We start from the raw sequence: 53,925 nt of genomic DNA, 5'->3' as shown, positions 1-53,925 counted from the left end.
TTGGCGAACTGGCCGGCTCGTTCAACCGCTTCGTCGACAAGATCCACGGCCTGGTGCGCCAGATCACCGAAATGACTTCACAACTGACCGGGCTGGTGAATCAGGTCTCCGACCAGGCGCAGCGCTCGGATCAGGCCATGGAGCGTCAGCGTCACGAGACCGATCAGGTCGCCACGGCGATCAACCAAATGTCCGCCGCTGCTCAGGAAGTGGCGAAAAGTGCGCAAAACGCCGCGGTGGCTGCCCAACAGACCGACGAAGAAGGCCAGGCTGCCAAGCGAGTGGTGGCCGGCAGCATTGTGAAGATTCATGCGTTGGTGGACGACATTCGCAGCAGCGGCGTGTCTCTGGACAGCCTGCAAAAAGACGTCTCGTCGATTGTCAGCGTGCTTGGGGTGATCCGTTCGATTGCCGAGCAGACCAACCTGCTGGCACTCAACGCCGCCATCGAAGCCGCCCGTGCCGGTGAAGCCGGTCGTGGTTTTGCCGTGGTGGCCGACGAGGTTCGAGCGCTGGCCAGTCGCACACAAATCAGCACCCAGGAAATCCAGGGCATGATCGATCGCTTGCAGGCCGGCACTCAGTCGGCGGTGGAAGCAATGCGCCGTTCCAGCGAGGCCGGCGATGGCACGTCGGCTCAGGCCAACGAAGCGGGTGCATCGCTGGACACCATGGCCCAGCTGATCGGCACCATCAACTCGATGAACGCGCAGATCGCCAGCGCCGCCGAAGAGCAGACCGCCGTGGCCGAAGAGATCAACCGCAGCGTGCATCAGATCGCTGTGGCCGTAGACAGTGTCGCCGACGAAACCCAACTCGGTGCCCAGACGTCCCGCAGCCTGGCCGACCTCGGTCAGCGCCTGGGCAAACTGGTGGGGCAGTTCCGCATTTGATTGCACCGGTACAGAACCTGTGGGAGCGAGCTTGCTCGCGATAGCGTCGGCACATCCAGCATCAATGTGACTGATTAACCGCTATCGCGAGCAAGCTCGCTCCCACAGGGATTGTGGTGCCGACAGGTATTACGGTCTGTCCCAGTACGGCACGGTCCCGAAGCACTCCACGAAGAAATCAATCACCGTCCGCACCTTCACCGACAACCGTCGGCTCCCGGGCCACAGCACCGCAATCTGCTGCGGCTCAAGGCTGTTGGACACTTGATACGCCCCGAGCACCGGCACCAGCGTGCCGTTGCGCACCGCCTCACCAATCAACCACGACGGAAACATCACCAGCCCCAAGCCTTGTTCGGCGGCTTGGGTCAGGGTGTCGGCGTGGTTGCCGGTGATCGGTCCCTTCACCGACCAGGGCGTCCAGTCCTGCTGATCCTTGCGGAAAAACCAGCGTTGCTGGCCGGTCACGCCCTTGTAGGCCAGGCACTGATGCGCGGCCAGTTCTTCGGGATGTTGCGGCGTACCGTGACGTTCCAAATAGACCGGGCTCGCGGCGACTTGAAAACGCTGGGGCGCCAGAATCCGCGCCTGCATGCTCGAATCGTGCAGCGGGCCGATGCGAAACAGCAGGTCGGCGCCTTCCTGCAGCGGGTCGACGTAGCTGTCGGTCTGCTGGATATCCAGTTGCAGTTTCGGGTAGCGCTCGCAGAGCCGTCCCAGCCACGGCGTCAGGTGCCGCTGACCGAACACCACTGGCGCATTGATCCGCACCAGTCCGCTCGGTTCGCTTTGCTGTTCCTGCAGGGCCTGTTCGGCCTCTTCGAGTTGCACCAGCACCAGCCGTGCGTGATGACCGAGCATGCGCCCGGCTTCGGTGGGTGAGACGGCGCGGGTGTGGCGATACAGCAATTGCTGGCTCAGGGCTTGCTCCATCATTTGGATCTGCCGCGAAATCGACGAGGGTGCCAGGCCCTCGCGGCGAGCGACTTCGGAAAAACTGCCGTGATCCAGCACCGCTACAAACAGCCGAAGCGCCTTGAATCCCAGTTCGTTGAGGCCATGCATGAGGAATCCTGCTGTGCGAGTTGCGCAAAAGTGTTGTCAGGATGCTCCCATTTATCGCAAAGCGGCGCCACCCGATAATGCGCGCCATTCCAACTGAAATCCGACCCCCTCTGTAGGAGCTGTCGAGTGCAACGAGGCTGCGATCTTTTTATCTTGATCTTTAAAATCAAAAGATCGCAGCCTCGTTGCACTCGACAGCTCCTACAGGGGGATGCGAGGTGCTACTTATGCAAGCTGCGTTAAATGAACAAGCGGGTGTCATCGCGACGCCTGTCACCAAACCGGGGCTGCGACTGTTGCTGCTGCCGCTGGTGATTCTGGCCGGCATGGGCCTGTCCGTGGAGGCCGGTTTGCTCGGGCCGCTCGGGGTTCAGGTCGGGCACTTGTGGGCGACCTTGAGCATCTTCGGTGTCGGCTCGGCGATTCTGTTTTTGCTGTTGCTATTCAGCGGTCCGCAACAAGGGCCCGCTTTGAATGAGCTGCCGCGCTGGCAGTTGATCGGCGGGTTCCTGGGGCCGATGTACGTGATCGTGCTGACCTTGGCCACGCCGCACATCGGCATTGCCATGACGATGATCGCGATCCTCTCCGGGCAGGTCGGCAAAAGCGTGTTGATCGACCATTTCGGCTGGTTCGGCGCTACCCGCAAAAAGGTCAACGGTGAACGTTGGCTGGCCTTGCTGCTGATTGTCGCGGCACTTGTTCTGATCGCTCGGGGTTGATGATGAATCTGATTATTTTGTTGGCGGTGGTCGTGGCGGCCGGTGCGGTGCTGAGTGTTCAGGCGGCGATCAATGGCCGGTTGGGCGAAACGGTGGGCGTGTTGCGCAGCAGTTTGTTGACCTTCGTGGTTGGTGCAGTGATCACCGGGCTGCTGATCCTGTTTTTCGAGCCGGCCCATGCCGTGAGTGTGCTGGACGTGCCGAAATGGCAGCTCAGCGGTGCACTGTTCGGGGTGGTGTACATGATGGTGATGGTTGGCGCGGTGCCGCGGGTCGGCACGGCGGTGGCGACGGTGGCGGTGATCGTCGGGCAACTGGGGATGGGGATGTTGATCGATAACTTCGGCTGGCTGGGCAACCCGGCGATCGAGTTGTCCAGCAGCCGGATACTGGCGATGGTGTGTCTCGCGTTGGCGTTGCTGTTCATGTACCGCAGCAACACCCGACAGGCATAACGCTGATCCTCATGTAGGAGCTGCCGCAGGCTGCGATCTTTTGATTTTTTGTTTCCAAAGCAAGATCAAAAGATCGCAGCCTGCGGCAGCTCCTACACTGATAAGACGGTGCACATCGGCGGCACCAGACGACCACAACCAATGGAGTCAGACACATGATCAGCAGTGACAGTAAATGCGACTGCCCCAAATGTTCCTGCAAACTGGGCGAACATCCGATCGCGCGCCACGGCAAGCACTATTGCTGTGAAGCCTGCGCCAAGCACCACGAACATGGCGAAGAATGCGCCAGCAAAGGTTGCAAGTGCGCCAAGGGCTGACACCCGTCACGCACAAAACGTGGAGCCTATTCGGGCTCCACTTCCAGTTTCAGGCTTTGATCTTCCAGCCGTTCGGTATGGCGGATGATGCCATTGAGTCGTCGCCCATCCACCCTCACCAACACCGTTTTTGCCTGTTCCAGATCTTGCGGTATAGGTGACTGGACGCGTAGCGCGAAGCGGGTCGGGTCATGCTCGACTTGCTCAAGTCCAACCTGACACTCGGCGCTTTTGGTGATTCGACCGAACAGCGTATCGATACCGTAGTCGAGGTGTGCCGTGCTGGTAAGTTGCGTCGTTGTCATGCGCCGTTCCCTCCAAAGGTCCAAAGCTGCGCCATCCGTTAATTCGCCGGCCGCCACTTGACGTTTTCCACGCCGAATTTCTCCGCCATCGGCTTGCTGGTTTTTTGCACCTTCTCTCGGCCGAAGCGAGGGATTCTTCCGACCCCCGCGTCGCAACTTGCCCAATGCCAGGCCTCCGCGTTATCCATCTTGTCCAGGCGGATGATGAAAGACTTGGGCGCGCCATGAAGGGTGTATTCAATGACGAAAAGTTTTGCGTTGTTCATAGAGCCCGTATTCCTCCCTGTGGTAATACAAAGATCGTTGGGGTTACGGAAAATTCAGTCGAATTGTCAGATGGATGCCGCCCGTAGCGACAACCCCCGTGGCTCGTTACCATGCAATCTCTGAAACGCTCAATGATTGCTGCCCATGGCCCTTGCCACCCCTCCAGACCTGAGTGACACCGATGTGCCCGTGCAACCACTGGCGCGCACCTATCCGCGCGGCGTGTATATCGAGCCGCATGAACATGTCTGGGGGCAGTTGCTGTATGCAATGAGCGGGGTGATGTGGGTCGAGACGCCCCATGAAGCGCTGGTGGTGCCGCCGCAACGAGCGGTGTGGCTGCCGCCAGGTGTGCCCCACGGGATTCGCGTGGTTTCGGATTTACAGATGCGCAACATCTACTTGCGGCCCTCTTTGGCGGCGACGCTGGACGACACGGTTCAGGTGATCGAAGTCGGCGGACTGCTGCGTGAGCTGATCGTCGGGTTGGTGGAGCAGGGCGACGATGGCGCGCCCGAGTATTACGAAGCGCTGGTCGGCCTGGCGCTGCTGGAGCTTAGGCGAGCCAGGCGCTCGCTGCTGAAAATCCCCTTGCCGGATGATTCCGACCGACGCCTGATGAACCTGTGCCAGGCGGTCATGGCCGCGCCATCGCTGGACATTGCCTTCGAACAACACGCCGAAAACGCCGGTGCCAGCGTGCGTACGCTGGCGCGGCTGTTCAAGGACGGTTTGGGCATGGGCTTCGCCGAATGGCGGCGCCAGGTGCAATTGGCGACGGCGGTGGCGGAGTTGATCCAGGGCGTGCCGGTCAGTGCGATTGCCCGGGAGCTGGGTTACTCACCGAGCAGTTTCAGCGACATGTTTCGGCGGGAACTGGGTGTCGCGCCTTCGCAGTTTTCGGCGAGCCAGCGCAAAGCCGAGGCATAACAAAACCTGTAGCAGCTGGCGGAGCCTGCGTTCGGCTGCGCAGCAGTCGTGAAATCAGGCAACGCGGTGCTTCAGTTATACCGTGCATGCAGGTTTTACGACTGCTGCGCAGCCGAACGCAGGCTCCGCCAGCTGCTACAAGTTGCCTTGTGGCCGGCATTAGCGCTTTGGCCGATATTCGGAAGTACTTGGCCGGTGCTCGTCGCTACCGATCTTTAGACTCCGGGCATACCCTAACTAGCCACGGAGTCTGCCATGAGCTACCTCATCTCATTGGTCATCGGTCTGGGCGTCGGTTTGCTCTACGGCGCTCTGGATTTTCGTTCCCCCGCACCGCCGGCCATCGCGCTGGTAGGGCTGCTCGGCATGTTGGCCGGTGAGAAGTTATGGCCAATGGGCCGGCAACTGGTGGCTGGCTGGATCTCCTGAACCGTTTATTCATTCGAGGGAAACGCTCATGAAAGCACTGCAATTCGACAAGACCGGGGACCTCTCGGCCCTGCGCTACGTTGAGGTTCCCACCCCTGTCCCCGGCTCCGATGAAGTGCTGGTCCAGATCAAAGCCGCCGGCCTCAACCCCAGCGATGTGAAGAACGTGCTGGGGCGCTTTCCCTACACCACACTGCCGCGGATTCCCGGTCGTGATTTCGCCGGTGTGGTTGTTGAAGGCCCGCAGGCACTGATCGGCCAGGAAGTCTGGGGCACCGGCCGTGAGTTGGGTTTTTTCGCCGATGGCTCGCACGCGCAATTCGTCAAACTGCCGGCCAATGGTGTAGCGAATAAGCCGACCCATCTGAGTTTTGCCCAGGCTGCAAGCCTCGGCGTGCCGTACACCACGGCGTGGGATGCGTTGGAACGCAGTCTGGTGACGGCCCAAACCCGTTTGCTGGTGATCGGCGGCGGGGCGGTGGGCAGCGCGGCGTTGGCGTTGGCCAAGGTGCGTGGCGCTCAAGTACTGGCCGCGGCGCGGCGGCCGGAGCAGGTCAAGGATTTACAGGCCCAGGGGTATCAGACGCTGCAACTGGATAAGCCCGAGGATCTCGGTGCACAGGTAAATGCCGTGTATGCCGGCGGCGCCGATGTGATTTTCGACACCACCGGTTTCTGGCTCCCAGCCTCGGTTCCGGCGCTGGCCGCGTTCGGTCGCATCGCGATCATCGCCGCGCCTGTGGACGGCCTGGTGCAGTTGCCGGCCCTGGCGCTGTATCGCAAGGGCGGTTCGGTGGTGGGGATCAATTCGTTGTTGTACGGCGTCCAGGCGTGTGCGGCGATGCTTGATCAGTTCGGCACGTTCTTCGATCAGGGCTTGTTGCCGTTGCCCGAGGGTTTGTTGGAATCGCCGCTGGAGGAAGGGCTGGCGCGGTATGCCGAAGTCAGTCAGGGCCGCGGTGACAAGGTGATTTTGTTGCCGTGATTTGAAGGGCAAAAGATCGCAGCCTGCGGCAGCTCCTACATTGCATCGGCGTACACCTGTAGGAGCTGCCGCAGGTTCGGGCCGCGTTCGGACGATCTTTTGATTTTGCTTTATGCCTCGGGAACGCCGTTCTCCCACGCCGACCAGTTCTTCAAAATCTCCTGCACCAACGGATTCCCCGTCCGGTACAGGTTCTCCAGCGCCGGCACAAACCCGCCCTGATCCGCATACTTGAGCAGGTTATCCACCTCACTCTGGCCCGGCGCCGGCCGGTCAAAATCGGAACCGGCCCGCACCACCGCCAGCCGCTGGACATCGACCAAACCTTCACGACTCGCCCGCAGCAGCGCTTCGTAAGTGGAGTTGTCTTCCTGCTGCGTCGTGCAGTACTCACCGTTGTTATCGGTCAGCAGTTTGGTCCAGACCTCGGCGCGCTCACTCAACCGCGTCCCGGAATACCAGGTATTGCCCGCGAGCGTGTCGCACTGAGTCACCACCGGCGGCTGATTGGCCGGGGCCGACGGATACTTCATGCGCCACGCGGCCGATTCCTTGCTCTCGCTCAGCTCGACTTTGTGGCTGAGAGCAAAGGCCTTGGCCTGCAACTTCGGGTTGAGTTCGAAGACTTCGGTCTTGTAATCCAGTGGCGGCTTTTCATTCGGGCTTTTGGTGTTGATGCCGATATAACCGGTCGGCCAGTCTGCCGGCGCGTCCCGGGAATCCAGCTCCCATTGGGTGCCGAACTCCACCAGATAATGCGCCCACGCGGTGGTGCCAATGGTCCCGTGTTTTGGGCTGATACCGGCAATCCCGGCGATCAGAAAATAACTTTTACGCAGGTCGAATTTCGACGACAACGCCAGGGACAGCGTCGACGCCGCGGCGTTGGTCTGGCCCATTCCGGTGACCATCAGGCATACCTGCTGGCTGTTGCAGCGAACGGTCGGGTACTCGGCGGACAGCCCCGGCACCCGCACTTCCTGTTTGAGTTCCAGTCGATCAATCCAGTTTTGCGCCTCGGGGGCGAACATGGTGATCAACATCACTTTCGGCTGGATCGGCGCTTCAGTCGCCCAGGCCGTTGAGGAGAGCAGGGCGGCACAGGCCAGGGAAAGACGCGTCATTGCATGCATAAAAACTCCTGATTCAAACAAGACTTAAAACTGATAACCGACGCCGGCGTAGTAACCCCAGCCGTCGGAACGGGCGCGGAAGTTACCGTCGCCAAAATTCAACTCGCTGCCATCCTCCCAGTTGCCGCCGTTGTGGAAATAACGGCCGACCAAGGTGAACCGCAAGTGGGTGAACGAGTACAGCAAGACGTTGGTGGCGACGGTGGCGTTGGCGGTGCGAGCCGGGTTGTCCTTGTGCAAATCCGAGCCGAAGTCGAAGTTGGTAAACCCGATGTAGGTCAGTGACGCGCCGTTGCTGAAGCTGCTGATCGGCACGATGTATTTGAGTTGGGCGCGATAGCCATCCCACGAATACTCGTTGCTGGCGCCGTAGTTTTCCCACTGGTAGCGCCCATAGAAGTTGGCCGACAGGTTGACCCGCGAATGGGTGTCGATGTCGGTGCCCAAACCGCTGTACAGCGTATTGGCGCGGTTGGCGCTGTTACTGCCGTGGTCGTAGATCCAGTCGAAGGCGACGTACCATTCCTTGAACGGCCCGATGGCCAGGCTGCGGCCGGCGAGGTAATCGATGGAGATCCGCGGTTCGTGCTCCATGAACACCGGCGAGCCGTGGTCCCACACGCCTTTGTCATGGCTGTTGCCGATGTCGAAGATCTTCGGGATGTCGATGTAGCCGTACAACTCGAATGGCCCCTTGCGCCCGAAGTACTCGTATTCCAGGTAGATATCGTCGGCCGGTTGCGGGCCGAAACTGATGTCTTTGCTGCCAATGACAGTCAGGTCCTGATTGAACCAGTCCGAGAGGTACACGCCTTTTTTCGGTGGGCTCGCTTCGGGGCTGAGGCTTTCGCCTTGGGCGGATTCTTCGGCGGGGGCGGGTTGCGCCAAAACGGTGCTGCTGAGTAGTCCTGTAACGCTGGCCAGCAGCAAGGAAACAGCAAAAGTGCGCGAGCAAGTCACGCGGCTGGACGTGCGGTGCATTAAAAGTCCCTTTTCGTGCGGATCGAAGGCCCGGTTCTGCGGGCGTGCGCGGTTATGTAGCGAAAACGCTTGTATCAGCGACTCGCAAACGTTTGCACAAGACATACCAATTTTGCTCAAGACACGGAAAAGACTAGTGAATTGATGGTTTAACTGTCCTTTCGGTCAAGGATTCGCGGGGCCTCGGCGACGATGACGTTGATGTAGACTCTCGGGCAATGACTTCACAAGGTGTGTCCCCATGAGCGAACCGATTCGTTTGACCCAATACAGCCACGGTGCTGGATGTGGCTGCAAGATTTCTCCCCAAGTGCTGGAGGTGATTCTGGCCGGCAGCGGGGCGCAGAACCTTGACCCGAAACTCTGGGTCGGCAATGCCTCGCGCGATGACGCGGCGGTGTACGCCATCGATGAAGAACGCGGCGTGGTGTCGACCACTGACTTCTTTATGCCGATCGTCGACGACCCGTTCGATTTCGGCCGCATCGCTGCCACCAACGCCATCAGCGACATCTACGCCATGGGCGGCGATCCGTTGATGGCGATTGCGATTCTCGGCTGGCCGGTCAACGTACTGGCGCCAGAGATTGCCCGGGAAGTGATTCGCGGCGGGCGTTCGGTCTGCGATGAAGCCGGAATTCCGTTGGCCGGTGGACATTCCATCGACGCGCCGGAGCCGATCTTCGGCCTCGCCGTGACCGGTCTGGTGGAAAAGCGCCACATGAAGCGCAACGACACCGCCACCGCCGGTTGCCTGCTCTACCTCACCAAACCGCTGGGCATCGGCATCCTCACCACCGCCGAGAAGAAGGGTAAATTGCGCCATGCCGACATCGGCCTGGCCCGCGACTGGATGTGCACCCTGAACAAACCCGGCAGCCGCTTCGGCAAACTCGAGTGCGTCACCGCGATGACCGACGTCACCGGTTTCGGCCTGCTGGGGCATTTGGTGGAAATGGCCGACGGCAGCAACGTGACCGCTCGCATCGAGTACGACCGCGTACCGCGTCTGCCGGGTGTCGAGTATTACCTCGACCAAGGCTGCGTGCCGGGCGGGACGCTGCGCAACTTCGACAGCTACGCCAGCAAGCTTGGGCGTCTTCAGGAAATGCACAAACGCGTGCTCTGCGATCCGCAGACCAGCGGTGGCCTGCTGGTTGCGGTCACCCCCGAAGGCAACGAACACTTCCTCAAAGTAGCCGCCGAGCTGGGCCTGACCCTTGAGCCGATCGGCGAACTGATCGAGCGACAGACGAACGCGGTTGAGGTGTTTTGATGTCCATCGACTTCACCGATTACCGCGACATCTTCCTCAACGACCGGCCGATGATGGATACACGTGCGCCGGTCGAATTTCTCAAGGGCTCATTCCCCGGCGTGGTCAACCTGCCGCTGATGAATGACCTCGAGCGTGAGCAGATTGGCACCTGTTACAAGCAACATGGTCAGCAGGCGGCCATTGAGCTCGGGCAACGGCTGGTCTGCGGCGACGTCAAGGATCAACGCGTCCGGGCCTGGGTCGAGTTTGCCCGGGCCAATCCTGATGGCTACTTGTTCTGTTTTCGCGGCGGCTTGCGTTCTCAGATCGTCCAGCAATGGATCAAGGAGGAGGCCGGCATTGACTATCCACGAATCGGTGGTGGTTATAAGGCGATGCGGACCTTTCTGCTGGATACCGTCGATCAGGCGGTTGCCCAGTGTGACTTCGTCTTGCTGGGCGGCATGACCGGCACCGGCAAGACCGAGGTACTCACGCAATTGAGTAACAGCCTGGATCTGGAGGACCATGCTAATCATCGAGGTTCCAGTTTTGGCAAACGGGCCACAGGCCAACCGAACAACATCGATTTCGAGAACCGACTGGCCGTGGATGTGTTGAAGAAACGCGCCAACGGTATCGAGCAATTCGTCCTGGAAGACGAGAGTCGCATGGTCGGCAGTTGTGCCTTGCCGCTGCCGTTGTACAAGGGCATGCAAGAGTTTTCGATGGTCTGGCTGGAGGACAGTGTCGAAGGTCGGGTTGAGCGGATTCTGCAAGATTACGTGATCAACCTGTACGCCGAATTTGTCGCTGTGTACGGCGAGCAAGGGTTCGCGCTGTATTCCGAACGGCTGATTTCAAGTTTGAACAATATTCACCGACGCCTGGGCGGCGAGCGTTACCAGCGCATGCTTTTGCAAATGGAAAGTGCCCTGGAAGAGCAGGCGCGCTCCGGATCTGTCGAGCAGTTTCGGGACTGGATTGAAGTGTTGCTTCGCGAGTATTACGACCCGATGTATGCGTTTCAGCGGGAGAAGAAAGGGGATCGCATTGAATTCGTCGGGGAGCGGGCTGCAGTGCTCGAATACTTGCGCGAGCGGGTCAGTCAACGAGATTGATGGTGTTTTTTCCGGCCCCATCGCGAGCAAGCTCGCTCCCACATTAGATTTTCAGTGAACATGGATTTTGTGTATCACCGAGATCCAGTGTGGGAGCGAGCTTGCTCGCGATGAGGCCCTGGCAGGCGCCAAATCTCTTAAAGCTTACGTCGGGCAGGTCTGCGAACCGTTATTCAGACCTTGCTTGTAGCTGTGGCTCACCAGGCTGGCCTTGCCGTTGTGCCAGGTCAGGGTGAGCACGTACAGCGAGTCGTAGTCGCTGGATTCCCAGTCATCGGTGATGGTTTGTTTCTTGCCGACGGCATCCCCGGCAACCTTGTTGATCAGTTCGGGCAGGTAGCCGTGGGACCAGGCGGTGTAGATGACCGAGTTGTGGTACTTGTCTTGCAGCAATTCATCCGCGAGGTCGCTGGTGTCATTGGCCGAAAAGTTGATGTTCACCGGTAAACCGAGCTTGATCGCGCTGGGGCTGATGGTCAGCAGGGGGCGGATGTAACTGTAGGAATTGTCCTGTTCGCCTTCTTCGACATTGCGCGTCGGGTTGGCGGCAAACACGTAGTTGGCCTTGCCGAATTTTTCCGGCAGCAAGGTGGCCAGGTCGATGGCACGGTTCAGGCCCTGGCAGTTGAGTTGGCCGAGGCCGCCTTCGGGTTTTTCCGCGTGGCGCAGGAACACCAGCGTCTGGGTGCCGTCCGCCGGTTGCGCGCGGCTTTCGCGGGACTCCAGCACCAGAAACAACGCACCAGCCGCCAGCAGGGCGGGCAGTAACAGAAAAGCGCGATGTTTGAAGCGGTTGGCGAATTTCAGAGGGTTCATCATGGAATTAAGGGTTCTTCAGCACATTCGGTTAAGGCTGACAAACCTTTACACCGCGAAATTCCTGCGTCGGGTGTTTTCCATGTCGTTAAGCCGGTCAGTTTCATAGTGGGCAGAGCTCAGAGTCCCCTAATAACCATTTGGTTCGATTCCGGCGGGTGCGCAGCAATGTACCGGTAACCTTGAACGGTTTGGAGCTTAGGTTATTAACAGGATGTTGCGAATTTGTGGACACGTTACACGTAGTGGGGGTGGACGCAGGCTGCAATCTTTTGATCATGTTCATCAGCGATATCAATAACACCAAAGGGTCGCCGTTCTTCGGCCGCTCACATTATGATCGTCACTCTCAATTTTCTCGTGGATCCTTTCTCATGACCGATCTGTCCGCGTTCCCGATTACCCAAAAATGGCCGGCTCACTATCCCGAGTGGATTCAGCTTTACTCCTTGCCGACACCCAACGGCGTCAAGGTGTCGATCATGCTCGAAGAGATCGGACTGCCCTACGAACCGCATCGTGTGGGCTTCGACACCAACGATCAGATGTCCCCCGAATTCCTGTCGCTGAACCCCAACAACAAGATTCCGGCGATACTCGACCCCCACGGTCCAGGGGACCAACCCCTGGCGCTGTTCGAGTCCGGGGCGATTCTGATTTACCTGGCGGACAAGAGCGGGCAACTGCTGGCCCAGGAATCGGCGGCCCGATACGAGACCATTCAGTGGCTGATGTTTCAGATGGGCGGTATCGGGCCGATGTTTGGCCAGCTCGGCTTTTTCAACAAATTTGCCGGCAAAGACTATGAGGACAAGCGTCCCCGCGACCGCTACGTCGATGAAAGCAAGCGCTTGCTTAATGTGCTCAATAACCGCCTGGAAGGGCGCGACTGGATCATGGGCGAGCGCTACACCATCGCGGACATCGCGACCTTCCCCTGGGTGCGCAACCTGATCGGCTTCTATGAGGCCGGTGACCTGGTGGGCATAAAGGACTTCACCAACGTCACGCGGGTGCTGGAGCGCTTTCTGGCGCGGCCGGCGGTGATGCGAGGGCTGGAAATCCCCAAGTAAACGCTTCGATTTGATCAAGACCAGGGCAGGCCATGCACTCATTCGATTTCAAGCAAGTAGATGTCTTCAGTCGTGTTGCGCTCAAGGGCAATCCGTTGGCGGTGGTGTTCGGCGCCGATGAGCTCAGTGATGAGCGCATGGCGGCGTTCGCCAGCTGGACCAACCTCAGCGAAACCACATTCATACTCGAACCGCGCGATCCTCGCGCCGATTATCGCGTGCGGATCTTCACCACCCTGAAGGAATTGCCGTTCGCCGGCCATCCGACATTGGGCACCTGCCATGCGTGGCTGGAGGCCGGTGGCGTGCCCAAGGGTGAAGAGATTATTCAGGAGTGCGGCGTGGGGCTGGTACGGGTTCGTCGACAAGGGGCAGAGCTGGCCTTTCTCGCGCCGCCATTGCTCAAAACCGGGCCGGTGGAGGCGGATGTGGCGGAAAGGGTGCGGCGGGGGCTCGGGCTGGAATCGGGGGCGATTGTGCGCACTCAGTGGGTCGACAACGGTGCCGGATGGCTGGCCGTGATGGTCGAGGATCGCCAGCAGGTGCTGGACCTGCAACCGGATCATTCGCAAATGCTCGGCCTGGCCGTCGGTGTCATCGCACCATGGCATCCCGAGCGCGATGGCGATGACGCACAGTTCGAAGTGCGAGCGTTCATCTCCGGTGACGGTATGCCGGAAGACCCCGCCACCGGTAGCCTGAACGCCGGAATTGCCCAATGGTTGCTCAGCGAAGGACTGGCGCCGGCGTCCTATGTGGTCAGCCAGGGCCTGACCATGGGCCGCGCCGGACGCATTCAGGTCGAGCAAGTGGGCGACGAGATCTGGATTGGCGGCGCGGTCGTGACCTGCATCAGCGGAACCTTGACTCTCTAGCAGAACTTGCCGCAAAACCCTGTAGCAGCTGCCGAGCCCGCGAGGCTGCGTTCGGCCGCGAAGCGGTCGTAAAACCTGCAACCGTGTTCTTTCAGTAGATCGCGTTCACCGGACTACGACCGCTTCGCGGCCGAACGCAGCCTCGCGGGCTCGGCAGCTGCTACAGGCTTGTATCGCGGTGATTATTGCCGAACCGGTAAGGGCTTATTCCGCGTCTGAGGTTTGTGCCCTGCAAGGTCCAGGGCATAAGCTTCGCCCCCTTACGACTTTCGTCTCGTCCTCCGTTTTCAGGAACCCCTCATGTCCAGTCAGTTCCCCGAAGCACGTCCACGCCGTCTGCGCCGCAATGCGAGCCTGCGCAGCCTGTTCCAGGAAACCGAGTTCAGCTTGAGCGATCTGGTGCTGCCGATTTTCGTCGAGGAAGAGATCGACGACTTTGTACCGATCAAAAGCATGCCCGGTGTGATGCGTATTCCGGAGTCGAAACTGGCGGGTGAGATCGAGCGTTATGCCCGCGCCGGGATCAAGTCGGTGATGACGTTCGGCGTGTCGCACCATTTGGACGGCAACGGCAGCGACACCTGGAGCGACAACGGTCTGGTGTCGCGCATGTCGCGCATCGCCAAGGACGCCGTGCCAGACATGATTGTGATGTCCGACACCTGCTTCTGTGAGTACACCGACCACGGCCATTGTGGCGTACTGCACAACCATGAGGTCGACAATGATCAGACCCTGATCAACCTCAGCAAACAAGCGGTGGCCGCAGCCCGTGCCGGTGCCGATGTGATCGCCCCGTCGGCCGCCATGGACGGGCAGGTTCAGGCCATTCGCCGGGCGCTCGATGAAGCGGGTTTCAACCAGACCGCGATCATGGCCTATTCGACCAAGTTTGCCTCGGCGCTCTATGGACCGTTCCGTGAAGCCGGCGGCAGCGCACTCAAGGGCGACCGCAAAAGCTATCAGATGAACCCGATGAACCGCCGCGAAGCCGTGCGCGAATCACTGATGGATGAGCAGGAAGGTGCCGACGCGCTGATGGTCAAACCGGCCGGCGCATACCTGGACATCATCCGCGACATCCGTGAAGCCTCGCGTTTGCCGCTGTCGGCGTATCAGGTGAGCGGCGAGTACGCGATGATCAAATTCGCCGCCCAGGCCGGGGCGATCGATGAGGCTCGCGTGGTGCGTGAGAGTCTTGGCGCGATCAAGCGGGCAGGGGCGGATCTGATCTTCACCTACTTCGCGATGGACCTGGCGCTGGCCGGGATCTGATCAAGATCAAAAGATCGCAGCCTGCGGCAGCTCCTACAGGAATTTGAGTCCACCTGTAGGAGCTGCCGCAGGCTGCGATCTTTTGATCCTCAGCCGAAAAACGGCCTGATCCCGTGGTCCCGGAAGTACCGCTCGATCACCTTGGGATCGGCAGAGTTGTCGGCAATCGCCACATACGTATCCGGCCGCAACAGGTAAAACCCGTTACGCCCCAGGCCAGCCGCTTCAAACGCCGGCCGCCAGTCAAACACATGCAACGGCAAATGATGTTCGTGGCACCAGGCGATCATTTCGTCGCTGGTATCGCCGTACACATGCACCTGCCAGGTCGGACACTTCAGCGATTCGAAATTGTCCCCCTCACCATCGTGAGCCCAAGGCAGGCGGTCGCCACCGTGAACATGACCGGCAACGCCCGTGCTCAACGGCATTGCGCGATAATTCAGGGTGATCTGCGACACCGTGCGAAACAGGAACTCGCGGGACGCCTCAAACGATGCCATTTTCGGAATCACGAACGGCGCCAGACGCGTGCGCAGCAAATCGGCCATGCGCCCTTCGGCCGTGACGAAACTGAACACCCTATCGGTGGTGGCGACCAGTTTGCGAGCAAACGCGATGCGCTCGGTTTCGTAAGTGTCGAGGAGTTTGGCCTCAGCGCCGCCGCTCAACACCGCCGCGAGTTTCCAGGCGAGGTTGATGGCATCGCCAATGCCGGTGTTCATGCCTTGGCCACCGGCGGGGCTGTGGACGTGGGCGGCATCACCCAATAGAAACGCACGCCCGGTGCTAAAATGATCCGCCACACGATGATGCACGCGGTAGGTCGAGAACCAGTTCAGTTGCTCGATCTTTACTTTCATATGCTCGATGGCCCGGCTGCTGACGTCTTCAAATTGCAGGGTGTCGGCCTGGTCGGCGCGCTCGTCGCGTACGGTGCCGATCAGACGGGCGCGGCCTTCACCGGCCAAGGGAAACACCGCGAGAAAATCCGCTTCATCGAGATCCACGTGCAGTTCGCCGTTAAATGTCGGCCCGCTGGCCTGCACGTCGGCGACGTAGAAAATCTGCTGGTAGGTGCCGCCGGGAAATCCGGTGTCCAGGGTCTTGCGCACGATCGACCGGGCACCGTCGCAACCCGCCAGATAGCAGGCCTGGCAGGTTTCCTCCTGACCATCGGCCAAGCGCAGATAGGCGGTGATGCCGTCACCGGTTTCCATGAAACTCTCCAGCGTCGTGTTGCGCTCGACCTTGATGCCAAAGGCTTCGAGGCGGTCGATCAGCAGCCGTTCGTGTTCATCCTGAGGAAAGATTTCGAGGAACGCATAGGGCGTCAGGCCTTCGCCGATGCGGGTCAACGGCAAGCGCGCCACGGGTTCGCCCTTGACCCAGAAGTTCGCCGCGGCCACTCGATGACCGTTCTGCACAATGGCATTGCTGAGGTCGAGCTGGCGATACAGCTCCAGCGTCCGGGCCTGGACGGCCAGCGCCCGCGACGTGGTTCCGGGTGCCGACGTCTTGTCGATGATGCGCACTTGCACGCCAAGCTTGCTCAGCCACAGCGCCAACACCAGTCCGGTCGGGCCGGCGCCGATGATCAGTACGTCGCTACGGTTCATGAACTGTCCTCCTCGGTGTGTGGCTCAAGTATGGTTCAGCCGCGACAGACGGGCAGGTTGTCTGCCAAACGGAAAAAGGCCCCGCAGCCCTGCGTTATTTCAGGTAAACCTCATTCATCGAACTACGACTGCGACGTCCGAACGCAGCCTCGCAGGCTCGGCAGCTGCGGAACAGTTGGGGGCGGCGAGAGTCATAGCCTGCGCCATGCCATTGATCGTATGGTTACCCCGGCTCAACGGATTTGATGGAGCAACATGCAAGCCAATCGATTGATGATGAGCGTCGCCGCGCTGCTGTTGCTGGCAGGTTGCGGCACTCAGCGCACGCAAGAGCTCCCTGTGCGCAAGCCTGCCGAGGTCAAGGCTGAGATCGTGAGCCTGCTGCCGGCCAAAACCGCCGATCGCCAGGGCTGGGCTACCGATATTTACGCAGCATTTGCTGCCCAGAACATTTATCCATCCACCCAAAATTTGTGCTCGGTACTGGCGGTCACCGAGCAGGAGTCGACTTTTCAGGTGGACCCGCCGGTACCGGGCCTGGGCAAAATCGCCCGCGAGGAGATCGACCGCCGCGCCGACAAAGCCCACATTCCCGGCTTGCTGGTGAGCGGTGCGCTGCAGGTGAGTTCATCCAACGGCAAAAGCTATCGCGACCGACTCAATGCGGCGCGCAGCGAAAAAGAGCTCAGCGCGATCTTCGATGATTTCATCGGCATGGTGCCCATGGGCCGGACGCTGTTTGGTGGGTTCAACCCGGTGCACACCGGTGGGCCGATGCAGGTCAGCATCGATTTCGCCGAGCAACAGGCGAAGGCGTATCCGTACCCGGTGGACAGCTCGATCCGTCATGAAGTGTTCAGTCGTCGCGGCGGCCTGTACTTCGGTATCGCCCACTTGCTCGGTTATCCGGTGAGCTACAAACAACCGCTGTATCGCTTTGCCGATTTCAATGCCGGTTGGTACGCCAGTCGCAATGCCGCGTTTCAGAACGCGGTGAGTCGCGCGTCGGGCATACCGCTGGCGCTGGATGGTGACCTGGTCCGCTACGATTCGATCATGCCTGGCACTACGGAATTGGCGGTGCGCACCCTCGGCAAGCAACTGGGCATGCGCAATCCGACCATTCGGGACCAATTGGAGGAGGGCAAAAACTTCGAATTCGAGGACACCCAGCTCTATGCACGGGTTTTCGCCCTGGCCGAAAAGGCGGAAGGTCGGCCATTACCGCGTGCGGTGTTGCCGGGGATCGTGCTGCAAAGCCCGAAAATCACCCGCAAACTCACCACGGCGTGGTTTGCCAAGCGGGTCGATGAGCGTTATCAGCGTTGCATGGCGCAGGCCGGCAAGTGACCGACCGCAAAAAACAGGCGTAAAAAAACCCGGCTGATGAGGCCGGGTTTTTCATTGAGTACTGCGGTAAAACCATTCATTTATGCAGCGCGGCTTTCGATCAAACGATCCGAACCACCTTCAGCGACGCGGTTTTCGATCAGGCGATCAGAACCACCTTCAGCAACGCGTTTCTCGATCAAACGATCCGAACCACCTTCAGCGACGCGTTTCTCGATCAGACGATCTGAACCACCTTCAGCGACGCGGTTTTCGATCAGGCGATCGGAACCACCTTCAGCAACGCGTTTCTCGATCAGACGATCCGAACCACCTTCAGCGACGCGGTTTTCGATCAGACGATCGGAACCACCTTCGGCAACGCGTTTCTCGATCAGACGATCCGAACCACCTTCAGCCACGCGGTTTTCGATCAGGCGATCGGAACCACCTTCGGCAACGCGTTTCTCGATCAAACGGTCGGAACCACCTTCAGCCACACGACTTTCAATCAGACGATCCGAGCCGCCTTCAGCGACAACCGGGTGAACAGAGGTAGCGGCGAAAGCGTTAACTGCAAAAACCGAGAAAGCGATGCTGAGGATAGTTTGGCGTTTCATGATGGTGTGCTCCGGGGTGTAGTTGTTGGGTCTGGAGCTGATGTTACGCCGCGGATTTTTTATGAGAACTTCATTGCCGTGATGGTGAACATCGACGGCAATGATAGGAAGGACGACGCACCCCACGCGAGCGTGATGTTTCAGTTCAACGACTCAGGTGCGCCGGCGAACAAACTTGCGCCACAGCCAGACCCACAGCATGAACAGCGGGAAGGCCAGAATCAGGAAGGGCAGGGCATAGCTGAGTTTTTCCAGTGCATCGGCGGCGCCATCGGCCAGGTTGTCCAGCAAATTGCCGAACGCTTGACTCAGGTGCGACGAGCGACTGCTGGCGCCGGTCGGCAGGAACGACAGCGTGACCCGATTGGTGTCCAGACGGCGCTGGTGTCCGGCGGCGATCTGGGCCAGGGCTTGGAGGTCGTTTTCGATCCCCGCCTGCTCTTTGCTCAAGGTAATCAGATCCGTGACGCTGATGTCTTTGCGGGTCGCCAACTCATCCAGACGTTGCTGCTGAGCCTTGAGCCGCTCTTGGCGCCGACGAGTGTCGTCCACGGCATCGGCCAGGTCTTCGGCGCTGGTGATCCGTTGACCCAGTTCCCCACCCTCGGCCGCCATCGTGACCAGCGGTTCGACGCCCGCGGGGGCAATGCGCAAAGTGATCTCGGCGCGGCCGGCGCCTTGCTCGATACGCAGAACGTTACAGACCCCGAAGCGTGCGGTTTCGCAGGCCTCGCGTGTGGCCAGCAAGCGCGGCGCGATTTGCGCCTGGGGCAGCAACAGTTGCAGTTCGTGCTCATAGGCGAGCATGGCGCCACCGCGCCCTTGTTCACCGGCTAGACTGGCCGATGACGAGTGTTCGCTCGGCGAGCAGCCACTCAAGGCCAGGCCTGCCAGTAGAAACCCATAGAGACGAAGAAACGGGGCGAGACCGCCATCCTGTTGGCGCATGTTCTTTCCTTGAAGTGTGCAGTAGAGCTTGAGCCGCGACGGGTAGTCATGAGTGCGGTCCGGGAGGCGTATCTTACCTGTATCGCCCGGCCCGATGGCAGGGAACGTGCCTCGTGCCCACTCGTCTGCTGACTCAATTTTCGTTTCGCCAGGAGCGTGCGATATGTACCAGCTATACGGACACCAGAACTCCGGCGCTGCCGCGATAGAAGCGGCATTGGAGCTTTGCGAAATTCCTTACCGCTTCATCGACGTTGAATCCTCTCCCGAGGCGACCCACGCGCTGGAGAAACTCAATCCGCTCAAGCAGATCCCGACCCTGCAATTGCCCGATGGCAGCGTTCTCACCGAGAGCGCGGCGATTCTGATTCACCTGGGGCTCACGTTCCCCAAATCAAACCTGCTGCCGACAAACACCGCCGCGCGGGATCAGGCCATTCGCGGCCTGGTGTACATCGTCAGCAATTGCTATTCGGCGATTGGCATCATCGATTACCCCGAGCGTTGGTTGGCCGAGGCGGATGAATCGTCCAGGCAAAACCTCATGGCCGGCGCCCGCGTGCGACTGCACAGGAGTTGGGAGGTGTTTGCCGATCAGTTTTCGGGCGATTTGTATCTGGGCGATGAGACGCCGGGGGCGCTGGATGTGCTGGCGGCGGTGGTTTCCAGATGGGCGGGCAGCCGGGAGTATTTACGCAGTGCAAGACCCGGGTTTTTCGCGTGGCTTACGCGCATCGACCGGCACCCGACATTGGCACCGGTCTTCGCGCGGCATTGGCCGGATTGATCTATTCGCCGCGGATGTACTGCTCCAACTGGCGAATCAGCTCAGCCTGTTCGGCGATGGCCTCCTTGACCAGGTCGCCGATCGACAGCAAGCCGATCAACTGGCCGTTTTCCACCACCGGCAAGTGGCGCAGGCGTTTGTCGGACATGATGCCCATGCAGGTTTCGACGGTTTGATGGGTGTCCACGGTGATCACCGGCGACACCATGATGTCTTCGACCGGTGTACCGACGGAGGAGCGGCCCTTGAGCACGAGTTTGCGCGCATAGTCACGCTCGCTGATGATGCCCACGACCTCGCCATTCTTCAGGACCGGCAAAGCCCCGACGTTTTTGGCGGCCATGACCATCAGCGCTTCCAGCACCATTTGATGCGGTGCAATGGTGTGGACTTCATGATTCTGTTCAGCCTTTAACTTCAGCAGTTGGGCGACGGTTTTCATGGCAGTTTCTCAGGTGTTGTCGTTGTCCTTGAAGAATCGTAGACACAGGCGCTGAGGGCAAGGCAGAAAGCGGCAGATAACGCGCAAAAAACGCCATTCAGCGGTTTTTCTTTCGAATATCTCCGTACCAGGTCGATAAACACCTGCAATCTGGCAGCGACTTCAAGAGCCACCCCTCACCCCAGCCCTCTCCCCACAGGGGAGAGGGGAAAGGGAGCCGATCTTCATGGTTTTCGAACTTGAGTTCGACTCAATTTTCTCGGTCGCAATATCTCTTGAAAACAACTCGGTCAGTCCCCTCTACCCCGTGGGGAGAGGGTTAGGGTGGGGGGTCGAGCCAAAGGCTGCCAAATCCATAAGCCACCACGCTCTCCCTCCCGATCCCGCGTAGAATCTCCCTCTGAATCAGATTCGAGGTTGCAGTGGTGGATTTACAGCGGGGCTTCGTCCTGACCCGGCATTGGCGCGATACCCCGGCCGGTACGGAAGTCGAGTTCTGGCTGGCGACCGACACCGGTCCCCAGCGGATCCGCCTGCCTCATCAACCGTCGGTGGCGTTCATCCCCGCAGCCCAGCGCGAGCAGGCCGAAGTGCTGCTGCGCGGCGAAAAGAACGTCGAGCTGCGGCCGTTGGCGTTGCTGGATTTCGAGCACCGTCCGGTGCTCGGTCTGTATTGCCAGCAGCACGGTCAGCTTATGCGTCTGGAAACCGCGCTGCGCAAGGCCGGCGTCGACATGTTCGAAGCCGATGTGCGTCCGCCGGAACGCTACATGATGGAGCGTTTCATCACCGCGCCGGTCCGGTTCAGTGGCACGCCGAACACCGAGGGCCTGCTGCTCGATGCGCAGATGAAACCCGACCCCGACTATCGCCCGAGCCTCAGGCTGGTCTCCCTGGACATCGAAACCACCGCTCAGGGCGAGCTGTACTCCATCGCCCTGGAAGGCTGCGGCGAGCGCCAGGTCTACATGCTCGGCCCGCCCAATGGCGACGACAGCGAGGTGGATTTTCAGCTCGAATACTGCGATTCCCGAACCCTGCTACTGAAAAAACTCAACGAATGGTTCGCCCGCCATGACCCCGACGCCATCATCGGCTGGAACGTGGTGCAATTCGACCTGCGCGTACTGCACGAACACGCCCGGCGCCTGGCGGTGCCGCTGAAACTGGGGCGTGGCGGTGAAGAAATGCAGTGGCGCGAACACGGTAGCCGAAACCATTACTTCGCCTCGGCCACCGGCCGGCTGATCATCGACGGCATCGAATCCCTGCGCTCGGCGACCTGGAGTTTCCCCTCGTTCAGCCTGGAAAACGTCGCACAAACCCTGCTTGGCGAGGGCAAGTCGATCGACAATCCGTACCAGCGCATGGACGAAATCAACCGCATGTTCGCCGAGGACAAACCGGCCCTGGCCAAGTACAACCTCAAGGACTGCGAGCTGGTGACGCGGATTTTCGCCAAGACCGAGCTGCTGACCTTTCTGCTGGAACGGGCCAGCGTCACCGGTTTGCCGGCGGATCGCAGCGGTGGCTCGGTGGCGGCGTTCACGCACCTTTACATGCCGCTGATGCACCGCCAGGGTTTCGTTGCGCCCAATCTCGGCGGCAAGCCCGCTGAAGCCAGCCCCGGCGGTTTTGTCATGGACTCGCAACCGGGCCTGTACGAGTCGGTGCTGGTGCTCGATTACAAAAGCCTCTATCCATCGATCATCCGAACCTTCCTCATCGACCCGGTGGGCTTGATCGAGGGGCTTAAACATCCCGATGACAGCGAGTCGGTGCCAGGCTTTCGTGGTGCGCGTTTTTCCAGAACCCGGCATTGCCTGCCCGCCATCGTCGCCCGGGTCGCCGAAGGTCGCGAAACCGCCAAACGCGAACACAATGCACCGCTATCCCAGGCCCTGAAGATCATCATGAACGCCTTTTACGGCGTGCTCGGTTCCAGCGGTTGCCGCTTCTTCGACACACGCCTGGCGTCGTCCATCACGCTGCGCGGTCACGAGATCATGCTGCGTACGCGACAGCTGATCGAAGCCCAGGGCCACACGGTGATTTACGGCGACACGGACTCAACCTTCGTCTGGCTGCGCCGTGCCCATGGTCAGCAGGAAGCCGCGCAGATTGGCCGCGCGCTGGTGGATCACGTCAACCAGTGGTGGCGCGAGCATGTGCAGCAGCAATACGGTCTGGAAAGTGCGTTGGAGTTGCAGTTCGAAACCCACTACAAACGCTTTCTGATGCCGACCATTCGCGGCGCCGAGGAGGGCAGCAAGAAGCGCTATGCGGGGCTTGTGACTCGCGCCGATGGCACCGACGAAATGGTCTACAAAGGCCTGGAAACCGTGCGCACCGACTGGTCGCCGCTGGCCCGGCAATTCCAGCAGGAGTTGTACCTGCGCATCTTCAATCGCAAACCCTATCAGGAGTATGTGCGCGACTACGTGCGCAAGACGTTGGCGGGGGAGTTCGACGATCGCCTGATCTACCGCAAGCGCCTGCGCCGCACCCTCGATGACTATCAGCGCAACGTGCCGCCCCACGTGCGGGCCGCGCGGATGGCCGATGATTACAACGACCAGCAGGGCCGCCCGCGGCAATACCAGAACGGTGGCTGGATCAGTTACGTGATCACCGTCGCCGGGCCCGAGCCGCTGGAAATCCGCAGCGCGCCCATCGACTACGACCACTACGTCACCCGGCAACTGCAACCGGTGGCGGATGCCATTCTGCCCTTCGTGGACGACGACTTTTCAACCTTGATGGGTGGGCAATTGGGCCTGTTTTGAGTCCAGCAGCAACAACGTCCAGTCATCCAGGATGCCGTGGAAATACTGGTCCAGTGCTTGATGAAAGTCGCTGTTAGCGCCAGCAACCTGGGCGAACAGCGTCATGGAAGAGTGAAACTTGAGATTGTCGGGGTGACCGAAGATGGCCGCAATTGAGCTGTTTTCGATGTTCAGCACCAATTGCGTGCAGGTGCGCAGCCGTGAACCCAGCAGCGGATGATTGAGGTACGCCGCGGCTTCCTCTTTGGAACGTATGGCAAAGTGGCGGGACATCTCGCTGCCGCCCAATCCTGAGAGTTGCGGAAAGATGAACCACATCCAGTGACTGCGCTTGTGGCCGGCGTTCAGCTCGGCCTGGACCCGTTTGAACACCGGGTCCTGTGCCTGGATAAAGCGTTGCAGATTAAAGGAATCGTCCTGATCAGTGCTTCTCATGCCGAAGCCCTCTGACAGACTGCGATGGCTCAGACCATGGCCAACCGCTGTTTGCGTTGTGGCGCGCGAAACGCCTGGTCCAGCGCCTCCAGATCCCCAGCCTCCAATTGCAATTGCGCGGCTTGCGCGTTGAGTTGCACGTGCTCGGGTCGGACCGCTTTGGGGATGGCGATCACACCTTCCTTACGCAGCATCCATGCCAGCGCTACCTGGGCCGGCGTCACACGGTGACGGGCGGCTATTTGCTTGAGCGTTGTATGGTTCAGCATAGGCCCACCCTGACCGATCGGACAGTAGGCCATGACCGGCATTTGATGCTGGTGGCTCCAGGGCAACAGATCAAACTCGATGCCGCGTTCTTCCAGGTTGTAGAGCACCTGATTGGTGGCACAGGCCGGTGAGGCCAGTTCTTCCAGGTCGTCGACATCAAAATTGGAGACGCCCCAGCGACCGATCTTGCCTTCTTCGCGCAGGTGTTCGAAGGCTTCGACTGTTTCTTCAAGGGGGTACTGGCCGCGCCAGTGCAGCAGGTAGAGATCGATGTAATCGGTATCCAGCCTCCGCAGACTGCGTTCGCACGCCTGGGGGATGCCTTTGCGGCTGGCGTTGTGCGGGTAAACCTTGCTGACCAGAAACACTTCGTCACGTCTGCCGGCGATGGCTTCACCGACCACTTCCTCAGCGCCGCCCTCGCCGTACATTTCAGCGGTGTCGATGAGGGTCATGCCCAATTCGATGCCCAGGCGCAATGCCGCCACTTCCTGGGTGTGCCGGGAACGGTCTTCTCCCATGCGCCAAGTGCCTTGACCGATGACCGGTACGTTGACACCGGCCAGTTCGAGGGTCCGCATTCAAACCTCCATATTTTGAATCGATAAGTACTCAACGGTTGGCAACAGAATAGCCCGAGGGTTCCGCCGCCAAATCAAAAGATCGCAGCCTTCGGCAGCTCCTACACCGGCCCCGTCCATCCGTGATATTGCGGGTGGACCCTGGCTCGGTAGGAGCTGCCGAAGGCTGCGATCTTTAGATCTTTTGCTCTTTTTTATTGGGCAGAAAACTTCATCACCGTGCTCTGGGTATAGGTCTTGCCCGGGTCCAGGCGCGTGGACGGAAAGGTCGGCTGATTCGGTGAATCCGGATAGTGCTGAGTCTCCAGCGTGAACGCGCCCCAGTGCGGATAGACCTTGCCAGCCTTGCCCTTGACCGAACCGTCGAGGAAGTTGCTGGTATAGAACTGCACACCGGGCTCGGTGGTATAGAGCTGCAATCGACGACCGGATTGCGGATCGCTGACCTCGGCGGCGAGTTGACCCACATCACCCATGGCGTTCAGCACCCAGTTGAAATCGAAGCCACCCTGTTTCGGTTCGGCAAATTTCAACTGTGGGTGATCGGCTTTGATGTTTTTGCCAATGGCGGTCGGTTGGGTGAAGTCCATCGGTGTGCCTGCCACCGGGGCCAGTTCGCCGGTCGGGATCAATTTGCCGGTGACCGGCGTGTAATGGCTGGCGTGCAGGGTGGCAAACTGTTTCAGCACATCACCGTTACCGGCGCCGGCGAGGTTGAAATAGCTGTGATTGGTCAGGTTCAACACCGTGGCTTTGTCGGTGGAAGCTTTGTAGTCGATGCGCAACTCGTTTTGCTCATTGAGGCTGTAGGTGACCTCGGTTTTCAGGTTGCCGGGGAAGCCCATTTCACCGTCCGCCGACAGGTACGTCAGGGTCACGCCGACCGAATCCTTGCCGTTGCTCGGTTGGGCTTTCCAGACGTCTTTGTCAAAACCCTGTGGGCCGCCGTGCAGCGAATTGGAACCGTCGTTGAGCGGTACCTGATAGCGCTTGCCGTCCAGTTCGAAAGCACCGTTGGCCAGGCGATTGCCGAAGCGCCCAATGGTCGCACCGAAATACGCCGTGCCGCTCTGATAGCCCTGCACGTTATCGAAACCGAGCACCACATCGTCCAACATGCCGTTTTTGTCCGGCACTTTCAGCGACTGCAAAATGCCGCCGTAAGTAATGACCGTGGCAGTCAGGCCATGGCTGTTGCGCAAGATGTATTGCTCGACGGGCGTGCCGTCATTGGTTTTGCCGAAGGCCTTGTGTTCGCTGGACAGGCCGGCGGCCTGGGCGGAGAGGGTGGCGATCATCAGGGACAGTCCAAGGGCGCAGAGTGGGTGTCGGGATTGAAGCATGGTTGACCTTCCTTCTTGTTGTTTTAGGCTAAGTAGTAATACTAATAATCGAGTTTTAATGCGATCAAGGAAGGATTTATAGCTTATGTATAGACTGTTGCAATTATAAAGTATGACTAATGCGGTAGTGCCTCTTAACGGGTGCCAATGCTTACGGACCATCGGCACTGCACTTTTCCAGGATTCACGGCTCTATCCTTGGCCAGCCTGCGGCGAATCCCCGCCGCCGGCCCATGCCCAAGTTCAATAACCCATGGCTCGAGTTTTACCCCGCACCACCCCGCCAATCCGCCGCCGTTGCCTGCTGTTGGCCTGCTTGTCGATGCTCGCAGCCTCCGGGTGCAGCCAGCAGCAGGGCAGCGACATCGTCAGCCAGTTCCGCGAAGGCAAACCCCAGGAATTCCTCCAGACCAGCGTCGATCGCATGGCGACCCTGACGATGCGCGACAACCTCGACAGCCTCTACCTGCTGATGAGCAAGCTTTACCTGCGCAACCCGGACGAGCTGAAAAAATCCGGCTTCCTCGACGCCCGCACCGCTGGCAAGCAAGTGCGCATGGCCATCGAACAGCAACAACCGCTGCCAACCCTGGGAGGCAAAAAAGACCTGGCAGCGCTCAGTTATGCCATGAGCCCGGAGTTTCTCGGCGACCGGGTCGGTGCTTTCATCTATGCCATTGGCAGCATGCTCGTCACCGCCCAGGGCAATCGGATCGAGTTCTACATGACGGATGCGATCAATCCGACGTTCGTCAGCAACGCTGCCCGCAACATCGAGAAAGCCACCTGGATACTCAGCCAGCGGCAAAACAAGAACGGCGAGCCATTGCTGTTCTCCAACGAAATCTCGGAGGAGGGCAGCAACCTGAGTTTTGCCGTGGAGTTCGGCAAGATCGTCGCGCGGCTGGACCTGCTGACGCAGATGCTGGACGAGCGCTACCGACGGATCGGCTTGAATTACGCGCAGAGTTTGCTGTTCCTGAATTTCCTGCCCGTGCAGTGAACCCACCTTGTGGGAGCGAGCCTGCTCGCGAAGAGGCAAGACCGACAGCTTTGCAGTGTCTGCCAAACCGCCTTCGCGAGCAGGCTCGCTCCCACAAGGAACTGTCTGCACAGGAGATGCTGCGTACTTCAGGCATAACGATAGTTCGCATCGATATAACTGGTTATAAGAAAAATCGCTATGCTGCGGGGCAGATTTTTCATGCGTTTTTTGTGGGCGTGTTAATGGAATTCGGTAATTTCGGTTTAGTCGTAGCAGGTCTGGTAGTCGGCTTTATTGTCGGGATGACTGGGGTTGGTGGCGGTTCGTTGATGACCCCCATTCTGTTGTGGTTCGGTGTCAATCCGGCCACCGCAGTGGGGACGGATTTGCTGTACGCGGCGATTACCAAGTCCAGTGGTGTGCTGGTTCACCGAAAGAACAAGAACATCGACTGGGCCATTACCGGTTGGCTGACCCTTGGCAGTGTGCCGGCGGTGGCGCTGACGCTGTGGTTCCTGAGCACCTTGCAAACGTCGCCCGAGGCGATGAACGCGGTCATCAAGCAGGCCTTGGGCTTTGTCCTGTTTGCCACGGCGCTGGCAATTTTCTTCAAGAAACGCCTGCTCGATTTCGCCCATAAACGCGCGGGCGGTCATTACAACCCCAGCGGCAAACGATTGAATGTACTGACCGTGATCACTGGCCTGGTCCTCGGCACCATGGTTGCCCTGACCTCCATCGGCGCTGGCGCCCTGGGCACCGTCGCGTTGTTCATTCTCTATCCGCTGCTGCCTACTCGCCGCCTGGTGGGCACGGAAATCGCGCACGCCGTACCGCTGACCCTGGTGGCCGGCCTCGGCCATGCGAGCATGGGCAACATGGATTGGCACGTGCTGGGTTATTTGCTGGTCGGTTCGCTGCCGGGGATTTACCTGGGCAGCCACCTCACTGGCCGCATCTCCGATGAAGTGCTGCGTCCTTGCCTGGCCACGATGCTGGTGCTGATCGGGTACAAACTGGCGTTCTGATTCCGCCCGTTGCAGAAACAACCCCAAAAACCTGCCGCTGATTCTCAGTGAGCTGCGCACCGCCACGAAGGTTGGTTCGAGCACTGCGAGCGATTGGCGGGCACGGCTTAGGGCCGAGTCAGAATTACCAGCAGGTGCCCGTCCGGGTCATCGAAATAAACCCGCCGGCCACCGCCGTAATCGTTGATCTCGTTCGGTCGTTGTTTGCCGGGGTCGGCCCACCAGGGTTGCTGTCGGGCTTGCAGGCGGGCGAAGGCCGCATCGAAATCGTCGTCACCGATCAAAAACGCGTAGTGCTGGGAGGCAATCGGCGGGTCATTGTCGTAGAAGTCCAACGACACACCGTTGTCGAGCTTTACGATCAGCATCGGGCCGAAGGTTTCGGGGCTGGGCAGGTCGAGGATATCTGCCAGATAGTTGGCTGATATTTGCTTGTTGCGGCACCAGACGATGGTGTGGTTCAACTGAGCGCTCATGCAGCGGTCCTCACGGCGGATCAGGGCGTTGGTGTTCAGCGATGAGATTAGCTCAGGCTGTTGCGCAATGACCGCCCTGACCTAAGCTTGGGGCAAGGCGAGACATAATTGCGGTGCGTCACCCGGAACGAACGCCGCGATGCGCAATCATTAGAGCGTGGATATCAAAAGGAGATGCGCATGCTCATCAGGTCATTGACCCTGACTACCCTGCTGGCTTTCGCCGGCCCCTTGTTCGCTGCCGATGACGGCTCACCGCTGGATATGGACAAGGGCAGGGCCCGGCCACTGATTGTTATTGCTCCCAGCACCGCTGACCCGGTTTGGGTGGGCCTGAAAAAGTCGCTGGGCGATCCGGCCAACAAGGAAGGTATCGCCCAGCGCAATATCAGGGTGTACAGCGTGCTCAACATGTTCGGTCAGCTCGACGGCAAGGATCTCGGCCAACAGGACACGATGGCACTGATCCGCTCGCTGAAACTCGGTGCGGGGGCGTTGCCCAAAGTCATCCTGGTGGGTAAGGATGGCGAGAAGAAGTTTGAGAGTTCGGGGGATGAATCAAAATCGGTCGATTTGAAGAAAATTTTCGACACGATCGACGCCCTGCCAGCGACCGAGAAAGAAGCCGCAGCGCCGACGGTCGCGGCGCCTGTTGAAGCGGCTGAACCGGTCAAAGGGGCGAAGGGCGCCAAGGGCGCAAAACCAGGCAAACCGGCGAAGCCCGCCAAGCCGCCTGAAATGCCCGACGATTAAACGCAGCTTTTGTAGAGCAGGCTGCGCCAGCTGCTACAAGTCAGTGTTGCGCCGCATAGGCCTGGCTTTTCAGCCCCGTATGCACCAGCACCCGAGCCGGACTGCCACCGATGCGCAACCGGTCGATGACGGCCATGCCATCGAGCTGCGGAATGTCCAGGTCGAGCACGATGGCGTCAGGCTTGAGCTCGAACGCCTTGCTGAGGGCGTCCACGCCGTTGTCGCACTCGCCGACGATCTCATGGCCTTCACGGGCCAGAATCATCCCGATCGCCATGCGCACCACCGCGTGATCATCGACCAACAGCACTCTCATCGATCAGCCCTCATGCCCTGATTGAGCATAGTCCCTGAGCCAAAAGCGGTTTGGAGGGGCGGATGCGTGGCGGGGTGGGTTAAAAAGGGCGCGATCGTACGCGGTTTGTGCAGCGATGTAATGGTATCCACTGGTTACCCCATTGAAATCGACATCCAACGTAGCAGCTGCCGAGCCTGCGCAGCAGTCGTAAAACCTGTATCTGCGGTCTACCTGAAGCACCGCATAGTCTGATCTCACGACTGCTCCGCAGCCGAACGCAGCCTCGCAGGCTCGGCAGCTGCTACAAAAAAAACGGGGGTTCCGGGGGGAGATGTATCGGCTTCTATTGGTCTCGGAAATTTCCTGCAAGTCCTGTCGGTCTTTATGAACTGGTTTCTGTCAGAGCGCACCGCTAGCCTTCGTCAGCCACCGCGAAATCGCGGTCGGACGTGGGAATCCGCGACACTGAGGGATCCAGGGACGAAAACACCAATGGCACAAAAAGGAGCCTCGTCTGTGAAAAAGTTCAGCAAGCATCAACCGCAAACCCTGACCGACGCCGATCATCTCGATACCGCGAAGCCGTGTGAAACCGCAAAAGGCGCAGTCAACCCGAGCCCCAGGCGTACCGCCACGACCCAGCAGATTTTCACTGTTGCTCCTGGTGTCGACACACTAACCCTGCTACATCAGGCCTGCGAAAACCTTGCCTCCCTGAATGTTCTGATTGCGAATTTTGCCGGGAAACTGGAAGGCTCGAACCGCGATGTGCTGCTGTCGATTCAGCAGTTGGCGGCGGTCACCGAGTTGTTGGTGAATCAGGCACGGGAAAATCTTTATCCGAGAAGCGATGCACCTGACGCTCAGCCGCCGACTCGGCATTGAGCTGACGCAGTAACGACAATGGGCGACCTCAAAGGGGTCGCCCATTTTGTTTGCCCGCTAGAGATCTGTAGCAGCTGTCGAGCCTGCGGGGCTGCGTTCGGCGGCGAAGCCGTCGTAAAACCTGCAACCGCGGTCTTTCAGGAAAACCGCACTTGCCAGATCACGACCGCTGCGTCCGAACGCGGCCCGAGCCGAACGCAGCCTCGCAAGCTCGACAGCGGCTACGAAAAATCGTGTTTCTCAGCTACTTGGCCAGTGCACTCAATATCGTATGAGCAATCTTGATCCGCTCAGGGTTCGGGTAGTTTTTGTTGGCCAGGATCACGATGCCGATGTCTTTCGACGGCACGTATGCCACGTAAGCACCGAAGCCGCCCGTTGAACCGGTTTTATTGATCAGCACGTTTTCCGGTTGAGGTTGCGGCGGGGTCAGCCACTGGACTTCGTGAGCCTCCATCGTCATCTGCGTCGAATTGCCAGCAAGCAACTTATCGAGGCTGACCGGATAGTGGTAGAACTCCCAACCCAGCCCCTGAGTCATCTCGCCCACCTTGTAGTAACCGGTATGCGTCGCGGCGATTGCCCGTTGCATCGGATCTTCCAGGCGGGTCGGTTTCATGTTCGCTTCAACATAACGAATCAGGTCTGCGGCGCTGGTTTTCACCCCATAGGCCTCCGAATCCAGTGCCCCCGGCCCAACTCGTACAGGCTTGTCTTCCTTGTTGTAACCCTGAGCGTAAAGCCCCATTTGAGCTTGCGGCACCTTGAGGTAAGTGTGTTTCAGCCCGAGTTTCGGCAGCAGCGTCTTTTCCATCACCTCATCAAACGGTGCGCCCATGCTTTTGGCTGCCAGGTAACCGAACAACCCCAGGCTCGGGTTCGAATACAGCCGATGGGTGCCCGCGGCATAAGTCGGTTTCCACTGCTGGAAATAGCCGAGCATCTTGTCCGGTGCATCGGCATCGTCGGGGAATTGCAGCGGCAGGCCGCCTGCGCTGTAGGTGCCCAGTTGCAGCACGCTGATGTTATCGAACGCACTGCCACGCAGTTCCGGCAGCAGGCTACTGGCCTTGTCCGACAGGGACAGTTTGCCGGTGGCCTGAGCATAGGCGGCGAGAGTGGCGGTGAAGGTTTTGCTCACCGAGCCGATTTCGAACAAGGTGTTTTCAGTGACGGGTTGTGCGCTCTCTTTCGACGCTACCCCGTAGTTGAAGTAATACGGCTTTCCGTTGACGGTCACAGCCACGGCGATTCCGGGAACGGCCTGGGCTTGCATGACCGGTCGTACGGCGGCATTCACCACCGTCTCGATTTGATCCTGTGCGACGCATTGGCCGGTGGCGAGCAGCGCCACGCAAACGGCGAGAGTTTTCAGCCTATCCATGTTGGTTTGGTCCGTCATTGATTCGATTGCGCGCCATTTTAGAGTGTTAACCGCTACGCTCCGAGCGGTTTTTTAAATCCGGCCCCTATAGGCGGGCCGGACTGATGGTTAACAGGTCAGGCGCGACCGCTGAATCAGCGCATCAGACACGGCCGCTTGTTATCGAACTTCCAACCCGGAATCAGAAACTGCATGGCCACGCTGTCGTCCCGCGCGCCCAGTCCCATGCCTTTATACAACTCATGAGCCTTGGCCAACTGATCCATGTCCAATTCGACGCCCAACCCAGCCTTCTTCGGCACCTGCACGCAGCCGCCAACGATTTGCAGCGGCGCTTGGGTCAGGCGCTGGCCGTCCTGCCAGATCCAGTGGGTGTCGATGGCGGTGATTTCACCCGGCGCGGCGGCCGCGACGTGGGTGAACATCGCCAGGGAAATATCAAAGTGGTTGTTGGAATGCGAACCCCAGGTCAGGCCCCACTCATGGCACATCTGCGCCACGCGGACCGAGCCCTGCATCGTCCAGAAGTGCGGGTCGGCCAGCGGAATGTCCACTGATTGCAACTGGATCGCGTGGCCCATTTCCCGCCAGTCGGTGGCGATCATGTTGGTGGCGGTTTTCAGACCCGTGGCACGACGGAATTCAGCCATGACTTCACGTCCGGAATAACCGTTTTCCGCGCCGCACGGGTCTTCGGCGTAAGCCAGTACGTGATGCTGATCCCGGCACAGGCGAATGGCTTCCTTGAGTGACCATGCGCCATTCGGATCAAGGGTAATGCGCGCGTCGGGGAAGCGTTCGGCCAGGGCGGTGACGGCTTCGATTTCTTCATCGCCACTGAGCACGCCGCCCTTGAGTTTGAAGTCCTTGAAACCGTAGCGGGCGTGGGCGGCTTCGGCAAGGCGGACCACGGCGTCGGCGGTCATGGCTTTTTCGTGACGTACGCGGAACCAGTCGTTGTCGGCGTCCGGTTCGCTGCGGTAGGCCAGATCGGTTTCGTTGCGATCACCGACATAAAACAGATAACCGAGCATCTTCACTTCATCGCGTTGCTGGCCTTCGCCGAGCAGGGCGGCCACCGGCACGTCAAGGTGCTGACCCAGGAGATCAAGCAGGGCGGCTTCCAGGCCGGTGACGGCGTGGATGGTGATGCGCAAATCGAACGTCTGTAACCCGCGACCGCCGACATCGCGATCGGCGAAGGTCTGGCGCACTTGATTGAGGATCTTCTGATAGGTGCCGATCGGACTGCCAACCACCAACGAGCGAGCGTCTTCGAGGGTCTGGCGAATGCGCTCGCCGCCCGGTACTTCACCGACGCCGGTGTGACCGGCGTTGTCCTTGAGGATCACGATGTTGCGGGTGAAAAACGGCCCGTGAGCGCCGCTCAGGTTGAGCAACATGCCGTCGTGGCCGGCCACCGGAACAACCTGCATGCTGGTGATGATCGGGGCTTTGGCGGTTTCTTGTGTGTTCATTTTCATGTCCTTCAAAACAGATGTTCAGGCGTGGTTGGACGCTGGTTTGGCCGATGCAACGGCAGGTGCGGATTTCGGTTTATTGCGTGCGGCGAAGACGATGATTGCGGCAATGATCGAGGTTGCGGCCAAGCCGTACAGCCCGCCCTGAATCGAACCGGTGCGCTCTTCCAGCAGACCGAACGTGGTCGGTGCGACAAAGCCGCCGAGGTTACCCACCGAGTTGATCAGCGCGATCACACCCGCCGCGATCCGTGCGTCCAGATAGGCCTGTGGAATCGGCCAGAACAGCGACGACGCCGATTTGAAACCCAACGCAGCAAAGCAGATCGCAACGAAAGCGAAGATCGGCCCACCGGTGGTGGACATGAACATCCCGGCTGCTGCGATCAGCAGGGCCGCGGCGACCCAGGCTTGCTGGTGTTTCCATTTGGCCGACAGCGAAGCGAAAGCGTACATGCCGACGATCGATAGCAACCACGGAATCGAGTTGAACAGCCCGACTTGAATATCGCTCAGGTCGCCCATCTTTTTGATGATGCTCGGCAGCCAGAAGGTCGCGGCGTAGATGGTCAATTGGATGAAGAAATAGATCAGGCAAAACAGGATGATCTGGCGATCCTTGAGCAGCTTGCCCAACGACGGTTTGATCGGCGTCGCGGCTTCGCGGGCCAGTTGCTCATCGTCGATGGCTTTGACCAGCGCGTCTTGCTCTTCGCGGCTCAGCCATTTGGCGTCGTGGGGTTTGGAGTCCAGCCAGAACCAGACGAACACGCACAACCCGACCGAGAACATCCCTTCAATGAAGTACATCCATTGCCAGCCGTTCATCCCGAAACCGCTGATTTGCAGCAGTAACCCGGACAGCGGGCCGGAGATCAGCGAAGCAATCGCCGAACCGCTGAGGAAGATGGCAATCGCCTTGCCGCGTTCAACGCCAGGCAACCAGCGGGTGAAGTAGTAAATCACTCCGGGGAAGAACCCGGCTTCGGCCACGCCCAGCAGGAATCGCAGGATGTAGAAGTGGGTTTCGTTCTGGATGAACGCCATGCAAGCGGCGACCAGGCCCCAGGTCAGCATGATGCGGGTCAACCAGATTCGCGCGCCGACTTTTTGCAGGAGGATGTTGGAGGGGACTTCGAACAACGCGTAACCGATGAAGAACAGCCCGGCGCCGAGGCCGTAGGCGGCAGCGCCAATGCCCAGGTCATGTTCCATGTGGGCGCGGACGAAGCCGATGTTCACGCGGTCAATGTAGTTGACGATGAACATGATCACGAACAGCGGCAGAACATGGCGTTTCACTTTCGAGATGGCGGACTTCAGGACCGAATCGGCGCCATCGTTCATCCCGGATATGGATGTATTCAATGCGTTATCTCCCACTGATTATTTTTATGCGGGGTGTGACGGGGTGTTGCGATGTTGATAGACATCATACAACTACGTTTTTTCATACTGCAAGAGTCTTCGCCCAACAAAATGGCGCTTGATGGAGGGTTTGTTATTAATTTTGCATTAATGGATGACCTTCGCGGAGTCTCGTCTGCCCGGTTTGTTGAGTGTTGTCATACAAGTTGATCGGCGTTTTCCTGAGATTCCCGTCCAGCGCAGTGCTACGATTCCGGTAGCCCTGCTCCGGATGATCGCCATGCAAGAAGACCTCGACGCGCCTGCCCGCAAGCGCACCCACAACCTGGCCCATGACCTGGTCGCCAAGCTGACCCAGAGCATCTTGCTCGGCCAGATGCTGCCCGGCGACAAGCTGCCATCCGAGAACACGATTGTTCAGGAGCACGGCGTCAGTCGCACGGTGGTGCGCGAGGCGATCTCGAAATTGCAGGCGTCCGGTCTCGTGGAAACCCGCCATGGCATCGGCACCTTTGTTATCGAGCGAGCACCGGAGCAGGGTCTGCGGTTGAACGTCGATACCGCGCTGGGGGTGCGCAGCATTCTGGAGTTGCGCATGGGCCTGGAAACCCAGGCCGCCGCACTCGCTGCAACCCGTCGCACGGATCATCAATTGGTGCAGATGCGCGAAGCGCTGGACGACTATCAAAGCCTGCTGGCCAACAACGACAGCTGCGTCGAAGCCGACAAGCGCTTCCACTTGCTGATCGCCGAAGCCACCGGCAACGTGTGCTTCACCGAAATCATGCAGCACCTGGGCAGCGCCATGATCCCGCGCACCCGCGTCAATGCCGCCGAGCGCGGCGCAGTGGACTTGAGCAAGCTCGGGCAACTGGCCAATCTTGAGCACGAGGCGATTCTCAACGCCATCAAACGCCAGGATCCGGATGCGGCGCGGGCGGCCATGTGGCTGCACCTGACCAACAGTCGCGACCGTTTTTCGGCCGATGGCTGACCACCGTTTGTCTACTCGATAGCACCTCATCCGCGGCCCTGCTTCCAACGAGTACGGCCCAGATTTGCTGGACCTCATCAGTGAGGTGCGTCATGGCTAACGATTCGATGTTCCAGGGTGGAACGCCCAATATCGACCCAACCCGACCCATGCCCGGCACCGACGAGCCGCGCATGGATCACGACGCGCCACCCGGCATGGACCCTTCGCGGGACCCGGCCGAGGCCGACACGGATCGACCTGAAGACTTGATGGACCCTGATGCGGCCGAGGACGTGCCTCCGGCAGATGAACCAACACCGCTGTCCGATGACAGGCGATAAAAACAACCGGCGCAAGGCCAATGCCAGTCAGTTAAGGCGCAGAACCTGTGGGAGCGAGCTTGCTCGCGATGGCGGTCTTACATTCAACACATACGTTGTCTGCCAGTCCGCCATCGCGAGCAAGCTCGCTCCCACAGGTTCTGCGCCTCAACACAGATCAATCATCAGACGCTAGCCACCTGAACCATCGGCCTGCGCTCCAGATTCAATGCCAACACGCTGACCAGCACCACCAGTGCGCCCCCAACGATCATCAACGTCGGCCGCTCGCCCAGCGCAAAAGAGGCAATCGCCATGGCGGTCGGTGGAATCAGATACAGCGTCATCGTTGCACGGCTCAGATCCACATGAGTCAGCACATAGGCCCAGGCGAGATACGCAAGGGCACTTGGGAAAATGCCCAGCCCGATGACCGCAAACTGCACTTCAACCGGAGCGGTGATGACCTGGCTCACCAGCCCCGGGAGATAAACCAACAGCAGCAGCGTCCCGAACCAAACCGTGTAACACACCAGCATCAGCCCGTCGTAGCGCCGCGAGTGATGCTTCTGCAAGGCAAAGTAGAAACTCCATGACACCGCCGCCAGCAGGATCAACAAACCATGGGCGTCGATGCTCCCCAGTCCGTGATCCCCGGCCACCACAATCACCACGCCGATCAATCCCAGAAAAACGCAGCCCCAGCGCCACGCGCTAACCCGGTCCTTGAACACGAAACGCGCCAGCAGCGTGCTGAACAACGGCGTCGATTGCGCCAACACGCTGGAGGCGCCGGCGCTGACACTTTGCTGGCCGAAATTCAGCGCGACATGGTGCAGGCTCACGGCAAAGAAACCGAGCGCGAACAGCAGCGGCAGGTCACGCCTGTTCGGCAGGCTGATGCCCCGGAATACTGCGACCACCGCCATGAGTGCCGACGCCAGCAGAAACCGCAGCAAGGCCAGATGACCAGGATCATAGGCCTGCAAACCGATGTGAATGCCGGTCGGAGAGTAACCCCAGCAGGCGACCACAAATGCCATGGCCAGGATGAGTTTGACGGGAGAACCGGGGGAGGGCGTGAGTGGTTTCATGTGCGGGCACCTATAGGCGGATGCACCCAGTATCAGAAGCCTGACTGTTCTCCACAACTGACTTATAGTGCGTCAACTCTTCACTTTGGGTGATGTATGGAGCTGGCACAGATACGCATGTTCAAGACCGTCGCCGAGGTCGGCAGCATCGCCCGGGCGGCAGAGATGTTGCATTGCGTGCCGTCGAACATCACGGCACGGATCAAGTCTCTGGAAGCGGAGCTGGGTGTCGCGCTGTTTCTGCGCGAAGGCCGAGGGCTGCGAATCAGCCCGGCGGGGCAAACCTTTCTGGCGTATGCCTCGAAAATTCTCGCCCTGACGGCTGAAGCCAAACGCGCGGTGGACCCTTCGGCCGAGCCGTCCGGGCCGTTGCGCATTGGCGCCATCGAGTCGTCGGCGACCGGTCGATTGCCGCGGCTGCTGGCGAAATTCCACAAACGTTTCCCGGCGGTGGCGCTGGAGCTGACCACTGGCGCCTGGGGCCAATTGCTCGACGACACCCTCAACCACCGGCTCGACGGCGCGATCGTTGCGGTGGATGTCGAGCGCTCACACCTCAAGCGCACGCCGATGTACCGCGAGGAGCTGCTGCTGATTGCCTCGACGTCCCTGGGGCCGGTACGAAACATCGCGGACTTGCTGGACAAGACCGTGTTCATGTGGCCTCAGGGCTGTCCCTACCGGGCGGCGCTGGAGCATTGGTTGCTGCGGCAGGGGCAGGCGTTGCCGATTGTCAGCCTGGCCAGTTACGGGGCGATTGTCGGCTGCGTCAGTGCCGGGGCGGGTGTCGCGCTGGTGCCAAAAGGCGTGTTTGATCAGTACGCCAAAGGGGCGGGTTGCGCGGGGTATGAGTTCCCCGAGCTGACGGCGATCGACAACCTGTTTTACTGGCATGAAAACGCCGGGGTTCACCCGGCGCGGGAGGCGTTTGTGGGGATGTTGCGAGAAGAGTTTTTGCCGGGATAGGTGGTGAAGCTGGAAAACACCCCTAACCCTCCCAAAGCGTCGGACCGCCCCAGAGGGGCGAGGGAACTGACCGAGTTGTCGAGTCGAAATCGACCTGAAATTCCGAATCGAACTCAGGTTTGAAAGGCTTGAAGATTGGCTCCCTTTCCCCCTCTCCCCCGTGGGGAGAGGGCTGGGGTGAGGGGTGGATCTAAGCGACACCCACATCCCGCATCAACAACCCAAACTGCAAATCCACCGCATCGGGAATCGGCAGATACACCGTATGCCCATCCCCCGGTGCCACTTCTATCGGCTCGCCTTTGGCGTTTTGAAGTTGCTGCAAGTCGAATTGGAAGTTGCCCTTGGGCGTCATCAGTTCCATGTGGTCGCCCAGGCCAAATCGGTTCTTTACCTTGATTTCCGCCATCCGGTCACGCCGCTCACCGGTCAGCTCGCCGACAAACTGCTGCCGTTCCGACACCGAACTGCCGTGTTGGTAGTTCTGGTATTCGTCATGCACATGCCGCCGCAGAAAACCTTCGGTGTAGCCGCGCTGGGCGAGGGATTCCAGATCCGTCATCAGGTTGCGGTCGAACTCGCGACCGGCCACCGCGTCGTCGATCGCCCGGCGGTAAACCTGAGTGGTGCGTGCGCAATAAAAATGGGATTTGGTCCGGCCCTCGATTTTCAGTGAGTGCACGCCCATCTGCGTCAGGCGCTCGACATGCTGCACCGCACGCAGGTCCTTGGCGTTCATGATGTAAGTGCCGTGCTCGTCTTCGAAGGCCTGCATCAGTTCGTCGGGCCGATTGGCTTCCTGCAACAGAAACACCTGATCGGTCGGGGCACCGATGCCCAGGGTCGGTTCAGGCTGGAAGGTCTGCACGATTTCGCCGAGCTGGTTTTCCGTGGCCTGCTGCGCCGAGTACTTCCAGCGACAGGCATTGGTGCAACTGCCCTGATTAGCGTCGCGCTTGTTCATGTAACCCGACAACAGGCAGCGGCCGGAGTAGGCCATGCACAACGCGCCGTGGACGAACACTTCCAGTTCCATGGCCGGCACCTGTTCGCGGATTTCGGCGATTTCTTCCAGGGACAGTTCCCGCGACAGGATGATCCGGCTCAGGCCTTGTTGTTGCCAGAACTCGACACTGGCCCAGTTCACCGTGTTGGCCTGTACCGAAAGGTGAATCGGCATCTGCGGATAATGCCGGCGGACCAGCATGATCAGGCCTGGATCGGACATGATCAGCGCGTCCGGCGCCATAGCAATGATCGGCGCCAGGTCTTTGAGGAAGGTTTTTAGCTTGGCGTTGTGCGGGGCGATGTTCACCACCACATAGAAGCGTTTGCCTTGAGCCTGGGCCTCGTGAATGCCGAGGGCCAGATTGGCGTGATCGAATTCGTTATTGCGCACCCGCAGGCTGTAGCGCGGTTGACCGGCGTACACCGCATCGGCGCCGTAGGCGAAGGCATAACGCATGTTTTTCAGGGTGCCGGCGGGGGCGAGCAGTTCTGGAGGCAGGAGAGTCATGGCAGAGTCGGTCACAAAAGCCGCCGAGAATAAGCGGCTTGCCCGCGGGGTTCATTGATCTGGATCTATGCTTGATGAACAAACGGATGGCACTCGCGCGAACCGTGGCGGACTAAGCATCAGGAAGGCTCTTCAGTACAAGAGCATGCGCCCCTGCGGACTGACATGGATCGGAAATGAACGAAGAGAAGCTACAAGACAAATCACTGGTGATCTTGCTGGGGCTGGTCACCGCCGCTTTCGTATGGATTTTGCTGCCGTTTTACGGCGCGGTGTTCTGGGCGGTTATCCTCGGCATCCTCTTCGCGCCCTTGCAGCGACGACTGCAACTGAAGTTCGGCTGGGAGCGCAACCTGACGGCGCTGCTCACCCTGAGCATCTGCCTGGTGATCGCGATTCTGCCGGTGATTGTCCTCAGTATCTTGCTGGTCCAGGAAGGGGCCGCGCTGTACAAGAGCATTGAAAGCGGTGAATTGGACATCGCCGGGTTTGTGACGCATTTCAAACACAGCCTGCCGCCGTACTTCCAGCACTTGCTCGACCGGTTCGGGGTAGGCGGCCTGGACGGGCTGCGGGAGAAAATCATCAAGAGTGCGGTGACGGGCAATGAGTTTATCGCCACGAAGGCTTTCAGTTTTGGCCAAGGCACGTTCGAGTTTGTGGTGAGCTTTTTCATCATGCTCTACCTGTTGTTCTTCTTTTTGCGGGACGGTGCTGAGCTGGCCCGTAAAGTTCGCGCCGCGGTGCCGCTGCAGGAGCACCAGAAACGCCGTTTGCAACTCAAGTTCAATCGTGTGGTACGGGCGACAGTGAAGGGCAACCTGTTGGTGGCGATCACGCAAGGCGCATTGGGCGGTTTGATTTTCTGGTTTCTGGATATTCCGAGCGCGTTGCTCTGGGCGGTGCTGATGGCGTTTCTGTCGCTGTTGCCAGCGGTGGGGGCGGGGATTGTCTGGGCGCCGGTGGCGGCATTTTTCCTGTTCGCCGGGGCGATCTGGCAGGGCGTGGTGCTGGGGCTGTACGGGATTTTTGTGATCGGCCTGGTGGATAACGTGCTGCGACCGATCCTGGTGGGCAAGGATACCAAGATGCCGGACTATCTGATCCTGATCTCGACCTTGGGCGGTCTGGCGATCTTCGGCCTCAATGGCTTTGTGATCGGACCGCTGATCGCCGCGCTGTTCATGTCGAGCTGGGCAATCTTCATTGAAACCAAGCCGCGGGTGCAGCTGCCTTAAGCGCCGATCTGGCCTTGGCCGATGCGTTGCGACAGTGCCTGGGCGGCCGGCAGCGAGGTGAGCGGACCGCTGATCGGTTCGCCGTCCTGCACCAGGTACCAACAGGCGAGCAATCCTAACTCTCTGAGCGGTGCGGGAACGGCGCTGCCGATAACGGACATAATCTGAACCTGGGACATAAGTACCTCCATCAATCTGTGGAGCTACCTTACGGACTGGACACTTGAACGGACAATCAACGCTTTCGATAGTCGTCATTGATGCCAATGAGTCATCGGTTCAGTCGACCACCAGATCCAGCATATGAACCACTTCCTGCTCGTTGAGCAGGCCTTTTCGCACCAGGTTTTCTGCCAGCAGCGAAAGAAACTTGGCGCTGCGATGGCCTTCCAGGTGCTTGAGTTCGGTCAGTGCGTTGTACACCTTGCTGGAAGTGCACAAGCCGACAATGCGGTGCGGGTTTTGCGTGGGCATGAGGTCGTCCTTGTTTTTATCAACCTGTTGTTAACGGACAGATCCAAGAGTGCGGACCCGACATGACAAAAATATGACCGTTTTCCCCAGCGAGGGGGAAGGATGGCGAGTCAATCTTGCCAACTTGCGCCGCAAAGACTGTCCCGACAGCGACCTTGGCGAGATTTATCCAGACCTCTGCCGACGGACGGTCACAAAAAGGCCCCGCTGTTGAGGCGGGGCCTGATGATTCCGTTACCAGCGGCCATAACCGTGGGGAGGGCCGTAGTAACCGCGCGGTGGACCGTAATAACCACGTGGCGGGCCGTAGTAAACTGGTGGCGGGCCGTAATAGACCGGTTGTTGCACGTAGACCGGTGCCGGCTGGTAATAAACCGGTGGCGGTTGCACATAAACCGGTTGTGGCTGAGCGTAAACCGGTTGCTGTACATAGACCGGGCGGTTGCTATTGATGATGGCCGAACCAACGATGGCCGAGCCAACGATCGCGCCAAATACCGCCGGCCCTTCCCAACCGTGACCGCCGTGACCGCCGCCAGCCTCTGCCTGCCCTGCGATAGCAAGAGCACCGATCAGCAAGGCTACTGTGGGGATTTTACGGATCATGATAGTTCCTCGGTTCTTCGCCCCGACGCTTGTGTCTGCAATAGACCCAAGGATTGTCGCGGGGATACTTCTAAGACAGCATTTTTTTCAAAATCAACACAGCCGTTGGGTAAATTTTGTGTAAGGTCTGTACTCGCTTCTTTACGGTTCAGTGAGGCCGCGCGCAGACACACCGTTATGATCGATCAGACCCGATGGATTGGCTAATCCCGTCCATCTGAAAGTGTTATTCGAGGAGATTTTTCATGCAGATGAACCCCAACAAAGACACCCAGCTGTGCATGTCGCTTTCCGCACGTCCGGGGAACTTCGGTCTGCGGTTTCACAATCATCTGTATGAGCAACTGGAGCTGAATTTTTACTACAAGGCCTTCAGCAGTCAGGATCTGCCAGGCGCCGTTGGCGGTATTCGCGCCTTGGGGATTCGTGGCTGCGGCGTGTCGATGCCGTTCAAGGAGGCCTGCATTGCCCTGGTCGATGAACTGGACCCCTCCGCTGCGGCCATTCAATCAATCAACACCATCGTTAACACAAACGGCCATCTCAAGGCTTACAACACCGATTACATCGCGATCGCCCAGTTGCTTGACACCCACCAGGTGCCGAAGGAATTGACCTTTGCCCTGCGCGGCAGTGGCGGCATGGCCAAGGCGGTGGCCAGTGCCTTGAGCGACGGTGGCTACAAAAATGGCCTGATCATCGCCCGTAACGAGCGTGCCGGACGGGCGTTGGCCGAATCGCTGGGCTATCGATGGCAAGCGGAGCTGGGCTCGGAGCGGCCGCAGATGTTGATCAACGTCACACCGATTGGCATGTCCGGCCCCGAGGCCGATCAGCTGGCGTTCGATGTTGAAACCATCGCTGCTGCCGAGACTGTCTTCGATGTAGTGGCCGTCCCCTCGGAAACACCGTTGATTGTGCGCGCTCGTGCTGAAGGCAAGCGAGTGATCACCGGGCTGGAAGTGATCGCGATCCAGGCGCTGGAGCAGTTCGTGCTGTACACCGGGGTGCGGCCGACCGATGAGCAGTTTCGCAAAGCCGTGGAGTTTGCCCGCAGTGGCCTGGCTAATCCTGCTGCCCGGCAAGCGAAACCGTGACTGAGGTGACTCATGCATCCTGCCATTCTTAATCTGGATCAGGCCGCGCTTGAACCGCTGCCCGAAGCGTTTGCCCCGACGGGAGACACCGCCGACCGCTATCAGCAACGACAGGCGCGCATCGGCCAGCAACTCGGCGCGCAGAAGCTGGGTTATCGCCTGTACGCACTGGAGCCGGGGATGCGTGGCAGCCCGTTTCACAGTCATCGGGTCAACGAGGAGATGTTTTACATCGTGGCCGGGGAAGGGGAGATTCGCTTGGGTGCCGAGCGCTTTCCCGTTCGCGCCGGTGATGTCATTGCCTGCCCGTCGGGCGGCCCTGAAACCGCGCACCAGATCATCAACACCAGCAACGCTGAACTGCGCTACCTGGCGGTCAGCACCCAGCAATCACCCGAGATTTGCGAGTACCCGGATTCCGGCAAGTATGCGGTGATGGACGACTTCAAGGTCGATGCCGAGGGCAATACCTCGGGCTTCGTCGCCGTCGCCAGGCCGGCCGACGGCGTGGATTATTGGGACGGCGAGTAGAAGCACCGCGAACCTAATGTGGGAGCGGGCTTGCTCCGGGCGGCGTTCCGACGAAAGCGGTATGACAGTCACCCAAGATGGTGAATGTTATGGCCCCTTCGCGAGCAAGCCCGCTCCCACATTCGATCTTTGTTGTTAATTTATTCGAGGCGGGCTAGACGCTCTTCCAGCGCCGCAATTCGCGCCTCAAGCTCTTCGATCCGCTCAACCGATACACCGCCACCCGTACCACGTTCGATCGGGTTCTGCCGTGCTGCCAGGATCACTTCGATGTCCGCCGGGTCACCCAAGGCGTGCATATAGCGGTCTTCACGCTGACCGGCCTGGCGCGGGATCAACAGCGCCAGACCTCGAGCAATCAAGCGTTCCAGCTGATGCACCACCTGCTCGGCATCTTCAAAATCGTGCATGCGGCCGCTGCGGGTCAGCAGTTCATTGACCGTTTGCGGACCGCGCAGGAACAGCAGCCCCGCAAGAATGACCTGAGCGGGCACCAGTTCCAGTGCCTTGTCGACTTTGTGTTCCCAGCGATCCGCCCGACTGCCCATCACCAGTTTGGTAAAGCCGCGTCCTTCGAGGGCGCGCAGGCTTTGGCCGACCTGACCCTGGGTCAGGTTCATCACCGGCTCGCGGCTGGTTTTCTGGTTGCAGGCAATCACCAGCGCATTGAGGGTCAGCGGATAGGTTTCCGGGCTGGTGGCCTGTTTTTCGATCAACGAACCCAAAATGCGGATTTCCGTGCTGTTGAGTCGCGGCTCGTCGAAGGTCGTTTCTTGCTCAGTGCTCATGATTCTGCATTCCTTCCCGGGTTCATGATTTTCTCCTGCTGGCATGCACTTTAAATTGACGTGTGCCAATGGCAACTGAATTCGTCACGCTATATTGGCAATTGTCACAAAACCCAAATGAATTATTAACGCTATTTTTACAATCCGACGAGCAACGTATGCATGGCCGAGAACTGCCGGGACTCCTTGTGGGCATTTGAGAGCTCTGCCATCGACGATACAAGCCTTATTGACTGGACTATGGAGCAAAGCATGAAGCTGACGTGGGTATTGGCCAAGAACAGTGCGCTGACCGGCGCGTACTCCCTATGACCGTTTTGGTCACTGGCGCTGCCGGTTTCATCGGGTATCACACTGTCAAGCGTTTGTGCCTGGAAGGTCTTGACGTCATCGGTATCGACAACCTCAACGACTATTACAGCGTTGAGCTTAAGCGCGCACGGCTCAACGAGCTTGCATCCTTGCCAGGCTTTCGTTTTCAAACCCTGGATATCGTCGACAAACCAGCATTGATGGCGTTGTTCAAAGAACATCGTTTTACCGAGGTTGTGCACCTGGCGGCCCAGGCGGGTGTTCGTTATTCACTGGACAACCCGGACATCTACGCGCAATCGAACCTGGTGGGTTTTCTGAATGTGCTGGAAGCGTGCCGTCACTATCGCCCCAAGCACCTGATCTATGCATCAAGCAGCTCGGTGTACGGTACCAACAGCAAAATGCCGTTCAGTGTCGAAGACGCTGTCGATCACCCCATTTCACTGTACGCGGCCAGCAAACGTGCCAATGAGTTGATGGCTCACAGCTACTGTCATTTGTATGGTCTGAAGGCCAGCGGCCTACGCTTTTTTACCGTTTACGGACCTTGGGGGCGCCCCGATATGGCGCTGTTCAAGTTCACCGAAGCGATCCTCAACGGTTTGCCGATCGATATCTATAATCACGGCCAGATGGCGCGCGACTTCACTTACATCGACGACATTGTCGAAAGTGTCGCCCGTTTGCGCCTTCGGCCGCCGATCCCGGACGGGGAGGGCGACGGCGTTAACCGGATTTTCAATATCGGGCGTGGCAAGCCGGTAGCACTGCTGGAGTTCGTCGATTGTCTGGAATCGACACTGGGGATCAAAGCGCAACGCAACTTTCTACCACTACAGCCTGGCGATGTGGTCAAGACCTGGGCTGACGTGTCGGCATTGACCCAATGGGTCGACTTCCATCCTCAGGTGACGGTGGAAGCGGGTGTAGCGGAATTTGTGAAGTGGTATCGCCACTTTTATCAGAGATGAAATGTTCGCCCTTGATAATAAGAAACCAAGGATTAAAGGGGGGACCCTATGAGTCATGAAATATTTGTATCTGTACTGATTCCGGCAAAAAACGAAGCGAACAACCTGAAGCCCTTGATTGAAGAAGTTCGCGCGGCCTTGGCCGACGAGGCGTACGAAATCATTGTTGTGGACGATGGCAGTACCGATGCCACCTTGCACGAATTGCGGCAGATCAAAAACAATGGCCTGAGCACGCTGCGTATCCTGCGTCATGAGCGTTCGCTTGGGCAAAGCACCTCGCTTTACCATGCGGCACTGGCTGCCAAGGGGCAGTGGTTGGCCACGCTCGATGGCGATGGCCAGAACGATCCTGCGGACATCCCCGGGATGTTGGCGTTGGTGCGTGGCGAGCAGGGGCTGGCCGGCATTCAGTTGGTGGCCGGGCACCGGGTCAACCGCCGCGACAACGCGAGCAAGCGCTGGGCTTCGCGGTTCGCCAATGGTTTACGCAGCCGTATGCTCAAGGACCGGACACCGGACACCGGTTGCGGATTGAAATTGATCGAGCGGGCGGCGTTTCTGCGCCTGCCGTACTTCGATCATATGCATCGGTTCATTCCTGCACTGATCCAGCGCCATAACGGCCGAATGATCACTCATCCGGTCAACCACCGTCACCGCACATCCGGGGTCTCCAAATACGGCAACCTCGACCGTGCCTTGGTGGGCATTCTTGACCTGATCGGCGTCTGGTGGCTGATCCGGCGCACGCGCCTGAACGCCAATGCGCAGGAAATCGAAGGATGAATCTCTCTCGTGAAACCCTGTGGCTGGTGGTCGGCTTCGCCGGCCAGATAGCCTTTACCGGTCGCTTCGTCTTGCAGTGGCTTTACAGCGAATACAAGAAACGCAGCGTGATTCCAGTGAGTTTCTGGTACCTGAGCATCGTCGGTAGCGCACTGCTGCTCGCTTATGCCATTTACCGGGAGGACCCGGTATTCATTGCCGGTCAAGCCTTTGGTTCGATCGTTTATCTGCGCAATTTGCAGTTGATTGCTCGCAGCAAACACTTAAAGGACTGAGTCATGCGCAGAACGTTATCACCCCGGGTCGAATGCCTGGGTTTGATGTTACTCGCCCTGGTTTTGATCGGTGCCGGGCTGGGGCTACGTCAGCCGCAGAATGTCGACGAGGAGCGATTCCTTGGCGTTGCGCTCGAGATGTTGCAGCACGGCTCGTGGCTTATTCCGCACCGTGCGGCCGAGATCTATGGCGACAAACCGCCGATTTTCATGTGGACGGTGGCGTTCTTCGCCTGGCTCACCGGGAAACCCTCCATCGCTCTGTATCTGCCGGGTCTTCTATCGGCCGTGACGGTCACCGCCGTGGTCTATGACCTGGCGCGCAGGTTATGGCATCAACGTGCCGGTCGGATAGCGGCGCTGTTGTACCTGGCGACGTATCAGACGTACAGCATCCTGCAGACCGGCCAGATCGACAGCTTTTTGATTCTGTTCACCTCCGTGGGTATGTACGGTCTGGCGCGGCACCTGTTGCTCGGGCCGGCCTGGCGCTGGTTTTACCTGGGCTGCGCCGCCATGGGCATTGGTGTGATCACCAAAGGGGTTGGCTTCGTCCCGGCCCTGATGCTGATTCCGTATGCCTACGCGGTGCGCAAAGGTTGGCCCGGTGTGGTGGCCATGCCGGGCGAGGCGCGCAAGTGGCTGCTGGGACTGTTGGTCATGCTGGGCGCCATCGCGATCTGGTTACTGCCCTTGGCCTTGTCCATCGCGCTCAATGGCACTGCTGACGAGGTCGCCTATGCGCGAGAAATTCTGCTGCGCCAGACCGCGGGACGTTATGCCGCCGCCTGGGACCATCGCGAGCCGTTCTGGTATTTCTTCGTTCACGTGATCCCGCAATATTGGCTGCCGCTGGTGCTCGTGTTGCCGTGGCTGGTACCCGCTTGGCGTCGACAACTGCGCAAGCACGACGGCCGAGTGCTGGTGCTGCTGGGTTGGGTCGTGCTGGTAGTACTGTTTTTCTGTATCAGCAGCGGCAAGCGCAAGTTGTACATCTACCCGGCGTTGCCCGGGCTGGTGCTGGTGGCTGCGCCGCTGATTCCCTGGTTGCTCAAGCGCTGGTTCAGTCAGCGTCCGCGGGGTCGGCGAGTATTCCAGGCGCTGGTCGTGACCTGGTTTGCGCTTTGGATTGCCCGCGGTTTCATCGAACCGATCAAGGACGGTCCCAACCCTCATGAGGCGATCATGGCGCAGGCGGCGACCATGACCCAAGGTGCCGACCTGGTGTTGGTCAATTGGCGCGAGGGCCATTGGCTGTTCGCACGACAACCGATCGTGCACTTCGGGATGGTCGGCTCCACAGTCGAGCAGGCGGCACTGTGGTTGCGCGAACACCCTCAGGCGTACGCCTTGGTCCCCGACGAACTGTTGAGCCAGTGTTTCAATCCTCAGGCCGCGCGTGAGTTGGGCGAAACCTCCCGAGCGCACTGGTCGATCGTCGGCGCCGATGCCGATAACGGCCAATGTCATCCGGGGCAACCCGTCAATGTCTATCGATTTACTTGGGACCGAGAAAAAGTATGAGCAAGGCAAGGAAGGCTGGAATTGTTCTGATCGCGGCGCTGGTCGGCGTTAGTGGGGTTTTCGTTCATTTTGGCTGGCCCGGGCAGTTGTACGCGCACTGGCATAACAGTTGGTATGGCAATCAGGCGCCAGGCAAAAATATCTGGCTGCCAGACTACAAGGTCATGGTCGAAGCCAAGCCGATCCCGGGCATCACCGATTTGTCCGGTATCGCCTATGACCCTGATCACGACCGCATGTTGGGTATCACCAATGGTGCGCCGATGGAAATTCTGGCGCTGACCCGTGACGGCGATTTGATCGAACGCTACCCATTGATCGGTTTTGAGGACACCGAAGGCATTGCTTACCTGGGCAAAGGGCGAGTGGCCATCGTCGATGAAAGGTTGCAGCGGCTGCACATTTTCACCCTGCCGGACACCGCTGGCCCCATCCGTGTGGAGCAAACCGAGTCACTCGCCATTGAGATCAACCTGAGCGAGCATAACAAGGGGTTTGAAGGTGTGACCTATGACCCGGCCAATGACCGCATCTTCGCCATCAAGGAGCGTGATCCGCGGCAACTGTACTCAATCACCGGCATGCTCGGCTCCATTGGCAACCGAATGCAGATCCGTATCAAGGACTTGACGACCTGGGTCGACCGCGGCGTTTTCAGCAAAGACCTTTCCGAGGGTTACTACGATCCTCGGACCGGCCACTTACTGTTGCTAAGCGAACAGTCCAGCAACCTGACCGAACTGGACCAACAGGGTAACTTCGTCAGTATTCTCTCCCTGCGCGCCTTGGCGGGTGACCTCAAGCATACGCTGCCGCAAGCCGAAGGCATGACTATGGACAATAAAGGCGAGCTTTACATTGTGAGCGAGCCCAACCTGTTTTACCGGTTCAGCCAAACGAAGGCCGGTCTCTCGGCGAGCGCAGAAAATCACTGATAACGTTGAAGTTTTCATGCCGGCGGGGGACTAACTTACGCAGATCGTTCAGAGCTTGCGCTGCGTTTCCCCTACCGGATAAAAGACCCGCCGCAGGGGGCTGAGCATGGCTATAATCGCCCCACGTTTCCCTCCTGTCACAACACGAGACTGCCATGACTATTTCCCTGTACGCCGCTTCCGTCCCGGTTTTCAAACAAATGCTCAACGCCCTGAGCGACGTTTTGAACAAGGCCGAAGCCCACGCCACTGCCAAGAACATCGACCCAAATGCTTTCCTGCAAGCCCGTCTGTACCCGGACATGTTCCCGCTGGTCCGTCAGGTGCAGATCGCCGTTGATTTCGCCAAGGGCGTTTCCGCGCGTCTGGCCGAAGTTGAACTGCCAAAATACGACGACACCGAAACCACCTTCGCCGAGCTGCAAGCGCTGATCGCCAAAGTGCTGGCCTTCATCGGCGAGATCAAGCCTGAGCAGATCGACGGCAAGGAAGGCATCGAAATCATCACCCGTCAGGGCACGCCGAAAGAGAAGCGCTTCACCGGCCAGGCTTACCTGCTGAGCTACGGTCTGCCGCAATTCTTCTTCCACGTCACCACCACCTACGCACTGCTGCGTCACAACGGTGTGGAAGTAGGCAAGCGCGATTACATGGGCGCGTTTTAAACCTTCCGGATATACAAAAGCCCGCCAAGGTTCGCACCTTGGCGGGCTTTTTTTTATGAATCAAAAGATCGCAGCCTCGTTTCACTCGACAGCTCCTACAGGGGCAAGCATCTCAATGTAGGAGCTGTCGAGTGAAACGAGGCTGCGATCTTTTGATCTTTGTTACGCCAGACGCTGAGCTTTTTCGTCTTCCCCCAGGCAAGCGGCGGCAGTGAACAGCACGTCGGTGGAGGAGTTCAGCGCGGTTTCCGCCGAGTCCTGCAGCACACCGATGATGAACCCGACGGCCACCACCTGCATGGCGATTTCACTGGGGATGCCGAACAGGCTGCAGGCCAGTGGAATCAGCAGCAACGAGCCGCCCGCCACGCCCGAAGCGCCACAGGCACAGATCGCGGCGACGATGCTCAGCAGGATGGCGGTCGGAATGTCCACGGCGATGCCCAGCGTGTGCACGGCCGCCAGGGTCAGCACGGTAATGGTGATCGCCGCGCCGGCCATGTTGATGGTTGCGCCCAGCGGGATCGAGACCGAGTAGGTGTCTTCGTGCAGGCCCAGGCGCTTGCTCAATTCCAGATTGACCGGAATGTTCGCCGCCGAGCTGCGGGTGAAAAACGCCGTGATGCCGCTTTCCCGCAGGCACATCAGCACCAGCGGATAAGGGTTGCGACGCAGTTTCCAGAACACAATGACCGGGTTCATCACCAGCGCTACAAACAGCATGCAGCCCAGCAAAACCGCCAGCAGATGCACATAGCCGATCAAGGCACCGAAACCGGAGGTGGCGAGGGTTGAAGCCACCAGGCCGAAAATGCCCAGCGGCGCAAAACGGATCACCAGGCGCACGATCAGGGTCACGCCGTTAGACAAGTCGCCGAGTACTTCGCGAGTGGTGTCACCGGCATGGCGAATCGCAACGCCCATGCCAATCGCCCACGCCAGAATGCCGATGAAGTTGGCATTCATCAGCGCGCTGACCGGGTTGTCGACCACGCTCAACAGCAGACTTTGCAGCACTTCACTGATACCGCCCGGTGCAGTGACCGCAACGTCGTGAGTCGCCAATGCCAGGCTCGACGGGAACAACGTACTGGCGACAACGGCCACCACCGCCGCCGCGAAAGTCCCCAGCAGATAGAGAAACAGAATCGGCCGGATGTGGGTTTCCTGGCCGTGCTTATGGTTGGCGATCGAGGCCATGACCAGCACGAACACCAGAATCGGCGCGACAGCTTTAAGCGCCGATACGAAGACTTTGCCGATGAACGCTGTGGACTTCGCCAGCTCCGGCGCGAACAGCGCGAGGGCAATCCCGGCGATCAGGCCGATGATGATTTGTGTGACCAGGCTTGAGCGTTTCAGGCGTAACCATAGGGAAGGGGATGAAGCAGTCATAAAACGGCATCTCTGATTTTATTAGGTGCGGGGTATCGCGACATCAATGCCAATCAATGGCCGATGAACAGGGTGTACGTATCGCAGGGCGCGGACTTTATCACAGCGTAGTCTTCATCCTTCAGACCTGTGACGATCTGCCGCCTGCGGAGGCAACGAGATCGGCAGGTTCGTGCAACCCTGATCGGAAACACTCTGTTAAGATTCGCCATCCTCATTTTCAAGTCATGCCAGTGGGCCTTCGGGCTATCGCTGGTGTCGTCGTTTTCTGGAGTTCTGCATGCTGTTGCCCATCCTTCTGTTGTCTGCCGCCGGTTTCACGGTGCTGACCACGGAATTCATCATCGTCGGCCTATTGCCGGCGATCGCTCGCGACCTTGAAGTCAGCATCCCCCAGGCGGGGTTGCTGGTGACCTTGTTCGCCTTCACGGTCGCCGCATTCGGGCCGTTCCTGACCGCCTATTTCGCCCGGTTCGAGCGCCGCAAATTGTTCATCTCGGTGCTGATCATGTTCGGCCTGGCCAACACCCTCGCGGCGTTTGCGCCGAACATCTGGGTAATGTCCGTCGCCCGGCTGATCCCCGCGTTGGGGTTGCCGGTGTTCTGGGCGCTGGCCAGTGAAACCGCGGTGGACATCGTCGGCCCGGACTATGCCGGTCGCGCCATCGCCAAGATCGGTTTCGGCATTGTCTGCGCCACTGTGTTCGGCATTCCGGTGGGTACACTGATCTCCGATGCGTTCGGCTGGCGCAGTGCCTTCGGCATTCTGGCGGTGATCGCGTTTGCCAAGGCGTTGCTGCTGTTTATCTACCTGCCGAAAACCAATCTGCATCAGCATCAGGTGAGCTTTCGCTCGCAGTTCAGAATCCTGCGCAGCCCGCTGATGGTGGGGCATGTGCTGCTGTCGATCCTGGTGTTCAGCGGCATGTTCACCGCTTATACCTACCTGGCGGACATTCTTGAGCGACTGGCCGGTTTCAACGGCACGGTGGTCGGCTGGTGCCTGATGGGCTTCGGCGCGGTGGGATTGATCGGTAACTCACTGGGCGGTCGCGCGGTGGATCGTCATCCGTTGATCGCTTCGATGATGTTCTGCGCATTCATGATCGCCGGCCTGGTGGCGTTGGTGCCGAACATTCATTCGCCGCTGGGTCTGGCAGCGGCGATGGGGATCTGGGGCGTGACTCAGGCGGCGTTGTTCCTGGTCAGCCATGTGCGATTGATGAAGGCTGCACCCGAAGCGCCGGCGTTCGCGGCATCGCTGAACATTGCCGGGGCTAACCTCGGGATCGGTCTGGGCGCCATGATCGGCGGTAGGGTCATCGACGGTGTAGGCCTGCAAGGTCTTGGTTTCGCGGCGGCCGCTTTTATCCTCGCCTCGATCCTCCTGGCCATCGCGCTGATGACCTTCAAGCCTCGCGAAGTCTGCGCCTGACACCTCACATCTCGGTGAACAGCTCGCGTCGGGCACCTTCGGTAATGGCGACAATGCCGGGGTGCTTGACCTTGCGTTCCACCGAAATGGCGTAGAACGACTCGGTCACAGCGTCGGTCTGGCCGATCAATTCCACGCCGTATTGGCGTATCACTTCACCGGCAATCACGCTCGGGCCGATGAAGATCCCGCTGCCGGATTGGCCGAAAGCCTGCATCAAGGCGCTGTCGTCGAACTCGCCGACGATGCGCGGCTGGATCTGCTGCTCGGCAAACCAGCGCTGCAAGCGACTGCGCACCACGGTCTCCGGCCCTGGAATCAGCATCGGTGCGCCGTGCAGGCTGCGGGGGAAATCCTGACCGTATTGCGCCGTCAGCTCAGCAGTGGCGAAGAAGCTGATTCCGCATTCTCCGAGTTTCTGGCTATAGCCCTTGATGTCCAGGTGCGAGGGCATCGGGCTGTCGGAAATCACCAGGTCGAGCCGCTGGATCGCCAGGTCGGCGAGCAGGCGTTCGAGTTTGTCTTCGCGACAGGTGATGCGCAGCGGCTCGCTCAATTCCATGGTCGGCGCAATCAGGCGATAGACGATGGATTTGGGCACCACGTCTGCCACACCTACCCGAAACAGAATCTGCTGTTCGTTGGGCTGTGCTCGCAGCATCAGCTCCAGTTCGCCGCCCAGCTGAAACATTTGCTCGGCGTAGGGCAGGGTCTGGCGGCCGGCTTCGGTGAGTTCCAGTTGTCGGCCGACCCGGCGAAACAGCTCGATGCCATAGGTTTGTTCGAGCAGGGAAATCTGCCCGCTGATGGTCTGCGGCGTCAGGTTCAGCTGCTCGCAGGCGCGCACGATGCTGCCGGTCTTGGCCACCACCCAGAAGTAATGCAGCTGTCGATAGTTGAGCATGTTGTTGAATTCCCCTGTTCCTATCATCTGTAGGAGCTGTCGAGTGAAACGAGGCTGCGATCTTTTGATGTTGCTTTAAAGCGCAAGATCAAGAGATCGCAGCCTCGTTTCACTCGTCAGCTCCTACATGCTCACGCAAGTTTTCAAGTCCGGATTCGTTAAAACCGAAGTATAACCGCTAAAAATACGAATTTTCCTGAAGTGTTTGCCTCCTTAGAATGCCCCGCTATCGACGGGTGGCCTTTTCGGCCCTGTCTGTTCTATCGAGGAAAGCATCATGAAGCTTAAAACCACGGCACTGCTGATCACGTCTTTACTGGTATTGGCCGGTTGTGACCAGGCCGAAAAAAGCGCTCAGCAACTGATGGGCAAGGCTGCCGAAACCGCCAA

General features: G+C 59.3%; 59 protein-coding genes (1 of these 59 cut by a window edge). 33 read left to right on the top strand and 26 right to left on the bottom strand.

All coding sequences use genetic code 11. From position 1 onward, the window contains the following. Nucleotides 1-71: 71 nt before the first annotated feature. Complete coding sequence (locus EAH74_RS33895; protein ID WP_371922184.1) at nucleotides 72-893, top strand: methyl-accepting chemotaxis protein; 822 nt, start codon at nucleotides 72-74, stop codon at nucleotides 891-893. Nucleotides 894-1,022: 129 nt separating this feature from the next. On the opposite strand, the gene EAH74_RS18545 is transcribed toward EAH74_RS33895, so the two are convergent. Beyond that, nucleotides 1,023-1,958: a LysR family transcriptional regulator gene (locus EAH74_RS18545; protein ID WP_140680242.1), complete on the bottom strand. Its 936-nt coding sequence runs from the start codon at nucleotides 1,956-1,958 to the stop codon at nucleotides 1,023-1,025. A gap of 227 nt (nucleotides 1,959-2,185) precedes the next feature. Between EAH74_RS18545 and EAH74_RS18535 the strand changes: the two genes are divergently transcribed. From EAH74_RS18535 to EAH74_RS18520, 3 genes are all read left to right on the top strand, one after another. Beyond that, nucleotides 2,186-2,680: a DMT family transporter gene (locus tag EAH74_RS18535; RefSeq protein ID WP_140680241.1), complete on the top strand. Its 495-nt coding sequence runs from the start codon at nucleotides 2,186-2,188 to the stop codon at nucleotides 2,678-2,680. Nucleotides 2,681-2,682: 2 nt separating this feature from the next. Beyond that, on the top strand, nucleotides 2,683-3,135 hold the full coding sequence (locus EAH74_RS18530; RefSeq protein WP_140680240.1) for a DMT family transporter: 453 nt from the start codon (nucleotides 2,683-2,685) through the stop codon (nucleotides 3,133-3,135). 155 nt (nucleotides 3,136-3,290) lie between these two features. After that, entirely contained in the window at nucleotides 3,291-3,455 is a 165-nt protein-coding gene (locus tag EAH74_RS18520) for a metallothionein (protein WP_140680239.1), read from the top strand. A gap of 26 nt (nucleotides 3,456-3,481) precedes the next feature. Here EAH74_RS18520 and EAH74_RS18515 read toward each other — a convergent pair whose 3' ends face one another. Both EAH74_RS18515 and EAH74_RS18510 read right to left on the bottom strand, forming a co-directional pair. Further along, on the bottom strand, nucleotides 3,482-3,760 hold the full coding sequence (locus tag EAH74_RS18515) for a hypothetical protein (protein ID WP_123368413.1): 279 nt from the start codon (nucleotides 3,758-3,760) through the stop codon (nucleotides 3,482-3,484). A gap of 38 nt (nucleotides 3,761-3,798) precedes the next feature. Further along, the gene (locus tag EAH74_RS18510) at nucleotides 3,799-4,026 is read right to left on the bottom strand and encodes a DUF6555 family protein (protein ID WP_008152143.1); all 228 of its coding nucleotides are present in this window, start codon (nucleotides 4,024-4,026) and stop codon (nucleotides 3,799-3,801) included. A gap of 145 nt (nucleotides 4,027-4,171) precedes the next feature. Between EAH74_RS18510 and EAH74_RS18505 the strand changes: the two genes are divergently transcribed. The 3 genes from EAH74_RS18505 to EAH74_RS18495 all read left to right on the top strand — a co-directional run bounded on the left by EAH74_RS18505 (nucleotide 4,172) and on the right by EAH74_RS18495 (nucleotide 6,371). Further along, nucleotides 4,172-4,957, top strand: a complete 786-nt coding sequence (locus EAH74_RS18505; protein ID WP_140680238.1) for an AraC family transcriptional regulator — start codon at nucleotides 4,172-4,174, stop codon at nucleotides 4,955-4,957. A 255-nt stretch (nucleotides 4,958-5,212) separates the two neighbouring features. Continuing rightward, complete coding sequence (locus tag EAH74_RS18500; RefSeq protein ID WP_081744004.1) at nucleotides 5,213-5,386, top strand: DUF1427 family protein; 174 nt, start codon at nucleotides 5,213-5,215, stop codon at nucleotides 5,384-5,386. 28 nt (nucleotides 5,387-5,414) lie between these two features. Further along, nucleotides 5,415-6,371, top strand: a complete 957-nt coding sequence (locus tag EAH74_RS18495) for a quinone oxidoreductase family protein (RefSeq protein WP_140680237.1) — start codon at nucleotides 5,415-5,417, stop codon at nucleotides 6,369-6,371. Between the two features lie 110 nt (nucleotides 6,372-6,481). On the opposite strand, the gene EAH74_RS18490 is transcribed toward EAH74_RS18495, so the two are convergent. Continuing rightward, nucleotides 6,482-7,504, bottom strand: coding sequence for a purine-nucleoside phosphorylase (locus tag EAH74_RS18490; protein WP_140680236.1), 1,023 nt, complete (start codon nucleotides 7,502-7,504; stop codon nucleotides 6,482-6,484). Between the two features lie 24 nt (nucleotides 7,505-7,528). Then, complete coding sequence (locus EAH74_RS18485) at nucleotides 7,529-8,485, bottom strand: nucleoside-specific channel-forming protein Tsx (RefSeq protein ID WP_111452431.1); 957 nt, start codon at nucleotides 8,483-8,485, stop codon at nucleotides 7,529-7,531. Between the two features lie 241 nt (nucleotides 8,486-8,726). Between EAH74_RS18485 and selD the strand changes: the two genes are divergently transcribed. Both selD and mnmH read left to right on the top strand, forming a co-directional pair. Continuing rightward, on the top strand, nucleotides 8,727-9,761 hold the full coding sequence (selD, locus tag EAH74_RS18480; protein WP_033057379.1) for a selenide, water dikinase SelD: 1,035 nt from the start codon (nucleotides 8,727-8,729) through the stop codon (nucleotides 9,759-9,761). Further along, nucleotides 9,761-10,864, top strand: a complete 1,104-nt coding sequence (gene mnmH, locus EAH74_RS18475; protein ID WP_140680234.1) for a tRNA 2-selenouridine(34) synthase MnmH — start codon at nucleotides 9,761-9,763, stop codon at nucleotides 10,862-10,864. Before selD ends, mnmH begins: the two co-directional genes overlap by 1 nt. A gap of 144 nt (nucleotides 10,865-11,008) precedes the next feature. Here the strand turns inward: mnmH and EAH74_RS18470 are convergent, their stop codons facing one another. Next, nucleotides 11,009-11,683, bottom strand: a complete 675-nt coding sequence (locus EAH74_RS18470) for a histidine phosphatase family protein (RefSeq protein ID WP_140680233.1) — start codon at nucleotides 11,681-11,683, stop codon at nucleotides 11,009-11,011. Nucleotides 11,684-12,054: 371 nt separating this feature from the next. On the opposite strand from EAH74_RS18470, the gene EAH74_RS18465 reads away from it, so the two are divergent. The 3 genes from EAH74_RS18465 (at nucleotide 12,055) to hemB (ending at nucleotide 14,903) form a co-directional block, all read left to right on the top strand. Then, nucleotides 12,055-12,753: a glutathione binding-like protein gene (locus EAH74_RS18465; RefSeq protein ID WP_123366121.1), complete on the top strand. Its 699-nt coding sequence runs from the start codon at nucleotides 12,055-12,057 to the stop codon at nucleotides 12,751-12,753. Between the two features lie 32 nt (nucleotides 12,754-12,785). Beyond that, nucleotides 12,786-13,628: a PhzF family phenazine biosynthesis protein gene (locus EAH74_RS18460; protein ID WP_140680232.1), complete on the top strand. Its 843-nt coding sequence runs from the start codon at nucleotides 12,786-12,788 to the stop codon at nucleotides 13,626-13,628. Between the two features lie 300 nt (nucleotides 13,629-13,928). Further along, complete coding sequence (gene hemB, locus EAH74_RS18455; RefSeq protein ID WP_140680231.1) at nucleotides 13,929-14,903, top strand: porphobilinogen synthase; 975 nt, start codon at nucleotides 13,929-13,931, stop codon at nucleotides 14,901-14,903. Between the two features lie 89 nt (nucleotides 14,904-14,992). On the opposite strand, the gene EAH74_RS18450 is transcribed toward hemB, so the two are convergent. Continuing rightward, a complete protein-coding gene (locus EAH74_RS18450) occupies nucleotides 14,993-16,522 on the bottom strand; it encodes an FAD-dependent oxidoreductase (RefSeq protein ID WP_140680230.1) in 1,530 nt (509 codons plus the stop codon). 255 nt (nucleotides 16,523-16,777) lie between these two features. Here EAH74_RS18450 and EAH74_RS18445 point away from each other — a divergent pair, with 255 nt between their 5' ends. Continuing rightward, on the top strand, nucleotides 16,778-17,872 hold the full coding sequence (locus EAH74_RS18445; RefSeq protein WP_140680229.1) for a DUF1615 domain-containing protein: 1,095 nt from the start codon (nucleotides 16,778-16,780) through the stop codon (nucleotides 17,870-17,872). Between the two features lie 80 nt (nucleotides 17,873-17,952). On the opposite strand, the gene EAH74_RS18440 is transcribed toward EAH74_RS18445, so the two are convergent. Continuing rightward, the gene (locus tag EAH74_RS18440; RefSeq protein WP_140680228.1) at nucleotides 17,953-18,471 is read right to left on the bottom strand and encodes a phage infection protein; all 519 of its coding nucleotides are present in this window, start codon (nucleotides 18,469-18,471) and stop codon (nucleotides 17,953-17,955) included. Nucleotides 18,472-18,624: 153 nt separating this feature from the next. Beyond that, a complete protein-coding gene (locus EAH74_RS18435) occupies nucleotides 18,625-19,419 on the bottom strand; it encodes a DUF4349 domain-containing protein (RefSeq protein ID WP_140680226.1) in 795 nt (264 codons plus the stop codon). Nucleotides 19,420-19,582: 163 nt separating this feature from the next. Between EAH74_RS18435 and EAH74_RS18430 the strand changes: the two genes are divergently transcribed. Then, complete coding sequence (locus EAH74_RS18430; protein WP_140680225.1) at nucleotides 19,583-20,206, top strand: glutathione S-transferase; 624 nt, start codon at nucleotides 19,583-19,585, stop codon at nucleotides 20,204-20,206. Between the two features lies 1 nt (nucleotide 20,207). On the opposite strand, the gene EAH74_RS18425 is transcribed toward EAH74_RS18430, so the two are convergent. Beyond that, entirely contained in the window at nucleotides 20,208-20,648 is a 441-nt protein-coding gene (locus EAH74_RS18425) for a CBS domain-containing protein (protein WP_123366129.1), read from the bottom strand. A 425-nt stretch (nucleotides 20,649-21,073) separates the two neighbouring features. Between EAH74_RS18425 and EAH74_RS18420 the strand changes: the two genes are divergently transcribed. Next, entirely contained in the window at nucleotides 21,074-23,434 is a 2,361-nt protein-coding gene (locus tag EAH74_RS18420) for a DNA polymerase II (protein ID WP_161990860.1), read from the top strand. Here EAH74_RS18420 and EAH74_RS18415 read toward each other — a convergent pair. The 3 genes from EAH74_RS18415 to EAH74_RS18405 form a co-directional block, all read right to left on the bottom strand. Further along, nucleotides 23,399-23,869: a DUF1810 domain-containing protein gene (locus EAH74_RS18415; RefSeq protein ID WP_140680223.1), complete on the bottom strand. Its 471-nt coding sequence runs from the start codon at nucleotides 23,867-23,869 to the stop codon at nucleotides 23,399-23,401. The genes EAH74_RS18420 and EAH74_RS18415 overlap by 36 nt on opposite strands. Before the next feature lie 29 nt (nucleotides 23,870-23,898). Beyond that, nucleotides 23,899-24,720, bottom strand: coding sequence for an aldo/keto reductase (locus tag EAH74_RS18410; protein ID WP_140680222.1), 822 nt, complete (start codon nucleotides 24,718-24,720; stop codon nucleotides 23,899-23,901). Between the two features lie 194 nt (nucleotides 24,721-24,914). Then, complete coding sequence (locus tag EAH74_RS18405) at nucleotides 24,915-26,063, bottom strand: aldose epimerase family protein (RefSeq protein WP_140680221.1); 1,149 nt, start codon at nucleotides 26,061-26,063, stop codon at nucleotides 24,915-24,917. A 253-nt stretch (nucleotides 26,064-26,316) separates the two neighbouring features. Between EAH74_RS18405 and EAH74_RS18400 the strand changes: the two genes are divergently transcribed. Beyond that, nucleotides 26,317-27,066 (top strand): hypothetical protein, encoded by a 750-nt coding sequence (locus EAH74_RS18400; RefSeq protein WP_140680220.1) that lies wholly within the window; start codon nucleotides 26,317-26,319, stop codon nucleotides 27,064-27,066. Nucleotides 27,067-27,290: 224 nt separating this feature from the next. Then, entirely contained in the window at nucleotides 27,291-28,076 is a 786-nt protein-coding gene (locus tag EAH74_RS18395; RefSeq protein WP_140680219.1) for a sulfite exporter TauE/SafE family protein, read from the top strand. A 107-nt stretch (nucleotides 28,077-28,183) separates the two neighbouring features. On the opposite strand, the gene EAH74_RS18390 is transcribed toward EAH74_RS18395, so the two are convergent. Then, entirely contained in the window at nucleotides 28,184-28,552 is a 369-nt protein-coding gene (locus EAH74_RS18390; protein ID WP_140680218.1) for a VOC family protein, read from the bottom strand. Nucleotides 28,553-28,732: 180 nt separating this feature from the next. Between EAH74_RS18390 and EAH74_RS18385 the strand changes: the two genes are divergently transcribed. Then, nucleotides 28,733-29,305 (top strand): DUF4174 domain-containing protein, encoded by a 573-nt coding sequence (locus tag EAH74_RS18385; protein ID WP_140680216.1) that lies wholly within the window; start codon nucleotides 28,733-28,735, stop codon nucleotides 29,303-29,305. Between the two features lie 40 nt (nucleotides 29,306-29,345). Here the strand turns inward: EAH74_RS18385 and EAH74_RS18380 are convergent, their stop codons facing one another. Continuing rightward, nucleotides 29,346-29,621 carry a response regulator gene (locus EAH74_RS18380; RefSeq protein ID WP_240050529.1) on the bottom strand — a complete coding sequence of 92 codons (276 nt, stop codon included), beginning with the start codon at nucleotides 29,619-29,621 and terminating at the stop codon, nucleotides 29,346-29,348. A gap of 498 nt (nucleotides 29,622-30,119) precedes the next feature. On the opposite strand from EAH74_RS18380, the gene EAH74_RS18375 reads away from it, so the two are divergent. Beyond that, nucleotides 30,120-30,488: a DUF6124 family protein gene (locus EAH74_RS18375; protein ID WP_140680215.1), complete on the top strand. Its 369-nt coding sequence runs from the start codon at nucleotides 30,120-30,122 to the stop codon at nucleotides 30,486-30,488. Between the two features lie 244 nt (nucleotides 30,489-30,732). Here the strand turns inward: EAH74_RS18375 and ampC are convergent, their stop codons facing one another. The 3 genes from ampC to EAH74_RS18355 all read right to left on the bottom strand — a co-directional run bounded on the left by ampC (nucleotide 30,733) and on the right by EAH74_RS18355 (nucleotide 34,721). Then, a complete protein-coding gene (gene ampC / locus EAH74_RS18365; protein WP_430539785.1) occupies nucleotides 30,733-31,890 on the bottom strand; it encodes a class C beta-lactamase in 1,158 nt (385 codons plus the stop codon). A gap of 116 nt (nucleotides 31,891-32,006) precedes the next feature. Then, on the bottom strand, nucleotides 32,007-33,350 hold the full coding sequence (gene gudD, locus EAH74_RS18360; protein WP_140680213.1) for a glucarate dehydratase: 1,344 nt from the start codon (nucleotides 33,348-33,350) through the stop codon (nucleotides 32,007-32,009). A 24-nt stretch (nucleotides 33,351-33,374) separates the two neighbouring features. Next, nucleotides 33,375-34,721, bottom strand: a complete 1,347-nt coding sequence (locus EAH74_RS18355) for an MFS transporter (protein ID WP_140680212.1) — start codon at nucleotides 34,719-34,721, stop codon at nucleotides 33,375-33,377. A gap of 280 nt (nucleotides 34,722-35,001) precedes the next feature. On the opposite strand from EAH74_RS18355, the gene EAH74_RS18350 reads away from it, so the two are divergent. Then, nucleotides 35,002-35,715, top strand: a complete 714-nt coding sequence (locus EAH74_RS18350; RefSeq protein ID WP_123366140.1) for a FadR/GntR family transcriptional regulator — start codon at nucleotides 35,002-35,004, stop codon at nucleotides 35,713-35,715. A gap of 92 nt (nucleotides 35,716-35,807) precedes the next feature. Further along, the gene (locus tag EAH74_RS18345) at nucleotides 35,808-36,038 is read left to right on the top strand and encodes a hypothetical protein (RefSeq protein ID WP_140680211.1); all 231 of its coding nucleotides are present in this window, start codon (nucleotides 35,808-35,810) and stop codon (nucleotides 36,036-36,038) included. Between the two features lie 164 nt (nucleotides 36,039-36,202). Here EAH74_RS18345 and EAH74_RS18340 read toward each other — a convergent pair whose 3' ends face one another. Next, on the bottom strand, nucleotides 36,203-37,111 hold the full coding sequence (locus tag EAH74_RS18340) for a DMT family transporter (protein ID WP_140680210.1): 909 nt from the start codon (nucleotides 37,109-37,111) through the stop codon (nucleotides 36,203-36,205). A 96-nt stretch (nucleotides 37,112-37,207) separates the two neighbouring features. Between EAH74_RS18340 and EAH74_RS18335 the strand changes: the two genes are divergently transcribed. Next, a complete protein-coding gene (locus EAH74_RS18335) occupies nucleotides 37,208-38,077 on the top strand; it encodes a LysR substrate-binding domain-containing protein (protein WP_140680209.1) in 870 nt (289 codons plus the stop codon). 190 nt (nucleotides 38,078-38,267) lie between these two features. Here EAH74_RS18335 and yegQ read toward each other — a convergent pair whose 3' ends face one another. After that, nucleotides 38,268-39,593 (bottom strand): tRNA 5-hydroxyuridine modification protein YegQ, encoded by a 1,326-nt coding sequence (gene yegQ / locus EAH74_RS18330; protein ID WP_140680207.1) that lies wholly within the window; start codon nucleotides 39,591-39,593, stop codon nucleotides 38,268-38,270. 176 nt (nucleotides 39,594-39,769) lie between these two features. Here yegQ and EAH74_RS18325 point away from each other — a divergent pair, with 176 nt between their 5' ends. After that, on the top strand, nucleotides 39,770-40,831 hold the full coding sequence (locus EAH74_RS18325) for an AI-2E family transporter (protein ID WP_140680206.1): 1,062 nt from the start codon (nucleotides 39,770-39,772) through the stop codon (nucleotides 40,829-40,831). On the opposite strand, the gene EAH74_RS18320 is transcribed toward EAH74_RS18325, so the two are convergent. The 3 genes from EAH74_RS18320 to EAH74_RS18310 all read right to left on the bottom strand — a co-directional run bounded on the left by EAH74_RS18320 (nucleotide 40,828) and on the right by EAH74_RS18310 (nucleotide 41,911). Then, complete coding sequence (locus EAH74_RS18320) at nucleotides 40,828-41,010, bottom strand: hypothetical protein (protein ID WP_140680205.1); 183 nt, start codon at nucleotides 41,008-41,010, stop codon at nucleotides 40,828-40,830. The genes EAH74_RS18325 and EAH74_RS18320 overlap by 4 nt on opposite strands. Before the next feature lie 100 nt (nucleotides 41,011-41,110). Beyond that, nucleotides 41,111-41,305: a hypothetical protein gene (locus EAH74_RS18315; RefSeq protein WP_003179723.1), complete on the bottom strand. Its 195-nt coding sequence runs from the start codon at nucleotides 41,303-41,305 to the stop codon at nucleotides 41,111-41,113. A gap of 234 nt (nucleotides 41,306-41,539) precedes the next feature. Further along, entirely contained in the window at nucleotides 41,540-41,911 is a 372-nt protein-coding gene (locus EAH74_RS18310) for a hypothetical protein (RefSeq protein ID WP_123366146.1), read from the bottom strand. 245 nt (nucleotides 41,912-42,156) lie between these two features. On the opposite strand from EAH74_RS18310, the gene EAH74_RS18305 reads away from it, so the two are divergent. Then, complete coding sequence (locus tag EAH74_RS18305; protein WP_140680204.1) at nucleotides 42,157-43,008, top strand: shikimate 5-dehydrogenase; 852 nt, start codon at nucleotides 42,157-42,159, stop codon at nucleotides 43,006-43,008. 12 nt (nucleotides 43,009-43,020) lie between these two features. After that, a complete protein-coding gene (locus EAH74_RS18300) occupies nucleotides 43,021-43,539 on the top strand; it encodes a cupin domain-containing protein (RefSeq protein WP_140680203.1) in 519 nt (172 codons plus the stop codon). Between the two features lie 140 nt (nucleotides 43,540-43,679). Here the strand turns inward: EAH74_RS18300 and EAH74_RS18295 are convergent, their stop codons facing one another. Next, the gene (locus EAH74_RS18295) at nucleotides 43,680-44,327 is read right to left on the bottom strand and encodes a YceH family protein (protein WP_140680202.1); all 648 of its coding nucleotides are present in this window, start codon (nucleotides 44,325-44,327) and stop codon (nucleotides 43,680-43,682) included. A gap of 308 nt (nucleotides 44,328-44,635) precedes the next feature. Between EAH74_RS18295 and EAH74_RS18290 the strand changes: the two genes are divergently transcribed. The 6 genes from EAH74_RS18290 to EAH74_RS18265 all read left to right on the top strand — a co-directional run bounded on the left by EAH74_RS18290 (nucleotide 44,636) and on the right by EAH74_RS18265 (nucleotide 49,801). Then, nucleotides 44,636-45,613 carry an NAD-dependent epimerase gene (locus EAH74_RS18290; RefSeq protein ID WP_140680201.1) on the top strand — a complete coding sequence of 326 codons (978 nt, stop codon included), beginning with the start codon at nucleotides 44,636-44,638 and terminating at the stop codon, nucleotides 45,611-45,613. Nucleotides 45,614-45,661: 48 nt separating this feature from the next. Further along, nucleotides 45,662-46,402: a glycosyltransferase family 2 protein gene (locus EAH74_RS18285; protein ID WP_140680199.1), complete on the top strand. Its 741-nt coding sequence runs from the start codon at nucleotides 45,662-45,664 to the stop codon at nucleotides 46,400-46,402. After that, nucleotides 46,399-46,677: a lipid-A-disaccharide synthase N-terminal domain-containing protein gene (locus tag EAH74_RS18280; RefSeq protein WP_008148397.1), complete on the top strand. Its 279-nt coding sequence runs from the start codon at nucleotides 46,399-46,401 to the stop codon at nucleotides 46,675-46,677. Before EAH74_RS18285 ends, EAH74_RS18280 begins: the two co-directional genes overlap by 4 nt. 3 nt (nucleotides 46,678-46,680) lie before the next feature. Continuing rightward, nucleotides 46,681-48,201 (top strand): ArnT family glycosyltransferase, encoded by a 1,521-nt coding sequence (locus EAH74_RS18275; protein WP_140680198.1) that lies wholly within the window; start codon nucleotides 46,681-46,683, stop codon nucleotides 48,199-48,201. Beyond that, nucleotides 48,198-49,136: an SdiA-regulated domain-containing protein gene (locus EAH74_RS18270; protein WP_140680197.1), complete on the top strand. Its 939-nt coding sequence runs from the start codon at nucleotides 48,198-48,200 to the stop codon at nucleotides 49,134-49,136. Before EAH74_RS18275 ends, EAH74_RS18270 begins: the two co-directional genes overlap by 4 nt. Before the next feature lie 155 nt (nucleotides 49,137-49,291). Next, nucleotides 49,292-49,801 (top strand): DUF1993 domain-containing protein, encoded by a 510-nt coding sequence (locus EAH74_RS18265; protein WP_008148402.1) that lies wholly within the window; start codon nucleotides 49,292-49,294, stop codon nucleotides 49,799-49,801. 162 nt (nucleotides 49,802-49,963) lie between these two features. Here the strand turns inward: EAH74_RS18265 and sstT are convergent, their stop codons facing one another. Next, nucleotides 49,964-51,196 carry a serine/threonine transporter SstT gene (gene sstT, locus EAH74_RS18260; RefSeq protein ID WP_140680196.1) on the bottom strand — a complete coding sequence of 411 codons (1,233 nt, stop codon included), beginning with the start codon at nucleotides 51,194-51,196 and terminating at the stop codon, nucleotides 49,964-49,966. Between the two features lie 280 nt (nucleotides 51,197-51,476). On the opposite strand from sstT, the gene EAH74_RS18255 reads away from it, so the two are divergent. Beyond that, nucleotides 51,477-52,631 carry an MFS transporter gene (locus EAH74_RS18255; protein ID WP_056740225.1) on the top strand — a complete coding sequence of 385 codons (1,155 nt, stop codon included), beginning with the start codon at nucleotides 51,477-51,479 and terminating at the stop codon, nucleotides 52,629-52,631. Nucleotides 52,632-52,635: 4 nt separating this feature from the next. Here the strand turns inward: EAH74_RS18255 and nhaR are convergent, their stop codons facing one another. Then, a complete protein-coding gene (gene nhaR, locus EAH74_RS18250; RefSeq protein ID WP_140680195.1) occupies nucleotides 52,636-53,535 on the bottom strand; it encodes a transcriptional activator NhaR in 900 nt (299 codons plus the stop codon). A gap of 277 nt (nucleotides 53,536-53,812) precedes the next feature. On the opposite strand from nhaR, the gene EAH74_RS18245 reads away from it, so the two are divergent. Next, nucleotides 53,813-53,925, top strand: the 5' portion of a protein-coding gene (locus EAH74_RS18245; protein WP_140680194.1) for a hypothetical protein. The gene runs 130 nt beyond the window's last position; the window shows 113 of its 243 coding nt (coding positions 1-113); it begins with the start codon at nucleotides 53,813-53,815; the stop codon falls past the right edge of the window.

Source organism: Pseudomonas mandelii, from assembly GCF_006438925.1.
Classification (GTDB): Bacteria; Pseudomonadota; Gammaproteobacteria; order Pseudomonadales; family Pseudomonadaceae; genus Aquipseudomonas; species Aquipseudomonas mandelii_C.
The sequence above is the reverse complement of the archived record's forward strand: the minus strand, read 5'-3'. Positions and strand labels throughout refer to the sequence as shown.

What these genes read in the sequence shown, in the direction of transcription:
- EAH74_RS18460 (WP_140680232.1), top strand. Translation starts at nt 12,786, where the DNA reads ATGCACTCATTCGATTTCAAGCAAGTAGATGTCTTCAGTCGTGTTGCG.
- EAH74_RS18275 (WP_140680198.1), top strand. Translation starts at nt 46,681, where the DNA reads ATGCGCAGAACGTTATCACCCCGGGTCGAATGCCTGGGTTTGATGTTA.
- EAH74_RS18415 (WP_140680223.1), bottom strand. Translation starts at nt 23,869, where the DNA reads ATGAGAAGCACTGATCAGGACGATTCCTTTAATCTGCAACGCTTTATC.
- EAH74_RS18255 (WP_056740225.1), top strand. Translation starts at nt 51,477, where the DNA reads ATGCTGTTGCCCATCCTTCTGTTGTCTGCCGCCGGTTTCACGGTGCTG.
- gudD (WP_140680213.1), bottom strand. Translation starts at nt 33,350, where the DNA reads ATGAACACACAAGAAACCGCCAAAGCCCCGATCATCACCAGCATGCAG.
- EAH74_RS18325 (WP_140680206.1), top strand. Translation starts at nt 39,770, where the DNA reads ATGAACGAAGAGAAGCTACAAGACAAATCACTGGTGATCTTGCTGGGG.
- EAH74_RS18395 (WP_140680219.1), top strand. Translation starts at nt 27,291, where the DNA reads ATGGAATTCGGTAATTTCGGTTTAGTCGTAGCAGGTCTGGTAGTCGGC.
- EAH74_RS18280 (WP_008148397.1), top strand. Translation starts at nt 46,399, where the DNA reads ATGAATCTCTCTCGTGAAACCCTGTGGCTGGTGGTCGGCTTCGCCGGC.
- EAH74_RS18510 (WP_008152143.1), bottom strand. Translation starts at nt 4,026, where the DNA reads ATGAACAACGCAAAACTTTTCGTCATTGAATACACCCTTCATGGCGCG.
- EAH74_RS18340 (WP_140680210.1), bottom strand. Translation starts at nt 37,111, where the DNA reads ATGAAACCACTCACGCCCTCCCCCGGTTCTCCCGTCAAACTCATCCTG.
- EAH74_RS18380 (WP_240050529.1), bottom strand. Translation starts at nt 29,621, where the DNA reads ATGAGAGTGCTGTTGGTCGATGATCACGCGGTGGTGCGCATGGCGATC.
- EAH74_RS18465 (WP_123366121.1), top strand. Translation starts at nt 12,055, where the DNA reads ATGACCGATCTGTCCGCGTTCCCGATTACCCAAAAATGGCCGGCTCAC.
- EAH74_RS18295 (WP_140680202.1), bottom strand. Translation starts at nt 44,327, where the DNA reads ATGAGCACTGAGCAAGAAACGACCTTCGACGAGCCGCGACTCAACAGC.
- EAH74_RS18450 (WP_140680230.1), bottom strand. Translation starts at nt 16,522, where the DNA reads ATGAACCGTAGCGACGTACTGATCATCGGCGCCGGCCCGACCGGACTG.
- EAH74_RS18350 (WP_123366140.1), top strand. Translation starts at nt 35,002, where the DNA reads ATGCAAGAAGACCTCGACGCGCCTGCCCGCAAGCGCACCCACAACCTG.
- yegQ (WP_140680207.1), bottom strand. Translation starts at nt 39,593, where the DNA reads ATGACTCTCCTGCCTCCAGAACTGCTCGCCCCCGCCGGCACCCTGAAA.
- EAH74_RS18515 (WP_123368413.1), bottom strand. Translation starts at nt 3,760, where the DNA reads ATGACAACGACGCAACTTACCAGCACGGCACACCTCGACTACGGTATC.
- EAH74_RS18530 (WP_140680240.1), top strand. Translation starts at nt 2,683, where the DNA reads ATGAATCTGATTATTTTGTTGGCGGTGGTCGTGGCGGCCGGTGCGGTG.
- EAH74_RS18535 (WP_140680241.1), top strand. Translation starts at nt 2,186, where the DNA reads ATGCAAGCTGCGTTAAATGAACAAGCGGGTGTCATCGCGACGCCTGTC.
- EAH74_RS18405 (WP_140680221.1), bottom strand. Translation starts at nt 26,063, where the DNA reads ATGCTTCAATCCCGACACCCACTCTGCGCCCTTGGACTGTCCCTGATG.
- EAH74_RS18290 (WP_140680201.1), top strand. Translation starts at nt 44,636, where the DNA reads ATGACCGTTTTGGTCACTGGCGCTGCCGGTTTCATCGGGTATCACACT.
- selD (WP_033057379.1), top strand. Translation starts at nt 8,727, where the DNA reads ATGAGCGAACCGATTCGTTTGACCCAATACAGCCACGGTGCTGGATGT.
- ampC (WP_430539785.1), bottom strand. Translation starts at nt 31,890, where the DNA reads ATGACGGACCAAACCAACATGGATAGGCTGAAAACTCTCGCCGTTTGC.
- EAH74_RS18500 (WP_081744004.1), top strand. Translation starts at nt 5,213, where the DNA reads ATGAGCTACCTCATCTCATTGGTCATCGGTCTGGGCGTCGGTTTGCTC.
- EAH74_RS18490 (WP_140680236.1), bottom strand. Translation starts at nt 7,504, where the DNA reads ATGCATGCAATGACGCGTCTTTCCCTGGCCTGTGCCGCCCTGCTCTCC.
- EAH74_RS18545 (WP_140680242.1), bottom strand. Translation starts at nt 1,958, where the DNA reads ATGCATGGCCTCAACGAACTGGGATTCAAGGCGCTTCGGCTGTTTGTA.
- mnmH (WP_140680234.1), top strand. Translation starts at nt 9,761, where the DNA reads ATGTCCATCGACTTCACCGATTACCGCGACATCTTCCTCAACGACCGG.
- EAH74_RS18495 (WP_140680237.1), top strand. Translation starts at nt 5,415, where the DNA reads ATGAAAGCACTGCAATTCGACAAGACCGGGGACCTCTCGGCCCTGCGC.
- nhaR (WP_140680195.1), bottom strand. Translation starts at nt 53,535, where the DNA reads ATGCTCAACTATCGACAGCTGCATTACTTCTGGGTGGTGGCCAAGACC.
- sstT (WP_140680196.1), bottom strand. Translation starts at nt 51,196, where the DNA reads ATGACTGCTTCATCCCCTTCCCTATGGTTACGCCTGAAACGCTCAAGC.
- EAH74_RS18265 (WP_008148402.1), top strand. Translation starts at nt 49,292, where the DNA reads ATGACTATTTCCCTGTACGCCGCTTCCGTCCCGGTTTTCAAACAAATG.
- EAH74_RS18385 (WP_140680216.1), top strand. Translation starts at nt 28,733, where the DNA reads ATGCTCATCAGGTCATTGACCCTGACTACCCTGCTGGCTTTCGCCGGC.
- EAH74_RS18410 (WP_140680222.1), bottom strand. Translation starts at nt 24,720, where the DNA reads ATGCGGACCCTCGAACTGGCCGGTGTCAACGTACCGGTCATCGGTCAA.
- EAH74_RS18305 (WP_140680204.1), top strand. Translation starts at nt 42,157, where the DNA reads ATGCAGATGAACCCCAACAAAGACACCCAGCTGTGCATGTCGCTTTCC.
- EAH74_RS18400 (WP_140680220.1), top strand. Translation starts at nt 26,317, where the DNA reads ATGGCTCGAGTTTTACCCCGCACCACCCCGCCAATCCGCCGCCGTTGC.
- EAH74_RS18505 (WP_140680238.1), top strand. Translation starts at nt 4,172, where the DNA reads ATGGCCCTTGCCACCCCTCCAGACCTGAGTGACACCGATGTGCCCGTG.
- EAH74_RS18425 (WP_123366129.1), bottom strand. Translation starts at nt 20,648, where the DNA reads ATGAAAACCGTCGCCCAACTGCTGAAGTTAAAGGCTGAACAGAATCAT.
- EAH74_RS18270 (WP_140680197.1), top strand. Translation starts at nt 48,198, where the DNA reads ATGAGCAAGGCAAGGAAGGCTGGAATTGTTCTGATCGCGGCGCTGGTC.
- EAH74_RS18445 (WP_140680229.1), top strand. Translation starts at nt 16,778, where the DNA reads ATGCAAGCCAATCGATTGATGATGAGCGTCGCCGCGCTGCTGTTGCTG.
- EAH74_RS18430 (WP_140680225.1), top strand. Translation starts at nt 19,583, where the DNA reads ATGTACCAGCTATACGGACACCAGAACTCCGGCGCTGCCGCGATAGAA.
- EAH74_RS18310 (WP_123366146.1), bottom strand. Translation starts at nt 41,911, where the DNA reads ATGATCCGTAAAATCCCCACAGTAGCCTTGCTGATCGGTGCTCTTGCT.
- EAH74_RS18470 (WP_140680233.1), bottom strand. Translation starts at nt 11,683, where the DNA reads ATGATGAACCCTCTGAAATTCGCCAACCGCTTCAAACATCGCGCTTTT.
- EAH74_RS18335 (WP_140680209.1), top strand. Translation starts at nt 37,208, where the DNA reads ATGGAGCTGGCACAGATACGCATGTTCAAGACCGTCGCCGAGGTCGGC.
- EAH74_RS33895 (WP_371922184.1), top strand. Translation starts at nt 72, where the DNA reads ATGACTTCACAACTGACCGGGCTGGTGAATCAGGTCTCCGACCAGGCG.
- EAH74_RS18285 (WP_140680199.1), top strand. Translation starts at nt 45,662, where the DNA reads ATGAGTCATGAAATATTTGTATCTGTACTGATTCCGGCAAAAAACGAA.
- EAH74_RS18300 (WP_140680203.1), top strand. Translation starts at nt 43,021, where the DNA reads ATGCATCCTGCCATTCTTAATCTGGATCAGGCCGCGCTTGAACCGCTG.
- EAH74_RS18345 (WP_140680211.1), top strand. Translation starts at nt 35,808, where the DNA reads ATGGCTAACGATTCGATGTTCCAGGGTGGAACGCCCAATATCGACCCA.
- EAH74_RS18485 (WP_111452431.1), bottom strand. Translation starts at nt 8,485, where the DNA reads ATGCACCGCACGTCCAGCCGCGTGACTTGCTCGCGCACTTTTGCTGTT.
- EAH74_RS18440 (WP_140680228.1), bottom strand. Translation starts at nt 18,471, where the DNA reads ATGAAACGCCAAACTATCCTCAGCATCGCTTTCTCGGTTTTTGCAGTT.
- EAH74_RS18315 (WP_003179723.1), bottom strand. Translation starts at nt 41,305, where the DNA reads ATGCCCACGCAAAACCCGCACCGCATTGTCGGCTTGTGCACTTCCAGC.
- EAH74_RS18320 (WP_140680205.1), bottom strand. Translation starts at nt 41,010, where the DNA reads ATGTCCCAGGTTCAGATTATGTCCGTTATCGGCAGCGCCGTTCCCGCA.
- hemB (WP_140680231.1), top strand. Translation starts at nt 13,929, where the DNA reads ATGTCCAGTCAGTTCCCCGAAGCACGTCCACGCCGTCTGCGCCGCAAT.
- EAH74_RS18435 (WP_140680226.1), bottom strand. Translation starts at nt 19,419, where the DNA reads ATGCGCCAACAGGATGGCGGTCTCGCCCCGTTTCTTCGTCTCTATGGG.
- EAH74_RS18520 (WP_140680239.1), top strand. Translation starts at nt 3,291, where the DNA reads ATGATCAGCAGTGACAGTAAATGCGACTGCCCCAAATGTTCCTGCAAA.
- EAH74_RS18390 (WP_140680218.1), bottom strand. Translation starts at nt 28,552, where the DNA reads ATGAGCGCTCAGTTGAACCACACCATCGTCTGGTGCCGCAACAAGCAA.